Here is a 57,671-nt window from a genome sequence, read left to right as displayed (position 1 = left end):
CCGAATCAGAATGGTACTGATTGGTTCCGTTTTGGTCAAGCATTTCGGTACCGACCGGTGCCGTTCTGCTACGGTGGAGGTATGGCAACCCAGGCCAGGCAGCGTCTGCTCACCACCGCCGAGGATCTCTTCTACGCCGAGGGCGTCCGCGCCGTCGGCGTCGACCGCTTGCTCCAGGAATCCGGCGTCGGCCGCGCCTCCTTCTACCGCCACTTCGCCAGCAAGGACGACCTGGTCGTCGCCGTGCTGGAAGACCGCGACCGCCGCTGGCTGGACTGGCTGCGCGAGTCCGTCGAAGCACGGGCCGCCACACCGGGAGAAGCCCCGCTCGCCGTCTTCGACGCCCTCGCGGAACGGTTCGCCCGCAAAGACTTCCGCGGCTGCGCGTTCATCAACACGATGATCGAGGTGGCCGACCGCGACTCCGCCGCGCACCGGGTGGCGGATCGGCACAAGCGGCGGGTCATCGAGTATCTCGGCGAATTGCTCACGGCGGCGGGGCGGTCCGATGCCGACGAACTGGCATCGGAGTTCGCGCTACTGGTGGACGGCGCGATCGTCACCGCCGTCCGCGAAGGCACGCCCGACGCGGCGGAACGCGCGCGCGCAATCGCACGGCGTCTTTTGAACTGAGTAACGCGCACCAGCCACCGAATCCCGGCTGGATCTACCTCGCAGAGGTTTCATACGCCTCGCAGGCCCTGTATCCGCTGCGAAGCGTGCAAAAGCTCTGCAAGGGGTAGACGCGCCAGCGACCGGCCGAGCTCCTTCAGGAGGAACCCGGCCGGTGAAAGCCCGCTCGATCAGCCGACCTGTGCCCCGTGCAGATTCCGCGCCGTGGGCGAGGTGTCCACCTTCGCCGGATCCGGATACGTACCGAAAAGCCGATCCGCGGTTCCCGAACTGGTCACGGTGAACCAGAAGTGCTCGTTCTTGTAGTGGTGATGCCGGTGATTCTTCCAAACCGCCCGGTACACGGCCCTTTTCGGCTTGTAGTCGGTATGGATCAGGTAGTGCGTCCACTCGTAGCCCAAGCCGAGCACCGTGACGGTGAGCAGGAACGTCAAACCGAGGCCGAGTCGCGGGAACGCCAGGGCAGTGATCGCGAGCAGCGCGATGATGACCACCACCAGCGAACGGGTCGGGATGAAGATCAGCGGGATGTTGCGCGGATCCACATGGTGCTGACGGTGTTTGCGAGCCAGCTCGCTGTCCAGGGAGATCGGGCCGAGGCGCTTGGGCCGCCAGTGCAGCACCATGACGTGCACGACCCACTCGAACGCGGGGAACGCCGCCAGCATCGCCAGCGGCAGCACGGCGTCACCGATCTGCCAGTCGCCCACCAGGATTCGCGCGATAAGCGCTACGGCCAGCGCGGTGCCGATCATCCACGGCGAGGGATGGCGAACGAATTCGCGGAAGGCGCCGCCGAGCGTCAGGCCCCGGCGCAGTTGGGTTTTGGACATCGTTGTCACCTCGGGTGTTGCGTGATCAGTGCCCGCCGAGGGCCTCGATCAGGGCGGTGGTCGCCGGTTCGAGCAGGGCCCGAGCCTTGTCGGCGGCCTTCTTCGGCCGTCCCGCCACGATGGCGGCGGCCAGTTCGCGGTAGCCATCGGCATTGCCCACCTCGGCGGACATGACAGGGGCCAGCGCCGCGAGGGCGGGTTCGTAGGCGGCGCGCAGCATGTTGAACATCAGGCGGAACACGATCGAGTCGGCCGCGTCGACCACGTGATCCCAGAACTCCAGCGCGTGCCGTTGCAGCGCGATCGGATCGGTTTCGGCGGTCAGCGCCGACACGCTGCGCTCGAGATCGGCGCGCACCTGGTCGCGGTCGGCGGCGCCGTCCGTCGCAGCCTTGGACGAACCTGTCGCACCCAGCCGCGCGGCCGCCAGCTCGGCGACCTTCGGCCCGTTGTGCATGCGGACCTCGAGGATGCTGCGCGCGACGGCGGGTTCGAGCATGCCCTCCCTGACCAGCAATCGGGGCAGCACCTCCAGGCCGGCCCCGCGCCGATAGTCGAGCACCGTGGTGGCGTCGCCCTGCCGCACCGCGACCAGTCCCGCCGCGGCCAGGCGTTGCAGCGCCTCGCGCACCGCGGGTCGCGAGACGCCGAGCGCCTCGGCCAGCTGACGTTCGCTCGGCAGCGTCGAGCCGGGAGCGAGTTCACCGCTGAGCACGTCAGCGGCGATCTGCTCGAACACGTCCGCCGACACCGACCTTTTGACCACGGGTTGCAACGCCATGCGTCTACTGTGCGCCTTGCTGGTCAGCTGGTCAAGTGGTCAGACCAATTCGAGCCGCAAAACTTCTCGGCGAGTGCCTGACCGCGACTGCGGCGTACCCGTGGCAGACTGGAAATCCGGGAGGGAGAAACCATGGCAGAACAGCGAAGGCGGGCTTACGCACTACTGATCCGGGCAGGGAGAGTGCTACTGCTGCATCGGGTTTCGAACACCGCCGAGCCCGACATCTGGGAGATCCCCGGCGGCGCCGTCGCCCCGGACGAGACGTCGGCGCAGACCGTCCGCCGCGAGGTCTCCGTGGAAACCGGTCTCGACGTCCTCGTCGCCGACGAGCTGACCCACTTCGTCGACGACGACGTCCACACCATCACGTTCGGGTGCTTCGAGAACGAGATCCGGCCCGAGCTCGAACTCCAGAGGCGCGGTGATTTCGAATGGATGACCTACGCCGAAGCCACCCGCGTCCCGTTACCGTGGTACGTCCGCGAAACCCTTGTGCACGCCGACGCACTCGGCCTGCTCACCTGAGTTCGCCACAGGCGCACCACACGCCCTGACACAGGCGGCGAATCGTGTCAGCCTCGCAGACCCGTCACACGCCTCGCGGACCTTGCGGGGCCTGCGAAGCGGGAAAACAGTTCTGGAGGACTAGCTCGGGTCGGACCCGCGAATGGCGGCGAGCCAGGTGGCGGTGGCGGCGGCCACGCAGAGCGCGCCGGTGAAGGTGAGCAGGGCGCCGCCGTCGATGTAGATCCACAGGAGCGCTGCGAAGGGCGCGGCCACAGCGGACTGAACGTCGAACAGCAGGCGGCGGGTCGGCCGGGTGGCGGTCGCGGCGAGCAGCGATGCGTCGGGATCGGGCCGGGTCGGATTGTCGACGAGACGGCCGGGCGGTTCGGTGTCGCGCGCGCCGCCCGAGGGGTACAGGCGCAGGTCCCCCGTGTGGATGACGCGCCCGCTCCTGGCCTCGGTCTCGGTCATGGTCAGCAGCGCGGGATCGAAATAGACAGGCAGCCATCGCCGCGAATCGCCGGGCCCGGTCACCTCCAACCAGGACCTGCTCACCAACCGGTGCTGTTGCCGAATCCGAGCGACCCGCGCCGCCCCCGCATCCGGTAACCCGTTCGGAAGCCTGCCGAACGCCGTGGCCAGGCGAATCCCGGTGTAGCCGAGGATCGCCAGCGCCACCGTCGCCAGCGCCGCCGACTGATCGACGCTGGCGAACGGCGCCCACGCGGCACAGACCGCGAGGGCGCCGAGCGTGACGCCGATCGGGTAGGCCAGCGGGTGGCCTCCGAAACTCACTTCAGGAAGCCGACTTTGGTGAAGTCGGGCGTCGCGAGGCCGAACGCGCCGTAGTTGGCGAGGTTGTCGCGCGCCGCGTAGGTGCCCGAAGCCTGGTTCAGCGGAACCGAATAGCCCTCGGCGAAGATCATCTGATCGCACTGGTTGGCCAGTTCGATCGCCTTGTCGGGATCCAGCTCCGCGATGGTCTTGTCGATCATGGCGTTCAGCTCGGGCGACCCGATGCGGGCCTTGTTGCCCATCAAGTTGTTCGGGTCGTAGTAGTAGATCTGCTGCAGTGCGCCGAGCGGTAGCGCGCTACCGCCCCAGCTGAACTGGGCGATGTCGAAGTTCCCCGGATCGATCACGTCCTTGAACAGGCCGGTGCCCGGCACGGTCTGGATGGTCAGCTTCGCGCCGACGGCGGCCAAATTCTGCTGCACGATCTGCGCGGTCTGCACCCAGGCGTCCTGCTGGTACATCACATCGCGGATCTCCAGCCTGCGGCCGTTCTTCTCGCGCACATCGCCGTTGAGCTTCCAGCCGAGCTCATCCAGCATCCTGGCCGCCTCGGCCGGGTCGTAGGCGATCGGCGCCGCGTTGTCCTGGTAGCCCTTCTGGCCCGCCATGAAGATGTGGTTGTTCAGCGGCTTGGGGTCGTCCACCACGCCGTGCTGCGACGCGGTCACGATGCCCTGCCGGTCGATGGCCTTGGAGATGGCGATCCGCAGCTGCGGGTCTTCCAGCAGCGAGCCGGGCGCGCCGTTGAAGGTCAGGTGCGACCAGCTCGGCTCCGGCGTGCGCCGGATGACCACGTTCGCCGCGTTGCGAGCGGCCGTCACGTTCTCGATGCCCGACATGTAGGCGATGTCGAGCTCGTTGTTCTGGATCGCGGGCAGCCAGGCGCTGTGGTCGAGCACGCTGAACGTGATGGTGTCCAGCTTCGGAGTGTCGCCCCACCACTTCGGGTTGCGGCTCAGGGTGATGCGCTGCTGCGCGCGGTCGATGTTGCTGATCACGAACGGGCCCGCGCTGAGCGTCAGACCATCCCGGTTGGCGGTGTTGAACGCTTCGGGAGACCCCGTGACCGACTTCGGGTAGAGCGGGCCGAACTGGCCGCGCCATTCGCCGTACGGCTGGGCGAAGGTGACGATCGCCTGCCGGTCGTCGACACCGCGCTCGACCTTCTCCACCCGGTCGAAGCCGCTGAGCGCGGCGATCAGGTACGCGTCGTCCTTACCGCTGAGCGCGTTGGCCTGGGAGCGCAGGTCCTCCCAGGTGATCGGGCTGCCGTCGGACCACACCGCTTTCGGGTTGATCGTGTAGGTGACCTGCTGCGGACTGGTGTTGGTGAGCTGCACGTCGGTGAAGAAGTTGTGGTCCACCGAGAGCTCGCCCGCCGCGTTGCTGACGAACGGTGTCGGCATGGTCGGGCCCGCCACCAGTCCGCCGCTCTCGGTATTGCCGTCCACATGGAGCACGTTGAAGTTCTCCGGGAACGAGCTCAGCACCAGCCGAAGGTTCCCGCCGTCGCGCAGCTGGCTCGGGTCCACCGGATTGATGTCGTTGGTGCTGCCGATCGTGCTCGTACCCGGCGTGACGCTCCCGCTGTCGGAACAACCGGTCAGGATCAGGCCGAGTGCGGCGAGCGGCGCCGCCAATCGGATGGTCAAGGATCGTGTCCGCATAGAGCTGGTCCTTCCACATCTGTCGACGCCCGATCGGTGATACCGCGTCATGTCGACGCGGTATCACGTCACTTCACGAAGCCGACTTTAGTTGCGTCGAAGGAGGCCAGCCCGAACGCGCCGTAATTGGCCAGGTTCTCGCGCACCGCGACGGTGCCCGCCGACTGCACGATCGGCACCGAGTGGCCGATGTCGAAGATCATCTTGTCGGCCCGGTTGGCCAGCTCGATGGCCTTGTCCGGATCGAGCTCGGAGATCGTCTCCTCGATCAGCGCGTTCAGTTCGGGGCTGCCGACGCGGCCCTTGTTGCTCAGCCGGTTGTTCGGGTCGTAGGCGTAGATCTGCGGCAGCGCGCCGAGCGGGAGAATGCCGCCGGACCAGGTGAACTGGCAGATCTCGAAGTTGCCCGGATCGATCACGTCGGTGAAAAGGCCGTTGCCCGGGTAGGTTTGGATGATCATCTTCACGCCGATGGCGGCCAGGTTCTGCTGGGCGATCTGGGCCATCTGAACCCAGGTGTCCTGCTGGTACATCACATTGCGCAGTTCCAGCTTGCGGCCGTCCTTCTCGCGCACGTCGCCGTTGAGCTTCCAGCCCAGCTCGTCGAGCATCCGAGCGGCGCCGGCGGGGTCGTAGGCGATGGCGGCGGCGTTGTCCTGGTAGCCCTTCTGGCCGTTCAGGTAGACGTGGTTGTTCAGCGGCTTGGGGTTGTCGACGATGCCGTTCTGCGTCGCGGTGGCGATGCCCTGCCGGTCGATGGCCTTGGCGATCGCGACGCGCAGCCGCGCGTCCTCGAGCAGCGAGCCGGGCGCGCCGTTGAAGGTGAAGTGCGAGAAGCGCGGCGCGGCGGCGCGGCGCACCCGGATGCCCGGCGAGTTGGTCGCGGTCTTCACCTCGTCGATGCCGGATACGGACGCGTAGTCGAGCTCGTTGTTCTGCAGCGCGGAGATGCGCGCGGAGTAGTCGAGCACGCTGAAGGTGACGGTGTCGAGCTTCGGGGTGTCACCCCACCACTTCGGGTTGCGCTTCAGCACGATGCGCTGCTGAGCGCGGTCGATCGAGTCGATCAGGAACGGACCCGACGAGATCGGCAGACTGTTGCGCGCCCAGTTCTCGAAGGACTCGGGCGATTCGGTGGACGCCTTCGGGTAGAGCGGGTTGAACAGCCCCTGCCATTCGGCGTAGTGCTGGCCGAAGGTGACGATCGCCTGCCGGTCGTCGACGCCGCGCTCCACCTTCTCGACCCGGCTGTAGCCCTGGGTCGCGCGCACCTGGTACGCCGTGTTCCGGCCGCTCAGCGCGTTCACCTGGGAGCGCAGGTCCTCCCAGGTGATCGGGCTGCCGTCGGACCAGACGGCCTTCGGGTTGATGGTGTAGGTGATCTGCTGTGGTTCGGTGTTGGTCAGCTCGATACGGGTGAAGTAATTGGAATCGGTCGTGAGTTCACCAGCCGCGTCAGAACTCAAAGTGCCGGGCAGCATCCACTCGACGACGTCACCGACGTCGCCCGAGGCGTCCACGTGCGAGGAGTTGAAGGTCTCCGGGAAGCTGGTCAGCGCCAAACGCAGATTGCCGCCTTCGCGCAACTCGCTGGGGTCGCGGGGGTTGATGTCGTTGCTCGTGCCGATCGAACTGGAGCCGGACTGCACGGAGGCGTCCGCTCCGCAGCCCGCCAGCAGCAGTGCGACGGCCAGCGCGGGCGCGGCGATCCCGAGGCCGAGCCGACGACGAGAAGAGAGTGCTGCGGTCATTTCACGAATCCGATCTTGGTGTAGTCGTAGGACGCCAGGCCGGGCGAGCCGAAGTTGGCCACCTCGGCGCGGACGCCCCAGCTGCCGTCCGACTGGGTGAGCGGCAGCGAGTGCCCCTCCTCGAAAACTTTGCGGTCCACCTCGTTGGCCAGCTCGATGGCCTTCGCGGGATCGAGCTCGCGCAGGGTGCGCTCGATGAGCGCGTTCAGTTCCGGCGAGCCGATGCGCCCGAAGTTGCCCTGCAGGTCGTTCGGGTCGTAGTAGTAGATCTGCCGAATACTGCTGAGCGGGAACGCGTCACCCTGGAAAACGAACTGGGCGGCGTCGAAATCGCCCGGCTGGATGACGTCGGTGAAGTAGCCCGCGCCCGGTTTGGTGTCGATGACGAGCCCGACGCCGATGCGCGCCAGATTCTGCTGGATGATCTGCGCGATCTGCACCCACAGCGCGTCGTTGTACATCACGTCGCGGATGATCAGCTTGCGCCCGTCCTTCTCCCGGACGTCGCCGTTGAGCTTCCAGCCGAGCGCGTCGAGTTCGCGCGCCGCCGCTTCGGGATCGTAAGGCAGGCTGTTGTCCTGGTAGCCGTGCTGCCCTTGCAGATAGACGTGGTTGTTCAGCGGCTTGGGGCTCTCGACCAAGCCGTGCTGGGTTGCGGTGGCGATGCCCTGGCGATCGATCGCCTTCGAAATGGCCACGCGCACCGCGGGATCGGCGAGGATCGAGCCGGGGGCGCCGTTGAAGGTGATGTGTCGCCAGCGGTTGCCCGGCGCCCTGCGCACCTCGAGACCGCCGGTGCCACGCACGTTCTTCACGTCGTCGATCGAATTGAGCAGTACCGCGTCGATCTCGTTGTTCTGCAGGGCGGCGACCCAGGCGCTGCGATCCAGCACCGAGTAGGTGATGGTGTCCAGCTTGGGGCGCTCGCCCCACCAGTTCGGGTTGCGGCCCAACACGATTCGGCCCTGACCGCGGTCGGTGGACTGCACAAGGAACGGTCCCGCAGTCGGACCCATCGCGTCGGCCAGGCTGTGGTTGAACGCGTCGGGGTCCTGCGTCACCGATTTCGGGAACAGCGCGGCGTTGCCTGCGAACTGGCCGCGCCATTCGGCGTAGGGGTGGCTGAACGTGAGGACGGCCTGGCGGTCGTCGACGCCGCGCTCGACCTTGTCCACGAACTCGAAACCGTTGGTGATGGCGATCAGGAACCGCTTGTCCCTGCCGCTCAGCGCGTTCGCCTGGGAACGGAAATCCTCCCAGGTGATCGGGGTGCCGTCGGACCAGACGGCCTTCGGATTGATGGTGTAGGTGACCTGCTGCGGATCGGTGCCGGTCAGCGCGACATCGGCGAAATAGTCGTGGTTGATCGACAATTCGCCCGCGGCGTCGGTGTCGAACGCGCGCGGCATCATCGGGCGCTCGATGTCGGCGATCTCGCCTTCGTTCCCGTCGTTGGACAGGGTGTTCCAGTTCGCCGGGTACGAGGTGGTCGCCAACCGGAGATTGCCGCCTTCGCGGACCTCTTCGCGGGGTTTGGGATTGATTTCGCTTGTGGTGCCGAGCGCGTCGGACAGGCCGGCGGCCGAATCGTCGTCGGCTGTGCCGCACCCGGCGGCGATCAGCCCGACCGCCACCGCGCCCGCGACCCAGCGCATTCCCTTCGATCGGATCCGCATGCTGCCCTCCTGACTATCGGCTGACCACAGGCATGGGCACCGCGTCGATCAGCCTGCGGGTGTACTCGTGCGCGGGGTTGGCGAAAATCTGCTCGGCCGGACCGGATTCGACGATCTTGCCGCGGTACATCACCGCGATGTGGTGGGCCAGGTTGCGCACCACCGACAGATCGTGCGAGACGAACAGATACGACAGGCCGCGCTCGGTCTGCAGGTCGCGCAGCAGGTTCAGCACACCGGCCTGGATCGAGACGTCCAGCGAGGACACCGGCTCGTCGAGCACGAGCAGCTCGGGATCGAGCGCGAGGGCGCGCGCGATGCTGATGCGTTGTTTCTGCCCGCCGGAGAAATCGGCGGGATAGCGGTCTGCGTGTTCGGGACGCAAGCCGACCTGCTCGAGCAGTTCCGGCACCCGGCGGGCGATCTCGGCGCGCGAGCGGCCGTCGATGCGCAGCGGTTGGGCCAGCGCGTCGAAGATCGGCAGGCGCGGGTCGAGCGACGCGGTCGGATCCTGGAAGACGATCTGCATCGTGCGCCGGATCTCGCGCCGCTCGGCCTTGGTCAGGGTGGACACGTCGCGGCCCATGATCTCGATGGTGCCCGACTGCGGCTGCACCAGGTCGAGAATCTGGGTGAGCGTGGTGGACTTTCCCGATCCCGACTCGCCGACCAGCGCCAGCGTTCGTCCCGCTGGCACCTCGAAGCTGATGCCGTCGACGGCGCGCACCTCGCCCTTGCGGCGCTGGAACACCACGCCCGAGGTGATCGGGAAGGTCTTGACCAGGTCGGTGACCCGGAGCACCACGCCCTTGCCGGTCTCGGGCTCGGCTGCGGGCTCCTCGATCTCGGAGCGGTACGCCTCGAACAGCCCGTCCGTGCCGACCTCCTCGGTGCGGATGCAGGCGGCGGCGTGGCCGGTGCCGGTCGGCTCCAGCGGCGGCTCGGCGGCGCGGCACTGCTCGATCGAGATCGGGCAGCGCGGCGCGAACGAGCAGCCTGGCGGCAGCGCGTGCATGGCGGGCGGCGCGCCGACGATCGGGATGAGCGGCCTGCGCGCTGGCCCGTCCATGCGCGGGATCGAGCCGAGCAGCCCGACCGTGTACGGCATCCGCGGCGCGTTGAAAAGTTCGCTCGCCGTGGCGGTTTCGACGATGCGACCCGCGTACATCACCGCGACCCGGTCGGCCAGCGTCGCGGCGATGCCCATGTCGTGGGTGATCATGATGACGCCCGCGCCGGTGATGTCACGCGCCTTGCGCAGCAGATTCAGGATCTGCTTCTGCACGGTGACGTCCAGCGCGGTGGTCGGCTCGTCGCAGATGATCAGCGCCGGATCGTTGGCGATGGCCATCGCGATCACCACGCGCTGGCGCATACCGCCGGAGAACTCGTGCGGGAAGGCCTTGGCGCGCGTCCTCGCGTCATCGATGCCGACCAGTTCCAGCAGCTCGACCGCCTTCTCGGCGGCTTCCTTCCTGCTGTGGGCGCCGTGCGCGAGCAGCGCCTCGGCGATCTGATCGCCGACCCGGTACACCGGAGTGAGCGCGGAGAGCGGGTCCTGGAAGACCATGCTGATCGAGCTGCCGCGCAACCGCGACATCTCCCGATCGGCCAGCCCCAGCAGTTCGCGCCCGCGCAGCCGGATGGACCCGTTGACCCGCGCCTGCTCGGGGAGCAGACCCATCACCGCCAGCGACGACACCGACTTGCCCGAACCCGATTCGCCGACGATGGCGAGCACCTCGCCGTCTGCGACGCTGTAGTTCACCCCGCGCACGGCGTCGATGCGGCCCTCCTCGCTGGGGAAGGAGACTCGCAGATCGGAGACCTCCAAGAGGGGGGCGGTGGAATTGGCGGTCATGCCTCAGCCTTCTTTGCCTTCTTGCGCGACCGAGCCCGCTTGGCGCTCGGGTCGAACGCGTCGCGCAAACCGTCACCGACCAGGTTCGCGCACAGCACGGTGACGATCAGCAGGCCACCGGAGAACAGGAACAGCCACGGATAGGTCAGCGCGGACTTGGTTCCCGCCGCGATCAGTGAGCCGAGCGAGACGTCCGGCGGCTGCACGCCGAAACCGAGGAAGCTCAGTCCCGTTTCGGCCATGATCGCCGCGCCGACGGTGAGCGTGGTGTCGATGATCAGGATCGACGCGATGTTGGGCACGATGTGGCTGACGATGACGGTGTGCGTCGGCGCGCCCATGTACCGTGCGGCCCTGACGAATTCGCGATCACGCAGGCTCAGCGTCAGACCGCGCACGATGCGCGCGCTGATCATCCAGCCGAACACCGCGAGCAGCACGATGAGCAGCGCGATCGAACCACTGCCCTTCGTGCGCGGCGCGAACAGCGCGATGACGATGAAGCTCGGCACCACGAGCAGCAGGTCGACGAACCACATGATGGCCCGGTCGGTCCAGCCGCCGAGCAGACCGGCGAGCGCGCCCGTCGTCGCCGCGATGGTGGTCGAGATCAGCGCCACGCACAGGCCGATGACCAGCGATTTCTGCAATCCGCGCAGGGTCTGCGCGAGCACGTCCTGACCGATCTGGGTGGTGCCGAAGGGATGTTCGGCGCTGGGCGGTTTCAGCAGCGCGGTGTAGTCCATCTCCTGGTAGTCCCATGGCAGCAACGGCGGCAGCGCGAAACTCGCGACGAACAGCAGCACCAGCACCACGGCGCCGGCGACCGCCGGCTTGTTGCGCAGGAAACGCCGCAGCACCAGCTTGCGCCGCCCGGCCGCGGCGACCTCTGGCGCGCCTTGGACGATGATCTCGGCTTCGGTCATGCTGCTGCCCCCCTGCCGGGATTCGCCGGGCGAAGTCGATCAGTGGTCATCCCACACGCACCCTGGGATCGAGAATCGCGTAGACGATGTCGGAGAGCAGGCCGGACACCAGCACGACCAGACCGGCGAACGCGGTCACCGTCACCACCACGTACAGGTCCTGGGCGTTGATCGAATCGACCAGCCACTCGCCGACGCCGTGCCAGCCGAAGATCTTCTCGGTGAAGGTCGCGCCGGTGATCAGGCCGCCGAGGCTGTAGGCGAACAGCGTGGCCATCGGGATCAGCGCGGTGCGCAGTCCGTGCTTGTAGAGCGCCTTGTTCCTGGTCAGGCCCTTGGCGCGGGCGGTGCGTATGAAATCGCTCTGCAGCACGTCGAGCATCGCGTTGCGCTGGTAGCGGCTGTAGCCCGCCATGCCGCCGAGCGCCAGCGCCGCGGTGGGCAGCACCAGATGCTGGAGCCGGTCGACCAGCTGCGGCCAGAAGCCCTCGATCGAGCTCGCCGACGTCTCGCCGGTGTAGAGGAATATCTGCGAGCCGGTCGCCGAATTGATCTCCAGCGCCCCGTATTTCAGCAGCGTGGCCAGGAGGAATATCGGGGTACTGAGAATCAACAGCGAGACGACGGTCGTGAAGTAATCACTGAATTTGTATTGCCGAATCGCGCCCGCCGCGCCGATCAGCACACCGAGCACCGTGCCGACGATCGAACCGACGATCAACAGCCGCAGGCTCACCGCGACCCGGCGCGGCAATTCCTCGCTCACCGGTTGGCCCGCGAGCGTCGTGCCGAAATCCCCGCTGGGGATACCCTTCAGCCAGGTGATATAGCGCTGCGGAATCGGATCGTCGAGATGCAATTCCTCGGCCTTGGCATCGATCACCGCCTGTGGCGGGCGGGGGTTGCGCTGTTCGAGACTGTCCAGCGGCCGAAATGTCAGCGACGCGAGGCTGAACGTCAGGAACGAAGCCAGCAGCAACAGCACGACATAATTGAGCGCGCGTCGTAGCAGGAAGCCGGTCATCAGTCCTCTGGTTCTCCGGCCGGCCGGGCCGGCGTTCGAGTGTTAGCCCCTGATCATAAGGACGACGCCGCGAACGCGCGTGCCACACTTCCGCCCGGGCATGTCCGGCGAACCCGCACCGACCGCCACCGCCCCGAGCGGGTTTTCCGGCAGGATGGAAGAGGTGACACGCCTGCACCTGCCCAAACCGAAGATGGTGGCCACCGATGTGGACGGCACCCTGATCGATCACGATGAACGAGTGACCGTCCGCACCAAGGCCGCGGTCGCCGCGCTGATCGCCGACGGGGTGCCGTTCGTGCTGGCCACCGGCAGGCCGCCACGCTGGATCGAACCGGTGGTCGACGGTCTTGGCTTCGCGCCGCTGTGCGTCTGCGGCAACGGGGCGGTGATCTACGATGCCGCCGCGGACAAGGTACTCGCGAGCCGGACTCTGGACGTGGACACGCTGAGCTGGATCGCCGATCTGGCCGAGCGCGCGCTGCCCGGCTGCGGTCTCGCCGCCGAACGCGTCGGCGCCAGCGCGCACGACGCGGCGACGCCGCAGTTCGTCAGCTCACCCGAGTACGAGCACGCCTGGCTCAACCCGGACGACACGGCCGTCGCACGGCACGAGGTGATCGACGCGCCCGCGATCAAGATGCTCATCCGGCTGCGCGGTGTGCTCAGTGGCGACATGCGCGCGGTGCTCGCGCCGCTCATCGGCGATCGCGCCGACATCACCTACTCCACCGACCACGGGCTGATCGAGGTGTCGGCGCCGGGCGTGACCAAGGCGTCCGGTCTGGCCACCGTCGCGCAGCGGCTCGGGGTGCAGCACTCGGCGATCATCGCCTTCGGCGACATGCCCAACGACGTCCCGATGCTCGAGATGGCCGGGCACGGCGTGGCCATGGCCAACGCGCACCCGGAGGCGTTGGCCGCGGCCGACGAGGTGACCGCGACCAACGCCGAGAACGGTGTCGCTCAGGTGCTCGAACGCTGGTGGGACTGAACGACTTTCAGCCGACCGGCGCGGGATCCTGCGCGACGTCGTCCTCCGGTGCCCCCTCCGGAGCCACCGGCTCGGTTGGCACGGCAGGGGCTGCCGCCGGTACGGGAGCCGGAGCGGGCGGAACCGGCGCGGCGACCTGGTTGCCCTGGTTACGGCGCATCTCCTGCTGGTAGGTCTCGTTGTAGGTCTTCCAGACCGTCGTGACGATCCCGGTGAGCTGGTTGAGGATCAGCGAGCCGTACTGGAAATCCGACCTGAGGCCGTCCGGCACCGGGTAGGCATCGGTGAGCGGCAGGCCGAGAATGCCCGCGTCGGCGCCGAGCTGGAGGAAGCGCTGCAGGATCGCGCCCATCACCTCGATGACACGGCCGTCGGGCGCGGTGTAGACGTACCCGTTGGTGAACTTCGCGTACTGCTGGCCCTGCGCGGCGGGCATCGGCTCGGACATCGCCTGACCCAGCGGGCCGTCCGGACCGCCCTTGGCCGAATAGTGCTTGGCGATGATGTTCTCGTCCACCAAGCTCATCAGCCGCGCCGTCAGCGCGGCCAGCGTCGCCAGATCGGACTCGGTGCGCTCCGGCAGGTGCGGGCGTCGCGGATTCTGCTGCGGCGCCGAGCCGCCCGCCGCGCCCGCGGCGATGTCGCGAATTCGGTCCATCAGCGCGTAGGCGGCGTCGCCTGGGCAGGCGGTGTTGCCGACGTCGCGGTGCGCGAACACGATCGGCAGGTCAACGGCCTCGCCCTCGGCATACGGGGTGTATTCGGTGCCCTCGGAGTACATCGTGGTGTGGCCCTTGGGGTCCAGGCCCGCGACCCTGGTCCGCCAGCCGATGAACTTGCCTACGGCGTTCACCGCCTGCTCCGATGGCGCCTCGGACTCGTGATTGCCCATGAGGGCCACGCCGGCGGTGTTCTCGTTGAACCCGCCCGCGTGCGCGCCCTGCACCGGGCGGTCCAGCCCGCCGTAGCGCCCCTCGAAGATTTGGCCGTACTTGTCGACCAGGGCGTTGTACCCGATGTCGCACCAGCCGAGGGTTTGGGCGTGGTAGGTGTAGATCGCGCGGACGATGCCCGCCGATTCGGCCTTGCTGTAGTCGTTGCGGCCCGCGGTGTGGTGCACGGTGACGCCGCCGAGGCCGTCGTCGTAGGTAGGTTCGTCGCAGCGAATGGATTCGTCCGCGCCCCACTGCGACCGGGTGATCACGTTCGGTCCGCCGCCGGGCAGCGCGCCCGCGACATCGGTGAGCGCGCCGTCGCTCGCGCCGCGGCCGGGATCGATCAGTACGGCGGTGAGCGACGGCGGCGTGAATTGTGCCGGATCGCCACTGTGCGGCGCGGCGGCGGGCACGGGTTGCAGCGACCCGGCCCCCGGCGCGGTACTGGAAGTTTGCGGAGCCGTAGCAGTTGATTTGCGGGTGACCAGAATCTGCACCGAATTGGTGTTCCCGACGTAGATCGGCTCGGTGCCCGCGGTGCCCTCGGCCGGTGCGCGGTCGTCGCGCCGGGTGTCGATCGGTTCGGACTCGTACCAAGGGCCCCACGTGCCGTCGGGTTGACGGGCGCGCACCATCGCGCGCGCGTCCGCGAGATCCCGCGCGGTGAGGGCGACGACGCTGAACGGCGTCTCCCGCGACAGCTCTTTGACCTGCGCGCCGACCTGGTCGAGAACCTCGGACGGTAGCGCGCCGGGGGCCAGTGCGGGCGTGTCGGGAGTGATTCCCTCCGGCAGGGCCGCCGGGTCGGAGATGAAGCGAGCCGCAGGCTTGGGCACCGGACTCGGCGTAGCGGGGGCGGGTATGGGCTGGCCCGGAATGGGCTTGGGGACGGTTTGTACTGGCAGAGACTGCGCGGGGGCAGGGGCGGCGGGTTGTCCCGGGAGCGATTGGCCGGGGATGGACCGGACGGATGCCCCTGGCGCCGCGGGGATGGTGGTGGTCGGCGCCGTGAAGCCGGGCGCGGCCTGGCCGGGGGCGAGCCGGGGAAGCGGAATCTCCTTCGGCAGCTGTACGCCCGGCGGCAGTGGCAGGCCATCCGGTATCGGGATGGAGGACGGGATCGGCAGCGTCCGTAGGTCCGATAGTCGCAGGTCGGGGAGGTCGAGGCCGGTCAGTTCCCGCAGCGGGAGGGTGATATCCGGCACCTGCGTGAGCATCACTTCGGCCAGGCGCGCAGGCACCGCGGCCAGCTCGGACTCGTTGGCCGGGCGGTAGTCGGTCGAATCGCTCTGCGTGAGTGTCGCGAGCGGAGCCGCCACCGCAAGCGTGGTCACCATCGGGAGCACGTAAGAACGTTTCGGTTTGCGGTACGGCACGAGCATCTCCAATCAGGTCGAACTGGTGATCAGGTGCGGAAATCAGGGTTGCTTCCTGATGCGTCAACGATCACACTAGTTCACATCTGTCACATGTCTAAACCTTTTGTTGAGGATTAGGATCATGTGATTGCCCGAATGTAGCTCTCGGAATGCGGCCGGCCAGAACGACATGCCGACAGGTATCCAACCGATCCGGTCCCGAAACCGTGGGAGATACGAATGCGACGCAGTCAGCAGCGCCGTCCGAGTCGGCGCCGTGTCGAAAAAGCACAGCACAGAAGGCATTTCAGGGGGCGGAACAGAATTCGACACGCCCCGATTCCGGTCCGGTCGGTGCTCGTCGCCGGATGCGCCGCCGTCCTCGGCGGCGCGGCCGCCGCGCTCTGGAGCTGGCCGGGTGAGGCGCCCGTCCGGCCGCTCGCGGCGGGCCACGGCCGGGGGATGAGCCAGGTCGGCGCCTTCGACAGCGCCGAGCAGGGCTGGCCCGCCGAACGCATACTCGAGCACTACTACCCCGGCGCGACGCTCGGGACTATCCCGCCGACCAACCTGGCCGTCCGGCTCATGGAACAGGACGGATCGACGCTCGACGCTTACGCGCAGGCCGGATTCCGGGTGGCGGGCCGGGAAGTGGCGCCGGGCCACGTCGCCCACCTCACGCCGCTGCCGAACGGCGGGGCGAACGTCGTCGTCACCGTCGGGTGCGACGGCGAAGTCCTCTGGCAGACAGCCACTTCCGATCCGTGGATTTATCCTCTCGACCCCAAGCCGAACAGGCCCGCGGCCGAACATCTCACCCTGTGCGGTGGAAACGCCTACCGAGGCTCGCTCGGCCTCGCCACCGAGAACGGGGAGTCGCGCACGATCAACCGCGTCGACGTGGAGGACTACCTGCTCGGCGTCGTCCCGGCCGAAGTCCAGGCGAACTGGGTCGAGAAGGGCGCGTCCGAGGCGCTGCGCGCGCAGGCGATCGCGGCCAGGTCCTATGCGCTCGGCGAGCACAGGTATCCGTACGCGCAGACCTGCGACACCACCGACTGCCAGGTGTATCCCGGTACGGAGAAAGAAGATTCGCGCACCGCCGCGGTCATCGCGTCCACCGCGGGCACCGTGCTGCTGCGTGACGGCCACATTCTGCGCTCGGAGTACTCCGCCGCGCCGGACGGCGGCGAACCCGCCGACATCTACGCCTTCGAGGTCGGCCCGACCCCCGCCGAACTCGCGGTGGGTCGCCCGCCGACGGACCCGCGGCCGGATCCACGCACCCGTGCCGCGACGACACCGTCGCCGATCGATCTCGAATACGAGCGCCTCGGCGGCGAGGCGAGCTCGCTGGGCGCGCCGCTCGGACCCGAGATGCTGCTGCCGCAGCGGGCGGGCACCTACCGGTTGTTCAGCAACGGCGTCATCATCGCGACACCGACACTCGGCGCGCAGGTGGTGGACTTCACGACGCTGTTGCAGCTCGTGCCCGAGCAGGTCATCGACGGGGATGCGCCGATGGGTTCCGCGCCGAAGCCCGGTGGGGCAGCAGCGCCGAACGCCGCGTCTCCGCCGATGTCGGGGGCTGCGGTGCCCTCGGGGCCTGGCGCCGGCCCTTCGGCGGCTGCGAACGTGCCGTCCGGTGGGCAGGCGGCTGGTGGACAGGCCGGCCCTGGTGCTCAGGCGGTGCCTGGCGGACAGGCCGGGCCGGGTGCTCAGGCGGTACGCGGCGGACAGGCCCTGCCTGGTCGACCGGGGGTACCCGGTGGTCAGGCGCTAGCCGGTGGTCAGGCGGTGCCCGGCGGTCAATCGTTGCCTGGTGGTGAGGCGGTGCCAGGTGGTCATGCGCTCGCCGGTGGTCAAGCGGTGCCAGGTGGACAGGCCGTGCCTGGTGTTCACGCGCTAGCCGGTGGTCAGGCGGTGCCCGGCGGTCAAGTGGTGCCCGGCGGTCAATCGTTGCCTGGTGGTGAGGCGGTGCCAGGTGGTCATGCGCTCGCCGGTGGTCAAGCGGTGCCAGGTGGACAGGCCGTGCCTGGTGGTCACGCGCTAGCCGGTGGACAGGCGGTGCCCGGTGGGCAGGCGGTGCCGGATGGTCAGGTGGCCCCTGGTGGGCCGGCGATGTCTGGTGGGCAGGCGGTGCCCGGCGGTCAAGCGGTGCCAGGTGGACAGGCCGTGCCTGGTGGGCAGGCGCTGTCCGGTGGGCAGGCGGTGCCCGGCCCGGAGGCTTCGGTGGGTGAAACCGCGCGGCCCGGTGCCGCGACGGCAGGGGGCACCGCAGCGGGAAGCGGTGGCATGGCTGCGCAGCCGGGCGTTCCGAATGGGCAGGCGCCGAAAGCGGAGCTCGCCATACCGTCGCTCGAGGAGGTATTCGGGCACCGCTGAGCGGTGGAGCGCCGCAAAGGTTTCCGGGGCGAAGAGGTAACGGATGCGGCGTTATCCCGGCGTCGGGCGCTTGCGCGTTGTCGGCGGGGCCGTGTGTCTTGTGGCCGGTTCGCGCCGGGTCGGCCGACCGCGGCCCAGTGCCCGCGCACTCGGGCGTGCCGGGTGCAGCATGATCACCGGCAGCGATCGATCGTCGGATGTTATCGCCGGTAAGCTATTGCACCGCAAGGATTTTCGATGGCGAAGAGTTGCCGTGTTGCGGCGTTCTCCGGGGCGTCGCGCCCTTGCGCGGTGTCGGCGGGCCATGTCCCTTGTGGCCGGTTCGCGCCGGGTCGGCCGACCGCGGCCCAGCGCCCGCGCGCTCGGGCGTGTGCCAGTTACGGCACGATCGCCGGCAGTGATCGGTCGTCGGATGTTGTCACCGAGATGTGTCCGCGCTGCAAGGGTTTCCGGTTGGTCTGCGCTGTCAGTCCAGTTTGGTGTCGCCCAGTGCTTCGGCCAGTCGGCGCAGCAAGGCGGTCAGTTCTTCGCGGTCCTGAGCGTCGAGGGCCTCGAGCAGGCGTTGTTCGTTGGCGATGTGCAGCGGCAGCAGTTCGTCGACGAGTTCTCTGCCCTCGGTGGTGAGGCGGACGCGGATCGAGCGCCGGTCTTCGGGGCAGGGCACTCGTTCGACCAGGCCTTTGGCCGCCAATCGGTCGATGCGGTTGGTGATGGCGCCTGAGGTGACCATCGCGGCCCGGTTCAGTGCGCCCGCGGTGAGTCCTTGCTCGCCGCCGGAGCGGCGCAAGGTCGCGAGCACGTCGAACTCCCAGAACTCCAGTCCGTGTCCGGCGAAGAAGCGCTTGAGGTCCTGCTCGAGTACTCGGGACAAGCGGGTGATCCGGCCGATGATGTGCATCGGCGAGACATCCACGTCCGGACGTTCGCGGCCCCAGTGCTCGGTGATCAGGTCGACGGCGTCGCCCATGGCGGTCTCCTCTCTGTTCTAAGAATCTCAATGTTCATCTACTTGACGATGAGACACCGACCGGAGTAGATATTTCAACGTTGAGATTATCAATGAGGAGCGACCGACATGTCCATCACCACCGCGGCACGGAACCCCTACGCGGGCACCCTCGCGCTCACCGCCCTCACGCCGATCGTCTGGGGGTCCACCTACGCCGTCACCACCGAGTTCCTGCCGCCGGACCGGCCGCTGTTCACCGCGCTGATGCGCGCGCTGCCCGCCGGGCTCGTGCTGCTCGCGCTCACCCGCGCGCTGCCGAAAGGTCTGTGGATCGGCCGCGCCGCGGCGCTCGGTGTGCTCAACATCGGCGCGTTCTTCCCGCTGCTGTTCCTCGCCGCCTACCGGCTGCCCGGCGGCGTCGCGGGCGTGCTCGGCGCGGTCGCGCCGATGTTCGCGCTGCTCTTCGCCGCCGGAGTACTGAACGAAAGGCCAACCGGCCGTAAGGTTCTCGCCGGAGTGATCGGCGTGTTCGGCGTCTCACTGGTGGTACTGCGCGCTACCGCTCAGCTCGACACCGTCGGAGTGTTCGCCGGTCTGGCAGGCGCGGGATCGATGGCGCTCGGCACAGTGCTGACCAAGAAGTGGGGACGGCCAGACGGCGTCGGCCCGCTGGCCATGACGGGCTGGCAGCTCACCGCGGGCGGCCTGTTCATCCTCCCGCTCGCCGCGCTGATCGAGGGCGCACCGCCCGCGCTGGACGCCGAGGCCCTCGGCGGTTACCTCTACCTCGGCGTGATCGGCACCGCACTGGCCTACTGGCTGTGGTTCCGCGGCATCGCGAAGGTGCCCGCGACTTCGGTGGCGTTCCTCGGACTGCTGAGCCCCGTCTCGGCGGCGGTCATCGGCTGGGTCGCATTGGCACAGGCGCTGACTCCGTTGCAGGTGCTCGGCATGGCGATCGCGCTCGGCGGCACGTTGCTGGGGCAGACCACCGTGCGGGCGAAGGTCGGCGGCGTCGAGAAAGTCGATAAGGCCGAGCGGGGCGACGAGGCGGTGATGGTCGGCGGCGTTGAGCGGGCTGGCGAAGTCGAGCAGGCCGGGACAGCGCCAGTGGGCATCCACGCCGTGATGGTCGCCGAGGTGGAGAAGGCCGGCACGGCCGAGAAGGTCGGCGCGATCTGAGGGGCGGCGCGTCGGCCGAAGTCGGGCGGGTTGGTGCGGTCGAGATGGCCGGTCGGGTCGGACGGGTTGATGCGGTCGAGATGACCGGCCTGGGTCGCGTCGGCTGGCGAAGTCGAGAAGACCGACGCAGCCCCACGGGGCAACCGCGCCGTGGTGGTCGTCGAGTTGGAGAGGGTTGACCCAGCCTCTGGAGGCAGCGAGGCCGCGGCAGGCTGGGCCGAGGAAGATCCGGCGCGGCCTGAGGGGCGGCGTGACCGCCGTGGCCGGTCGGGTCGAGCGGGCTGACGGAGTCGAGGAGGCCGGTGCAGCCCCAGGGGTAACCACGCTGTGGTGGTCGCCGAGGTGGAGAAGGTCGGCGCAGCCTGAGGGAGCAGCGAGGCGGCAGCAGTCGGTTGGGCCGAAGAAGGTCGGCGCAGCCTGAGGGCGGCGTCTTCGCCAGCCCGCTCGGCCCGGCGGCCTCTCAACCGCGCCAACCCGCTGGACCCGACCGGCCACGGCGGTCTCGAGGAGGCCGCCGCAGCCCCAGGGGCAACCACGCCGTGGCGGTCGCCGAGGTGGAGAAGGTCGGTGGGACCGAGAAAGCCGGCGCGGCTCGAGGGGCTGCGTGGCTGCCGTGGTCGGTCGGGCCGAGCGGGTTGGCGAAGTCGGGGAGGCTGCCGCGGTCGGTGGGGCGCCGAGCTCGAAATCGGGGGGTGCCCATGGACGCGGCGCGCATGCTGGTGGAGAAGGGAGCGAAGGACCAGCGCAAAGCGGGTTGACCTTGACGTAGCGTCAACTTGCAGACTGGTTTCACCGACGAGAAAAGGAAGGAGCGCCCGGTCGTGACCGCGGGCACCCGGACCGGCGAATGGTCCATCCAGGATCTGGCGAAGGCGGCCGGTACCACCAGCCGCACGCTGCGCCACTATGGGCAGCTCGGGCTGTTGCCGCCCAGCCGGATCGGCGCCAACGGGTACCGCTACTACGACCAGGACTCCCTCGTGCGGCTGCAACGCATCCTGCTGCTGCGAGAACTCGGCCTCGGCCTCCCGGTCATCGCCGAAGTGCTCGCGGGCGAGCAGGACACCGCCGCCGCGCTGCGTACGCACCTGGAACTGCTTCGGCAGGAACAGGATCGGATCCGACGCCAGATCGAATCGGTGCACACCACGCTGCAGAAGACGGAAAGAGGTGAACAACTCGTGGCAGCAGAGGTTTTCGACGGGTTCGACCACACGCAATACAAGGACGAGGTCATCGAACGCTGGGGCAAGGAAGCCTACGAGAGCAGTGACCGCTGGTGGAGTTCGCTCAGCGATCAGCAGAAGAAGGACTTCCAGCAGACCCAGCTCGACATCGCCGCCGACTACGGCCGCGCGCACGCCGCCGGGCTTCCGGCGGACAGCGAAGAGGTCGCGGCCATCACCGCCCGGCACCACGCCTGGGTCGGCGAAGGCTGGGGCGGCAAGCCGGTGACGGCCGACGCCTTCATCGGACTCGGCGAGATGTACGTCGCCGACTCGCGCTTCGCCGCCAACTACGACGTGCACGGCTCGGGGACCGCCGCGTTCGTGCGCGACGCGATGAAGGCTTACGCGGAGGCCAACCTGCGGTAGGCGTCCCTTCGCTCCCGCCGGGCAGGAGTTCTGTCCGACGGCGTCCACCGACCAGGTGTAATGCCAGCGCCCGCACGCGGATTCGCGTGCGGGCGCTTTCGCGTGCATGATGATGGGTTCGCTCGAAGCGGGAGGGGTGACGGGTGCACCCGGACCGGGCGCCGCGCTGACCGATCGCCGCGCGCGGGGCAATCCGTGCGCATACTTTGTGTGTTCGACCGATCGACTCGGAGGGACGTAAACGCATGCTCTACAGCCAGGAGAGTTCGGGTACTCGGCAGGCCGAGCCCGGGACGCTCGCGACCACGGTCGCGCTGTTCGCGGCCATCGGCGCGGCGGCGAACCTGGTCGGGCTGCTCATACTCGCCTTCGGCTTCTTCGGCGATCCGGGACACTACGACAACTCGCTCGCCGTCTCGACCGCGCTCGGCACCCTGCTGCTGGTGTTCGCGCTCGCCTACGGCTCGGTCCTGACTCTCCGCGGCGACGAGGACGGGCGTTTCACGGTGCTCGTCGCCGCAGGAGTGTGGACGGCCGTCGGCATCGCCGGACTGCTTGCCGCGCTGTTCGGCTACGAGTCCGAGTACGGCATTCACTGGGCCGAGCAAGGCGGTGTGGGGGTGGACATCGCCACGTCGACCGCGGGCTTGGCCGGCACCGTGACGGCGATGGTGCACGGCGAGTGGTTGCCGAATCTCACGGGACTGGCCCTGCCCGTGCTCATTTCGGTCCTCGCCGCCTTTTCGGCCCGTCGCTCCCGCTGAGTGATTTCTAGGAAGCCGCCGATACCGACTCGCGGTCACGCCATCGGCGACAACGGCTAGATGCCCCCGCGGTCGGACGAATTGCGGTCGAGCATCCCAACATCGGCGCGGTAGAGTTCTCGGCTGAGAGGGCGCCGCGAGCCTTCGGGGGAGGGGGATCCAGATGAATTATCCGTACGGCCCGGCGGGGTACGGCTTTCCGCCGCCCGCGCCCAGTGGCGGCACCGCGATCACGGCCGCAGTGCTGTCGACGCTCGTCGGCCTGCTCGGCTCGGTCGGCGTGGTGATCGGACTGGTCGAGGCGCTCGATCCGGACAACGAAGTGGAACCCGTCGCGTTCGTCGGCATCGGCGTCGGCGCGCTGATCGCGATGCTCTGGCTGCTCGGCGCGCTGTTGCTGTTCATGCGGCAAACGGCGGGACGCGTCATCATCATCGGGATGTCCTCGATCGCGCTGCTCGGCGCGCTCGTGCTGGTCGCCATCGGCGGCGTCGCGGGCGGTCTGCCACTCATCCTGTCCGGCACCATCTTCGGTCTCACGATCGCCAGCCCAACGGGCCGCTGGATCGCCGCCCGCCGCCAACCCGCCTACCCACCGGCATATCCGCCGGCCCCGCCCTACGGCCACCCCCCGTACCCGTACTACTGAGCCCGAACCGAATTCGATCGCCGAGCGATTCCGTCGGAGGGGCGCGGTAGGTTCCGGCCGTATCGGGAGGAGGAGCTGTGAGCGATTCCAACGATCCATCAGCAGCGCCCAGCGGTGCGACGGCGATCGCGGCGGCCGTGCTCACGCTCGTCGCGACCGCGCTGATGCTCGGCTACTACGCGATCCCGATGTCCTTGGCGAGCGTAGATCCCGAGCCTGATCCCGATATCAGTGCCACTCTCTTCCGCGTGGTCGCGCTCGTGGTCGCGGTGATCACCGCGCTCTACGGGCTCGGCGCGATCCTGCTGCTGTGCCGCAAAGAGGCAGGCCAGGTCATCGTGAACGTCATCTCTGTGTCGCTGTCGATCATCGTGATGTTCGGCGTGCTCACGGGTTCACGGCTAGCGATCCTCGGCTTCTTCCTGCACGTATCGGTCTGCTTCCTCGCCTCGGTCGATTCCACCAGCCGCTGGCTCACCATCCCGCGCCCTCCATACGCCACCTGACAATTCACATCGCTGGGCGTGCGTGCGGGACTTTCCGCCATGATCGAGCAGGCCACGAACCGCGCTGCGCGGTCGAGCCGACCGGAGGCCGGATGGTCGGCGAGTGCGTCGGCTTCGGCAAGAACTTCGATATCGACACCAGTCATGGGAGTTCGCTGCGCGACGATTCGCCGCGAAGGCGGCGAACGAGCGGTACAACCGATCGTCTGCGGAGTAGCGGCGATTACTTCTGAAGTGCCTGCATCAGTTGGGTTTCGGTGATCGGGGGGACAGGGAGGGGGTGGGCGGCGGGGGCGCGGAGGCCGTCGAGGGTGAGGGCGAGGTTGCGGCGCCAGGCGTCGGGGGCGATGTGGGCGGTGGCTTCCAGGACGCGGGTGTGCGACCAGGTGATGAAGGCGATGTCCTCGAGCACCCAGTCTGTGCGAAGGACGCCTGCTTGCTGTGCGCGCGTGATGATTTCGCGCATCACCCCGTGGCCGTACTCCTGGGCGCGTGCGACGGCGGGGCTGGGGGCGGCGCGCAGCGCGAGGTCGCTGAGCAGCCGGTCGGAAGCTTGGAGTTCGCAGACCTTTTCGACCAGGTATGCGAAGGAATCCCACGGGTCGTCGATCTCGCGCGCTTGTTCTGCGATGCGACTTCCCGCTTCCAGCCGGTCTTCGACGGCGGCGGCGATGAGGTCGTCGCGGGTGGGGAAGCGGTTGTAGAGGGTTCCGATGGCGACGCCTGCCCGTGCGGCGACCTCCTTGAGCGGGGCGTCGAGCCCGCGCTCGGTGAACACTTGCCGCGCCGCCGTCACCAGCGCGTCCCGGTTACGGCGGGCATCGCTGCGTAACGGCTTGTCGTCGGGCACGGGGCCGATCCTACAAATCTCCGCTCGGGAATATCTTGAGCATAGGTTCAAGTTAGCGTGGATGCCGGTTCAACTCGAGCAGGTACTCAAGTTAGCTAGGACGTATGAAATGACCAGAACCATCGCGATATTCGGCTACGGACCCGGCCTCGGCGTGGGCACCGCGCGGCGCTTCGGCAAGGAGGGTTTCCGGGTAGCGATCGTCGGCCGTGACGCGGAACGCGCGAACCGCAACGCCGACCGGCTCATCGCGGAAGGCATCGAGGCGGCCGCCTTCGCCGCCGACGTCACCGACGCCGGGCAACTCCAGAAAGCGATCGACGACGTCACCGCGACGATCGGCCCGATCGATGTCGCGATGCACGGCGCGGCGGCCGACCCCTCCGCCCGCACCCCGTCCACCCTCGAAGTGGACGTGGCCGCCCTGGCCGTGCCGATCGCGCTGAAGCTGCACTCACCGATCCAGCTGACCCGCGCGCTGCTGCCCGCGATGCTCGAGCGCGGCGAAGGCACGCTGCTGTTCTCCTCGGGGTCCTCGGAGCGCTACCTGCTGCCCTACCTGGCCAACTTCGGCGTCGCACTCGCCGCGCAGCGTGCCTATATCCGCCAGCTGCACGCCGAGCTCCGCGGCACCGGCGTCTACGTCGGCCTGCTCAACATCGGCGCGCTGATCGGCGACAGTAACGCCGAACGCCTGCTCGCGGAAAACCCCGAACTCGCGCCCCCCGGCATCGAAATCCCCCGCATAACCAACGCTGAACTGGGCGAACACTACTGGCGCATGTACACCCAACGCGCCCACGACGAACTCGACGTCGGCTTTCCGTCCTGACTTCGCACACCTTCCGTACCCCTCGCAGTGGTCACAACCTCTGCGAGGGGTACCGGCCGTCTGCGAAGAAGACCGCTCACGCGGCCTGCATCGCGGGCCGGTCGAGCGGCAGGTCGGCGGTGTCGTCAGGAAGAACCCCGCGGTGGGCACCAGGCTGGCTGTCGCTGGGCCAATGGCGAGTCGCTCCGGTCGGTCGATCGTTGATGCTGCGATGGACCAACGCGGCGCAACTGGACGGATGTTCAGTTCGGCTGCTCATGTAATACCGCCTTCATGGCCGCGACGTAGCCGTTTCGGCGAACAACGCGGGAAATTCCGGTTGCCACGGTCCCCGGCCGCCTTCCCCCCGGGCCGCGCGCGGACTTCCGATACTCTGGGCTCCCGTGACCGTCGCATCGTCCCCCGGTAACTCCGCCACCCCCTCCGCACAGTTCGATCTGATCGTCGTCGGCTCCGGCTTCTTCGGGCTGACCATTGCCGAACGCGCCGCCAATGTCCTGGGCAAACGTGTACTGGTGCTAGACCGCCGCTATCACATCGGCGGCAATGCCTACTCGGAGCCGGAATCGGAAACCGGGATCGAGATCCACAAGTACGGTGCGCACCTGTTCCACACCTCGAACAAGAAGGTCTGGGACTATGTCACGCAGTTCACCGAGTTCACCGGCTACCAGCACCGCGTGTTCGCGATGCACAAGGGGCAGGCCTACCAGTTCCCGATGGGCCTCGGCCTGATCTCGCAGTTCTTCGGCCGCTACTTCACCCCCGACGAGGCGCGCGCGCTGATCGCCGAGCAGGCCGCCGAGGTGGAGACCAAGGACGCGCAGAACCTCGAGGAGAAGGCCATCTCGCTGATCGGCCGCCCGCTCTACGAGGCGTTCGTCCGCGACTACACCGCCAAGCAGTGGCAGACCGATCCCAAGGAACTGCCCGCGGGCAACATCACCCGCCTCCCGGTGCGCTACAACTTCGACAACCGCTACTTCAACGACACCTTCGAGGGCCTGCCCGCCCAGGGGTACACGAAGTGGCTGGAGAACATGGCCGCCTCCGAGCTCATCGAGGTCCGGCTGGACACCGACTGGTTCGAGGTGCGCGACGAGGTGCGCGCCCAGAGCCCCGACGCCCCCGTGGTCTACACCGGTCCGCTGGATCGCTACTTCGACTACAGCGAGGGCGAACTCGGCTGGCGCACCATCGACTTCGAGACCGAAGTGCTCGAAACCGGCGACTTCCAGGGCACCTCGGTGATGAACTACAACGACGCGGACGTGCCGTACACCCGCATCATCGAGCCGCGCCACTTCCACCCCGAGCGCGAGTACCCCACCGACAAGACGGTGATCATGCGCGAGTACTCCCGCTTCGCGCAGACCGGCGACGAGCCGTACTACCCGATCAACACCCCTGAGGACCGCGCCAAGCTGCTCGCCTACCGCGAGCGCGCCAAGCAGGAAACCGCCTCGGCGAAGGTGCTTTTCGGTGGCCGCCTCGGGACCTACCAGTACCTGGACATGCACATGGCCATCGGTTCCGCGCTGAGCATGTTCGACAATGTGCTCCGACCGCATCTGGAGTCGGGCGCGCCTCTAGTGGATCAGGAGGCGTAGTCGCGAATGACCTCTTCACCGATGCTGGAAGACATGACGACCGAGACCCGCGCGAAATCGCTGCTACAGCGCATCATCCTGCCCCGGCCGGGTGAGCCACTCGACGTGCGCACCCTCTACCTGGAGGAATCGGCGACCAACGCCAAGCGCGCGCACGCGGCCACCCGCACCTCGCTGTCCATCGGCGCGGAGTCGGAGGTCTCGTTCTGCACCTACTTCAACGCGCTGCCCGCCAGCTACTGGCGCCGCTGGAGCGTGCTGACCTCGGTGGTGCTGCGGCTGGAGCTGGCCGGGCACGGCCGGGTGGACATGTACCGGTCCAAGGCCGACGGCTCCCGAATCCACGTGCAGGGCAAGGAGTTCGCCGTCGCGTCGGGCGCCGACTCGACGACGGTCGAGTTCGAGACCGACCTCGCGCCGTTCGAAGACGGCGGCTGGATCTGGTTCGACATCACCACCGACACGGCCGTCACGCTGCTCTCCGGCGGCTGGTATGCCCCGGTCGACGCGCCGGGCGACGGCAGCATCGCGGTCGGCATGCCCACCTTCAACCGGCCCACCGACGCGGTCAAGACGCTCGGCGCCCTCGGGTCCGACCCGCTGGTGCTGGAGAAGATCAAGGCCGTCATCATCCCGGACCAGGGCACCAAGAAGGTCGTCGACGAGCCCGGTTTCGCCGAGGCCGCCGCGGTGCTCGGCGACCGCCTCGCCATTCACGACCAGCCCAACCTCGGCGGCTCCGGCGGCTACAGCCGGGTCATGTACGAGGCGCTGAAGACCACCGACGCCCAGTACATCGTCTACATGGACGACGACATCGAGATCGAGCCCGACTCGATCCTGCGCGCGCTGGCCTTCTCCCGGTTCAGCAAGTCGCCGGTACTGGTCGGCGGACAGATGCTCAACCTCCAGGAGCGTTCGCACCTGCACGTCATGGGCGAGGTGGTCGACCGGAGCATCTTCATGTGGACGGCGGCCCCCAACGTCGAATACGACCACGATTTCTCCAAGTACCCGCTGCGCGACCGCGACAACTCCAAGCTGCTGCACCGGCGCATCGACGTCGACTTCAACGGCTGGTGGACCTGCGTGATCCCGCGCCAGGTCGCCGAGGAGATCGGTCAGCCGCTGCCGCTGTTCCTGAAGTGGGACGACGCCGAATACGGCCTGCGCGCCCGCGCGGCCGGCTACCCCACCGTCACCCTGCCGGGCGCGGCGGTCTGGCACATGGCGTGGAGCGACAAGGACGACGCCATCGACTGGCAGGCGTACTTCCACCTGCGCAACCGCCTGGTGGTCGCCTCGCTGCACATGCCGGGCGACGGGCGCGGCATGATCGTCAACACCGTCAAGGCCACGCTCAAGCACCTGCTCTGCCTGGAGTACTCGACCGTGGCGATCCAGAACCTCGCCATCCGCGACTTCCTCGCGGGCCCGGAGCGGCTGTTCCAGCTGCTGCCGAGCGCGCTCGGCGCGGTGCACGCGCTGCGCAAGCAGTACCCCGACGCGGTGATCCTGCCCTCCTCCACCGACCTGCCGCTGGCCAGCCACATCGGCGTCGGCGCGGTGGGCGAGCCGCCGAACCCGATCGCGAAGGTGGTCCGGCTGGCCAAGGGCCTGGTGCACAGCCTGCGGCCCGCGCACACCGAACACCACGAGACCCCGCAGCTGAACGTGCCGACGCTGGACGCGCGCTGGTTCCTGCTCTCGCAGGTCGACGGCGTCACCGTCACCACGGCCGACGGCCGCGGCGTCGTCTACCGCAAGCGCGACCCGCGCCAGGCCCTGGCTCTTTTCAAGGAGGCCATGCGGCTGCGCAAGGAACTCGCGGCCCGCTTCCCCGAGATGCAGCAGCGCTACCGCGCCGCGCACCCGCGGCTCACCAGCACCGCGGCTTGGGAGAACGCCTTCGGCATCGACCAGAACGGAACCAAATAGTGAGTGCGGTCAACCCGAGCCTCCAGGATTCGGCCACCCGGCCACCGGAGGTCGCGATCATCAACGCCGTGCAGGCGAGCATCGGCGCCAATCCGACGGTCGTCTCGGCCGCGCGCGGCATGTCGCACTTCGGCGAGCACGCGCTCGGCTGGGTCGGCATCGCGGCGGCCGGATGGTTGCTCGACAAGCCGCGGCGGCGGCAGTGGGCCGGGGTCGCGGTGGGCGCGGTCGGCGCCCACGCGGCCTCCATCGTGATCAAGCGCGTGGTCAGGCGCCCGCGGCCCAACGATCCGTCGGTGCAGGTCAACGTGGGGACGCCGAGCAAGCTGAGCTTCCCCTCCTCGCACGCCACCTCCACCACGGCGGCTGCGGTGTTGCTCGGCAGACTCACCGGGCTACCCTTGCCTGCGGTGCTCGTACCACCGATGTTGCTCTCCCGAGTCGTACTCGGGGTGCACTATCCCTCCGACGTGCTCGCCGGATCCGCGCTCGGTGCCGCGTCCGCCGCTGCCTTGCTAGCCGCCGAAAAGAGACTTGATAGTGACCGCACACGAAAAGGCCTTGGTTGACATGAGTGAAGAGCCGACCGGCGCCGATCTGGCCGAGGCCGTTGTCAAGGGTCCGCCGAAGACGTTGGCGGGTGGTCTGATCAAGGCTGTCCGGCCGCGTCAGTGGGTCAAGAACGTCCTCGTGCTCGCCGCCCCGCTCGCCGCGGGCTCGGTGACCGAGATCGACGTTCTCGCCCACGTCGGTGTCGCCTTCGTGGTGTTCTGCATGGCGGCCTCCGGCATCTACCTGGTCAACGACGCGCTGGACGTCGAGGCCGACCGGGCCCACCCGACCAAGCGGTTCCGCCCCATCGCGGCGGGCATCGTCCCGGTGAACCTGGCCTACGGCCTGTCCGCCGTGCTGCTGATCGGCTCGATCGTCGGCTCGTTCCTGGCGGCCTGGCAGCTGGCGGTGGTGATGGCGGTCTACATCGTCATCCAGCTGGCCTACTGCTTCGGACTCAAGCACCAAGCGGTGCTCGACATCTGCATCGTGTCCAGCGGTTTCCTGCTGCGCGCCGTCGCGGGTGGCGCGGCCGCGGACATCCCGCTCTCACAGTGGTTCCTGCTGATCATGGCGTTCGGCTCGCTGTTCATGGCGGCGGGCAAGCGCTACGCCGAACTCCAGATCGCGCTCGGCACCGGCGCCAAGATCCGCAAGTCGCTCGAGTACTACACGCCCACCTACCTGCGCTTCATCTGGACGCTCGCGGCCACCGCCGTGGTGGTGTTCTACGGGCTGTGGGCCTTCGAGCAGGACCGCGCCAACGACACCACCTGGTTCGCTGTCTCGATGATCCCGTTTACCATCGCAATCCTGCGTTACGCGGTCGACGTCGACGGTGGCGAGGCCGGAGAACCCGAAGAGATCGCGCTGGGGGATCGCGTCCTCCAGTTCCTCGCAATCGCCTGGATCGGAGCGGTAGGTGTCGCTGTCTATCTCACCTGACGAGATGTTGGTAGAGGGAGCGGAGCGAACTGGAGACGAGGCGGAACGCACTGCGAACGCGCAGGCGCGGTCCGCCTCGTCTTTCCAGCGCCTATCCCGAGCCACGTTCGTCGGTGGGATCGCGCTCACCGCGGCGCTTTTCGCGGTCGGCGGCTGGCAACGTCGCTGGATCGCCGACGACGGCCTGATCGTGCTGCGCACCGTGCGCAACCTGCTCGCGGGTTACGGCCCGGTGTTCAACATGGACGAGCGGGTCGAGACCAACACCAGCACGGCGTGGACCTACATCGTCTGGTTCTTCAGCTGGCTGACCCAGGCGCGCTTGGAGTACGTGGTGCTCGGCATCGCGCTGACGCTCTCGGTGGCCGCGATGGTGTTCGCCATGCTCGGCACGGCCCGGCTGTGGGGCGGCACGAAGTCGGCGCTGCTGCTGCCCGCGGGCGCGCTGGTCTACATCGCGGTGCCGCCCGCCCGTGACTACGCCACCTCCGGCCTGGAGAGCAGCCTGGTCATCTGCTGGCTCGGCGCGCTGTGGTGGCTGATGCTGCGCTGGACGCAGGCCGAGCGGGTGCGCCTGGCCGGGTTGCTCGGCCTGGTGTTCTTCGCCGGACTCGCCCCGCTGATCCGGCCGGAGATGACGCTGGTCGGCGCGCTGGCGCTGTTGATGATCTTCTTCGCGCCGCTGCCGCAGACCCGGTTCCGCCCGATCGTGCTGCGCGCGGGCATCGTCGCCGCGGCGGGCCTGGTGCCGCTCGGCTACCAGATCTGGCGGATGGGCTACTACGGCCTGCCCTACCCGAACACCGCTGTCGCGAAGGACGCGGGCGGGGCCAAGTGGAGCCAGGGCTTCACCTACCTGTGGGATCTGGTCGGCCCGTACTTCCTGTGGATTCCGCTGCTCGTGCTGCTGATCGTCGGCGTCGTCGCGACGCGCGCGACGAAGGCACCCGCGGCGAGCGACAAGTCCGCCGCGGCGCAGGGACGGCTGCGCCGGTTCAGCGCGTGGCTGCGCTCGCCCGCCGCCGTGGTCACCCTGGTGCTGGTCAGCGGGTTCCTGCTCACCGTCTACGCGCTGCGGGTCGGCGGCGACTTCATGCACGGGCGCATGCTGCTTCCGCAGTTGTTCCTGCTCCTGCTTCCGGTCGCGGTGATTCCGCTTCGGCTCCCCGAAAGGGGACTGCGCGCGGCGAACTGGTCGTTCGCGGTGATCCTGATCGCCTGGCTCGGCACGCTCGGCTGGGCGCTGTTCGCCTCGGGCACCACGGCCATCAAGACCGGCACCAAGATCAGCTCGTCCGGCATCGTCGACGAGCGCGTCTACTACGTGCTCAACACCGGCCACGACCACCCGATCCGCGCCTCGGACTATCTCGACTATCCGCGAATCCGGGCCATGGTGAACAACATCCAGGAGACGCCGAACGGCGGCCTGCTGCTGAACTCGCCGTCCTTCATGTTCTGGTACATCGCGCCGCCGCCGCAGCCGATCCCCGATGGCGGAGCCGGGCACACGGTGTACTTCCTGAATCTCGGCATGACCAGCATGAACGTCCCGCTCGACGTGCGCGTCATCGACCAGATGGGCCTGGCCTATCCGCTGGCCGCGCACACCGAGCGCCTGGTCGACGGCCGCATCGGCCACGACAAGAGCCTGTACCCGGACTGGGTCGTCGTTGATTCGGGCATGGTCGACCGGAAGCCGTGGATGCCCTGGTACCTGGACGAGAAGTGGGTCCTCCAGGCCCGCACGGCCATGTCGTGCCCGGACACCCAGGCGCTGCTGGTCTCCTCGCGCGATCCTTTGACCTTCGAGCGCTTCCGGCACAACTTGCGCAACGCGCTGTCGTTCGCCAAGTACCGGATCGATCGGGTGCCGAAGTACGAGATCGAGCGCTGCGGGCTGGTCGACCCCGTCCCGCCGCCGCCGAACTGACGGGTCACACCACCCCCGAGGTCACACTGTGCCCACGGATCACCGTGGGCCCAGTGGTTTCTGATCAACTTCTCCTCGAGTGGTGTGCACCGCTTTATCTCTTTTTGATAACGCCCTTGCATCGATGGCGGGTTAGGCTCATCCGGTACGCCCGCCGGGGTGTCCACTCGTCGTGGACGGAGACCGGCGGTCTCCGTCGAGTCGCGGCCCTCTCCGGTCGCATATACAGGGAAAGGCCGAAAACGAATATGCGAGGCGTGATCGGGCGCAACGCGCGGGCTGGTCGCCTGCGTGCTCGAAGAGCCGGTGGATGGCTCAAGAAGTCGGTGTTGGTCTCGATGGCAGTCGTGCTACCGCTCGGGGCGTCGGTGGCAGGTGGGGGCGCGACCGCATCCGCTGCGTTCAACCCGGAGGGCTTCGACTTCTGGGTCGACTCCAGCATGGGACCCATCAAGTCGCGCATCTTCCGCGCGGCCGACGGCAACACCAACCGCGTGGTGTACGCGCTGGACGGCATGCGCGCCCGCGGTGACCTGAGCGGCTGGGAGATCGACACCGAGGTCGCCCGCGAGCTCAGCAAGTGGAACATCAACGTGGTCATGCCGGTCGGCGGCCCGTCGAGCTTCTACGCGGACTGGAACGCGCCGAGCACCTTCCTCGGCATTCCGACCGGCTCGGGCCCCTCCGGTTCGTCCTCGGGCTCCTCGATGACCGGTTCGTCCGGCTGGAACGAGACCGTCGGCAAGGTCAGCACCTACAAGTGGGAGACCTTCCTGACCGAGAACCTGCGCTGGGCGCTGCGCGACCGGCTCGGTTTCAGCCCGAACCGCAACGGCGTGTTCGGTCTGTCGATGGGCGGCAGCGCCGCACTGACGCTGTCGGCCTACCACCCGGATCAGTTCAGCTTCGCCGGTTCCTACTCCGGCTACCTGAACATCTCCGCGCCTGGCATGCGCGAGGCGCTCCGCGTGGCGATGCTGAGCGCCGGTGGCTACAACATCGACGCGATGGCGCCGCCGTGGGGTCCGCAGTGGCTGCGGATGGACCCGTTCGTGTTCGCGCCGCAGCTCAAGGCCAACAACACCCGCCTGTGGATCGCCGCGGGCAGCGCCCTTCCCGCCGCGGGGGATGTGAACACGCCGCTGGACGTCGTCCAAGGCGTGCCGCTGGAAGCGCTGGCGCTGGTCAACACCAGGGCTTTCCAGGTGCGGATGATGACGCTCGGCGCCAACAACGTCACCTACAGCTTCCCACCCGTCGGCATTCACAACTGGCGGAACTGGGAGTCCGAGGTCTACCGGATGATTCCGGACCTCTCGGCCAACATCGGCTGATTCGACGTTCGATCCGAAGCCGCCCGGCGCCACCAGCGCCGGGCGGCTTTTTCGTGCGCCGAGCGGGTCGCCGGTAAGCGGGCTCGACAACGAATCAGTAGCGGGAGAATAACGAATCCTTGTGGCTTGAATCACTTTCCAGCAACATAGAAGCATTCGTTCCCGATTGATACACAGAAAGCATGCACAGAGGTCGAAACGTCCGTTTTCAGTGCGGACGGGTGATCTTGGTGTCCGATGAGGGGGCTGGTTGAGTTGCTTGCCGTTTGCCCTCTTCCGGTCGTCGAGGGAAAGGTCTGGTCGAATGCGTAATGTCCGCTGGAAGCGCTCCCACGGGGCGTCATCCGGATCGTGGGCGCGGAAGTGGGCGCTGGGAGTCGCGGTCGCCATGTTGGCGCCACTCGGGGTGTCCGTAGCGGGCACTGGAGCGACGGCCTCGGCGGCCTTCGATCCTGCGGCCTTCGACTTCTGGGTCGATTCGGGCATGGGCCCGATCAAGTCGCGCGTCGTGCGCGCGGCGGACGGCAACACCAACCGCGTGGTCTACGTCCTCGACGGCATGCGGGCTCCCGAGACCCTCAACGGCTGGGAGATCGAGACCGGCATCCCCGCCCTGCTGGCCAGTTGGAACATCAACGTCGTGATGCCGGTCGGCGGCATGTCCAGCTTCTACGCGGACTGGAACGCCCCGAGCGAGTTCCTCGGCATTCCCGCGGGTTCCGGCTCCAGCTCCGGCTCCGGCGCGATGAACACGCTCGCGGGCGGTCCCGGTAAGAGCTACCGGTACCAGTGGGAGACCTTCCTGACCCAGAACCTGCGCTCGGCGCTGCGCGACCGGCTCGGTTTCAACCCGAACCGCAACGGCGTGTTCGGTCTGTCGATGGGCGGCAGCGCCGCGCTGACCTTGGCGGCCTACCACCCGGATCAGTTCAGCTTCGCCGGTTCCTACTCCGGCTACCTGAACAACTCCGCCCCCGGCATGCGCGAGGCGATCCGCGTTGCGATGATCGACGCGGGCGGCTACAACGTGGACTCGATGGCGCCGCCGTGGGGTCCGCAGTGGCTGCGGATGGACCCGTTCGTCTTCGCGCCCAACTTGATTCGCAACGGCACCCGCCTGTGGATCGCCGCGGCCAGCGGCCTGCCATCGGCCACCGATTCGCCGAGCTTCAACACACTCAACGGCATGGGGCTCGAGGCGCTCGCCCTGGTCAACACCAGGGCCTTCCAGGCCCGCATGGCGACGCTGGGCGGCGGCAACGCCGTCTACTCCTTCCCGGCGTACGGCATTCACGCCTGGAACAACTGGGCTGAAGAGGCGAACCGCATGCTTCCCGACCTGTCCGCGAACATCGGCTGAGGTCACCCCCGAGGACCGCTCGGAGCCCACGGCTCCGGGCGGTCCTTTTGTTTTCCGGCGTTGGCTGAACGGTCGCTGGCGGACGAACACCAATCGGCCCCCGCATCGGCAGGCGTCCCCGCGCGGACAGAACGGGCTGACGTCCGGTTTTGATCACGATCCGATATCGGAGCGCGTTTCCGCGTCCTCCCGCTTCGAATACCCGCATATAGAAGAGCAATACCGCCGGAACCCGCGCTCCTCCGGTTACCGGCGCCGAGTGTCGATCCTCGTGCACGACGATTGCGGTCAACGGTGACCGCGCGGGCGAAAGGGCTGGTCGATGCGAGTTGCAGGCATGAACGGTGCGGTTGCCGGGGGACGTTCCCCGCGGCGTTGGTTACGGCGTTCGGTCGCCGGTCTGGCACTCGCGCTCGCGGTGCCTTTCGGCGCGGCCACCGCGGGGATGAGCGCCCCGGCGGCGGCGAGTTTCGATCCGGCCGGCTTCGATTTCTGGGTCGATTCCAGCATGGGCCCGATCAAGAACCGGATTTTCCGCGCCGCCGACGGCAACACCCAGCGCGTCGTCTACGCGCTGGACGGATTGCGCGCACGCAACGACCTGAGCGGCTGGGAGATCGACACCGACATCTCCCGCGTCCTCACGCAGTGGAACATCAACGTGGTGATGCCGGTCGGCGGCCAATCCAGCTTCTATTCGGACTGGATCGCGCCGAGCAACACCAACGGTCAGACGGTCGTCTACGCCTGGGAAACGTTCCTCACCGAGAATCTGCGCTGGGCGCTGCGTGACCGGCTCGGTTTCAATCCGACCGGCAACGGCGTCTTCGGTCTGTCCATGGGCGGCAGCGCGGCGCTCGCGTTGGCCGCTTATCACCCCGACCAATTCCGTTACGCGGGTTCGTATTCCGGATATTTGAACATTTCGGCGCCCGGCATGCGCGAGGCATTGCGGCTGGCGCTGCTCGACGCGGGCGGTTTCAACATCGACGCCATGTGGGGTCCGCCGTGGGATCCGCGCTGGCTGCGCCACGACCCGTTCATGTTCGCGCAACTCTTGCGGCAGAACGGAACTCGGCTCTGGATTTCGGCAGGAAGCGGCATGAGCGGTCCGCGCGACGTGATCAATACTCCGATCGACCTGTATCACCTCAACAACGCCAGGGCGCTGGAGACGCTCGCGCTGGCCAACACTCGCGCTTTCCAGAGCAAGATGGACAGCCTCGGCGGCGCGAACGTGGTCTACAACTACCCGGAGATCGGCGTGCACAGCTGGCCTTACTGGCAGGACCAAGCGCTCGCGATGTTGCCCGATATGAGCGCCCATATTGGATGACGTAACAACCGCGCCTCGCGGATGGGCCGGATCGAGGTCCGGATTCGCCGGGCTCGCGACATCCCTCCTCGACGGAGGATATGGATCACTTCTGGATTGCGTAACAAAATCGACAGTCGGGGACGACATCACTGCTGGAACGCGGTAGGGTCACCGCACGATCACAGATTGTGCGCGGGCGGATTTCGGCCACCCGGCCGACCGCAGCCTTGCTAAGGATTCGGACGTCGAATATCCTCCTGCGAGCGCAAGTGTGACCAGATCGTTGTAGCGCCGTCGCTCGATGCCGGAATGTCGGGAACCGGCATGGATGTGACGCGCGTCTCGTTGGCAGCACGGGTGTCGCCCCGCCGGCTCGGCATGGCGGCACCGCAACAGCAGAAAGTGAGCAGCATTCATGCGTTTCGGCAGGGCCGCCGCGCCGAAGAGTGTCAAGTCGGGTCGGCAGGGCGCACCTCGTGGTTGGCGTAATCGAATTCTGGGTGTCGGTGCGGCCGCGTTGGCGCTTCCGATCGCCGCAGGACTGGCTTCCCCGACCGTCGCCACCGCGGCTCCCGTGCACGCGCCGGTGCTGCGCGCGCCCGCGGGTGGCTACGAGGAGTTGATGGTCCCGTCGCAGATGGGCCCGATCAAGGTCCAGGTGCAGTGGGCATCGCGCGGCGGCAACGCGGCGCTGTACATGCTCGACGGCCTGCGCGCTCGTGACGACCGCAACGCGTGGTCGTTCGAGACGAACGCGATGGACCAGTTCAAGAACGACAACATCACCCTGGTGATGCCGGTCGGCGGTCAGTCGAGCTTTTACACCGACTGGTACGCGCCCAGCAACACCAACGGTCAGAAGACCACCTACAAGTGGGAAAGCTTCCTGACCAACGAGCTGCCGAACTTCCTCGCGGGCTACGGCGTCTCCAAGAACAACAACGCGGTCATCGGCCTGTCAATGGGCGGTAGCGCCGCGCTGGCCCTGGCCGCCTACCACCGCGACCAGTTCAAGTTCGCCGGCTCCTACTCCGGCTACCTGAACATCTCGGCGCCCGGTATGCGCGAGGCGATCCGCATCGCGATGCTGGACGCGGGTCGCTACAACGTCGACTCGATGGCCGCGCCGTGGAGCCCGCAGTGGCTGCGGATGGACCCGTTCGTGTTCGCGCCGCAGCTGAAGGGCCTGCCGATGTACATCTCGGCGGCGTCGGGTCTGCCGGGTCAGTTCGACCGGCCGAACTCGCCGGTCGGCCTGTTCAACACCGGTAACGCGATGGCGCTCGAGGCCCTGTCGCTGGTCAACACCCGCGCGTTCCAGGTTCGCCTGGGCTCGCTCGGTATCCCGGCCTTCTTCGACTTCCCGGCCGCGGGCACCCACTCCTGGAAGTACTGGGAGGGCCAGCTGTGGAACTCCCGCAAGGGCATCCTGGACGCCACCGGCGCCTGGTGATCTCCGCGCGCTGAACATCGGCGCGTACTGAAGAACGACACGGCGCCGCCGCTTCCTCGTCGAAGCGGCGGCGCCGTCGTTTTTCGCCGGGCCGACGACACGCCGTGCGGTCACCGGAAAATCAGACACCCGGGTTTGCGGTGGGCGCGTCTACCTGGAACCGGAGGTGCGCGGGGGTACAAAGCTCTGGTGGCTGAAGTTGCGTGTGGTAAACGGGGAAAGGCACGTCGCCGCGGCGGACACACGACGCGCGGCCGGTTCGCACTGCTCGCCACCGCCTTGGCGCTACCCCTGGCCGCCGGAATCACCCCGCTGAACTCGCCTGTTGCGGCTCAGCCGACGACCGTTGCCGTCCCGGCCTCGGTGCAGAACGTCGTCTGGCTCGGTGACCGCCGGGTGTCGCTGTGGGTTAACTCACCGTCCATGGGTGCGCCGGTGCAGGTGCAACTGCTGCTGGCAAGGGACTGGAACGCCCGGCCGGACGCCAGGTTCCCGCTGCTGTTCATGCTCGACGGCCTGCGCGCCACCGAGGACGAGAGCGGCTGGACCAAGGATGCGGGCGCGGTCGACTTCTACGCCGACAAGAACGTCACGGTGGTGCTGCCGATCGGCGGCCAGTCCAGCTTCTACTCCGATTGGCTGCAGCCGGACAACGGCAGGAACTACAAGTGGGAGACGTTCCTGACCAAGGAGCTGCCGCCGCTGCTGGAGAGCCAGTGGCGAGCCACGGATGTGCGTGGCATGGAGGGTCTTTCGATGGGCGGGACGGCGGCGATGTTCCTCGCCGGGCGCAATCCGGGTTTCAGCAAATACGCCGCCTCGTATTCGGGCTTCCTCACCACGACCACCCTCGGCATGCCCCAGGCCATCGAGTACGCCATGCGCGACGCGGGCGGGTTCGATTCTGCCGCGATGTGGGGTCCGCCGACCAGTCAGGAATGGGAGAACCACGACCCGTACGCGCTGGCCGACCGGTTGAAGGGCGTCAGCCTCTACGTCTCCAGCGGCAGCGGCACGACCGGGCCGTTCGACCAGGCCGCGGGCATTCCAGGCATCAGTACCAACTACGCGGGCATGGGCCTGGAGATTCTGTCCCGGCTCACCTCGGAGAACTTCGTCACCAAGCTGACCGAGCTGTCCATTCCGGTGCAGGTCAACTACCGCCCCTCCGGCACCCACTCGTGGCCGTACTGGGATTTCGAGATGCGCCAGTCGTGGACGCAGGCGGCGTCCGCGCTCGGTGTGGAGGTCGGCAAGCCCGCGTGCGCGCCCGCGGAGTCGATCGGCGCGGCGGTGGCCGTCAACGGCTGGCTCGGCGAGTGCCTCACCGGGGAGTACCAGGTGGCGGGCGGCGTCGCGCAGGATTTCCGCGGCGGTCGCGTGTTCTTCTCGCCGGAGACCGGGGCGCACGGGGTGGCGGGCATGATCGCCGGCGGTTACCAGGCCGCGCACGGACCCGCGGGTCCGCTCGGCCTGCCGACCGGCGGGGAGCGCGCGCTGCCCGACGGGCGCGGACGGTTCCAGCCGTTCCAGCACGGCTCGCTGTATTGGACGCCACAGACCGGCGCCCAAGTGGTGCGCGGCGCGATCCTCGACGAATGGGGCAGGCAGGGCTTCGAGCGCGGGCCCGCGGGCTACCCGACCGCGCCCGAGGTCAAGACGCCGAACAAAGATGGCGCGGTGCAGGCCTTCGAGGGCGGCCCGATCTACTACAGCGCCAAGACCGGCGTGCACCGGGTGCAGGGCCTGATCCTCGGGAAGTACGCCGAGCTGGGTTACGAGAACAGCTGGCTGGGTTTCCCTGCGGACGAGGAACTTCCGCTGAAGGACTTCGGTCGCTACAGCCGATTCGAGGGCGGCAACGTCTACTGGAGTCCGCTCTCCGGCGCCTGGGCGGTGCGCAACGGACCCATGCTCGATGCCTGGCAGAGCGTCGGCTTCGAGAACGGCAAACTCGGCTATCCGATCAGCGACGAGTTCGCGATCCCCGGCGGCGTGCGACAGAACTTCCAAGCCGGGTTCATCACAGTGCGCGATGGCAAATCGGAGGTTCACGGTCTTTGATTCCGACCGGTCTGTCGGCTGACTGACGGCGCTCGGTTCGTCGTTGCCATTACCCTGGGGGCGACCGATCCCCCTTGCCGACAGATCGAGGACATAAATTCATGCATCGGACCCGTGGAAAGGTACTGGGCGTCGCCGTGGCGATCGCCGCGACCGGCCTGCTCGCCGCTTGCGGTGACAACGACTCGACCGCGACGAGCACGCCGACGCTGGCGCCGACCACGACGGCGACGTCGCGGCCCGCCGCCGCGCCGACCAGTCCCGCCGAAACCGGCCACGAGGGCCACGAGAGCACCCCGGCCCCCGCCCCCGAGCAGGCCCCGCCCGCCGAGACCGCAGCGCCCGAGCGCCCGCAGCCGGTGCCGACCAACCAGGTGCCGCCCGCCGACACCTCCAACCTCACCGAGAAGGACCGCAAGTTCCTCGACGCGCTGAAGGCGCAGGGCGTGAACCCCTCCAGCCCGGACATCGCGCTGAGCATCGGCAGCTACGTCTGCCAGGGCGTCGCCGCGGGCGCTTCCGAGGCCGATCTGACCACGTTCGTCAACGCCATGGCCGGTTCCGATCCGTCCTTCGACCCGGCCAAGATGCCGGTGGAGCAGGCCGGGCAGATCTACATCCAGACGGCCAAGCAGAACTACTGCCAGTGAGTGCTCGTCGCGGTTCGAGACCCCGCCGGATAGGGCCGGCGGGGTGCCTGGTGTTTCTCGCGGTCATCGCGTTGATCGTCGTCGTGGTGATCCTGCTGTGGTTCCTGCTGGCCGGACGGCTGCGGGTGCCGAAACCGGGCCCCGAGCCGACGCCGCCGCCTACCTCGCAACCTGCTACGTGTCCGGACGTGCAGATGATCTCGGTCCCTGGCACGTGGGAGTCGAACAGCACGGACGACCCGCACAACCCGGCGGCCAATCCGCTGTCGCTGATGCTCAACATCTCCGGGCCGGTGCGGCAGCAGTTCCCCGCCGAGCGGGTCGACGTCTACACCGTCCCGTACGTGGCGCAGTTCTCGAACCCGGTCGCCATCCCGCCGGACGGCCAGCAGTCCTATAACAACAGCCGTTCCGAGGGCACCCAGCGGATGGTCGAGATGATGACCGAGCGAGCGCGTGAATGCCCGTTGACCACCTATGTGATCGCCGGTTTCTCGCAGGGAGCCGTGATCGCGGGCGACATCGCCGCGCAGATCGGGGCCGGCAAGGGTCCGGTTCCGGCCGACCGGGTGCTCGGCGTGACGCTGATCGCCGACGGCCGTCGCGCCGGCGGGCCCGAAACGGGCGGTGCCATCCCGATCGGCACGCCGCCGCCCGGCGTCGGCGCGGAGGTCGCGCTGGCGGGCCTGAAGGTGCCCGGCATCACGATGACCGGTCCGCGGGACGGATTCGGCGCGCTCGCCGACCGCACCTACACCATCTGCGCTCCGGGCGATCTGATCTGCGATTCGCCACAGCAGGCGCTGAATCCGGTGAACTGGATTCCGAGCGTGGTCACGCTGGTGCGCGCCGCCGGAAACCCGGTGCACGCTCTCTACAATGGTTTCGTGGTGGACGGAAACGGCACCACGGCCACGCAGTGGACGGCGAACTGGGCCGGCGGTCTGATCGAGGGAGCCCCTCGGCCGCCGCATTCGTGAGATGGCACAAACCACGCCGATGGAGGCGTGTGTTCGGCCATCCGGTGCTGCCGCAAACGCACGGGAGTTCGTCGGCACGTTGTAAAGTGCGCTGATGATCGCGACTACCCCCGAGTATCGGGGGCTGGCTTCGCGCCGCATTTCCTTACAGCCAGGAGCATGAGTTCATGACACAAGCCGCCGCCACGGCCGGTGAGCTGACCGCATTGGGCACCCCGTTGCGTCCTTTTCGCTTCGCGGCTGCGGGCGAGGGGAACAAGCAAGAGGGCGGAGCCCGCAAGTTCGTGCAGACGGCGCAGCAGGCCGAGGAGTACGGCTACGACACCTTCGTCGTGCCGGATCACCTCGGTGACCAGATCGGTCCGATCGCCGCGCTCGGCGCACTGACGCAGGCCACCGAGAAGATCCGCCTCGGAACCTCGGTGCTGGCCAATGGTTTCCGGCACCCCGTGGTGCTCGCCAAGGATCTTGCCACCATCGACGTGCTGTCGAAGGGCCGCCTCGAGGTCGGCCTCGGCGCGGGCTGGAAGCAGGACGAGTACCAGGCCGCGGGCTTGGTCTACGACTCGCCCGGCGTGCGTCTGGCCAAGCTGGACGAGGCGCTGACCATTCTGGACGTGCTGCTGCGCGGTCAGGAATGCACCTTCGAGGGCAAGTACTACCAGGTCGACGGCATCAAGGGCACGCCGCGGCCGCGGCAGGGCCCGCGCCCGCCGATCTGCACCGGCGGCGGCGGACCGAAGATGCTGCGCCTGGCCGCAAAGCACGCCGACATCATCTCCGTCGTTCCGGTCACCACCAAGAACGGCAAGGGTCTGCTCTCCGGCATCACCATGGAGAAGACCATCGAGAAGGTCAACCTGATCAGGGAGGCCGCGGGCGAGCGGTTCGATCAGATCGAACTGAACTGGGCCATCACCGCGATCGTCATCACCGACGATCGGGAGAAGACCGCCGAAATGGCGCTCACGGCCATCGACCGCGGTCTGCACCCCGACCTGGAGGTGGACACCAAGCTCTCGGTCGAGGACATCCTGAATTCGCCCTACGTGGCGATCGGAACGTTCGAGGAGATCGCCGAACAGATCCGTCGTGTGCGACAACTCACTTCTATGTCGTACGTCGGGGTTTTCCCCACCCAGATGGACGCGTTCGCACCGGTTATCCCCCTGCTGCGGGATGAGTGACCGGGTCTTCTCTGTAACATCACTCTGGTTCGAAAACATTTAGCCGATAGCGGTCACCGCGCAGACCGCGTGAAAATCTGCAGGTTCGGCTCTAGGAACAAGAGCACCCGCGGGCGAAAGCGAGTCGGGGCCTCACAGATAGGTGACGGGCGGTGGAGCCGCCGTCTTGCTGCGTGTGCCTCGGAGGAGAAGAAGGAATGGACGAGACTTTCGACGACTACCTGGACGAAACCGGGAACATCCGTATTCCCGAGGATCACACCCTGGTTGACCACGTCGAGAAGCACACCCGCAACGACGCGAACACTCTCGCGTACCGCTACATCGACTACTCGCGGGAACGCGATGGTGAGGTACACGAGCTGACGTGGCAGCAATTCGGAGTCCGGCTGCGCGCGGTGGCCGCCCGACTGCAGCAGGTGACCAAGCCGGGCGACCGGGTCGCGATCCTGGCTCCGCAGGGCCTCGACTACGTGGTCTCCTTCTTCGCCGCCATCTACGCGGGCACCATCTCGGTGCCGCTGTTCGACCCGGACGAGCCCGGCCACACCGACCGCCTGCACGCGGTGCTCGGCGACTGTGAGCCCTCCGCCATCCTGACCGCGAGCTCCTCCGCGGCCGGGGTGCGCCAGTTCTTCCGCGCGCTACCCGCCGCGCAGCGCCCGCGCATCATCGCCGTCGACGCGATCCCCGACAGTGTCGGGGAGACCTGGGTGCGCCCGGACATCAAGATCGACGACATCGCCTACCTGCAGTACACCTCGGGCTCGACCCGGGTACCGGCGGGCGTTGAGATCACCCACCGCGCCGTCGGCACCAATCTGCTGCAGATGGTCCACTCCATCAATCTGGACTGGAACTCGCGCGGCGTCACCTGGCTGCCGCTGTTCCACGACATGGGCCTGCTGACGGTGATCCTGCCCGCGGTGGGCGGCAAGTACATCACCATCATGTCGCCGAGCGCGTTCGTGCGCCGCCCGTACCGCTGGATCAAGGAGCTGGCCGCGGTCTCCGACGGCGCGGGAACCTTCGCCGCCGCACCGAACTTCGCGTTCGAGCACGCCGCGGCGCGCGGTCTGCCGAAGCCGGGCGAATCGCTGGATCTGTCGAACGTCATCGGTCTGATCAACGGCAGCGAGCCGGTCACCACCTCCTCGATGCGGAAGTTCAACGAGGCGTTCGCGCCCTACGGTCTGCCCAAGACCGCCATCAAGCCGTGCTACGGCATGGCCGAGGCGACCCTGTTCGTCTCGGCGACCAAGGCCGAGGACGAGGCCAAGGTCGTCTACGTGGACCGCAAGGAGCTCAACGCGGGCCGGATGGTGAAGGTCGAGCAGGACTCCGAGAACGCCATCGCGCAGGTGTCCTGCGGTTACGTGGCGAAGTCGCAGTGGGCCGTGATCGTCGACCCGGAGACCGTCGAGAGCGACGGCGGCGGTCACGAGCTGCCCGATGGCCGGGTCGGCGAGATCTGGCTGCACGGCAACAACATGGGCATCGGCTACTGGGGCCGACCGGAGGAAACCGCGAAGACCTTCCAGAACAAGATCACCGAGCCGCTCGTCGCCGGCAGCCACACCGAGGGCGTCGAGTCCGACGCACACTGGATGCGCACCGGCGACTACGGCGTCTACTTCGAGGGCGAGCTCTACATCACCGGCCGCGTGAAGGACCTGGTGATCGTCGACGGCCGCAACCACTACCCGCAGGACCTCGAGTACTCGGCGCAGGAAGCGAGCAAGGCGCTGCGCCCCGGCTTCGTCGCCGCGTTCTCGGTGCCCGCCAACCAGCTGCCCGCCGAGGTCTTCGAGCAGGGCAGCCACTCGGGCCTGAAGTCCTTCGACGCCGACGACGCCTCCGAGCAGCTCGTCATCGTCGGCGAGCGTGGCCCCGGCGCGGGCAAGGCCGATCCGCTGCCGATCGCCGACGCGGTGCGCGCGGCCGTCTCGCAGCGCCACGGAGTCACCGTGCGCGACGTGCTGCTGGTGCCCGCGGGCTCGATCCCGCGCACCTCCAGCGGCAAGATCGCCCGGCGCGCCTGCAAGACTGCTTATCTGGAGGGAACCTTGCGGGGCGGTTACACCCAGCAGGCTTTCCCCGATGCACCGGAAGAGTAATTGCCCAGGGTGAGTTAGGGGCCGATCATCGACGCTCGGCGCGGATCTCATCCACGCCGAGCGTCAATTCACGGCGCGCCCGGTTACGCAGACAGGTAGCTTGAGGAATTGATGGCTGACAACGAGGGCACGCCCACCCAGACGACCGAAACCGCGCCCGCCGCCACGGAAGGCACGGCCGCGCCCGCCACTGCCGACATGTCGGTGACCGAACTGCGAGAGTGGTTGCGCCGCTGGGTCGCCGACGCGACCGGCCAGCCGATCGAGCAGATCACGGTGGACCGGCCGATGGAGGAATTCGGGCTCGCCTCGCGCGACGCACTCGCCCTCGGCGGCGACATCGAGGAACTCACGGGTGTGGTGCTGAACGCGACCGTCGTCTACAAGCACCCGACCATCGCGTCGTTGGCCGAAGTCATCGTGCACGGTGAGCCCGAGGCGCCCGAGGAGTCGGCGGACGACGCTTTCTACACCGCCGGTTACACCCCGGGCGAGGCGCACGACATCGCGATCGTCGGCCTTTCCACCCGGCTGCCCGGCGCGGGCGACACCCCGGAGTCGACCTGGGAGTTCCTGATCAACCGCGGCGACGCGATCCGGGAGCTGCCGGAAGGCCGCTGGTCGGAGTTCACCGCCGACCCGAACATCGCGAAGATCGTCGCGGAAAGCAACACTCGTGGCGGCTACCTGGACCAGGACGTGGTCAAGGGCTTCGACGCGGAGTTCTTCGCGATGTCCCCGATCGAGGTCGAGCGGGTCGACCCCCAGCAGCGCCTGATGATGGAGCTCACCTGGGAGGCGTTGGAGCACGCCAGGATTCCCGCCAGTGAACTCAAGGGCGAGTCGGTCGGCATCTTCATCGGCTCGTCCACTCAGGACTTCCAGCTGATCGCCGCCCTCGGCCTCGGCGACCGCGACCCGAGCCTGCCCATCTCGGCGGAGGCCTACGCGCTGCTGGGCGCATCGACGGGCATCATCGCCAACCGCGTCTCCTACTTCTTCGACTTCCGCGGTCCCTCGGTCACCGTCGACACGGCATGCTCGTCCACGCTGGTCGCCCTGCATCAAGCCGTACGCGCGCTGCGTGACGGTGACGCCGACCTCGCGCTGGCCGGTGGCGTGAACATGATCCTGGCCCCGGTGGCCACGCTCGGCTTCGAGAAGAACGGCGCGGTCGCCAAGAACGGCCGGATCAAGGCGTTCTCCGCCGACGCCGACGGCATGGTCCGCTCCGAGGGCGCCGGTCTTGTCGTGCTCAAGCGCCTGGCCGACGCCGAACGCGACGGCGACAAGATCTACGCGGTCGTCAAGGGTTCCGCGATCAACAACGACGGCCGCTCCAACGGCCTGTTCGCGCCGAACCCGGACGCCCAGGCCGACGTGCTGCGCGCCGCCTACCGCGACGCGGGCATCAAGCCCTCCACCGTGGACTACATCGAGGCGCACGGCACGGGCACCCCGATCGGCGACCCGATCGAGGCCGATGCGCTCGGCCGGGTGGTCGGTCGTGGACGAGATGCCGACAAGCCCGCGCTGCTCGGCTCGGCCAAGACGAACTTCGGTCACCTGGAGTCCGGAGCGGGCGTGCCTGCTCTCGCCAAGGTGGTGATGGCGTTCCAGCACAACGTCATTCCCCCCAACATCAACTTCGCGGGACCGAGCCCGTACATCCCGTTCGAGCAGGCGCGCCTGAAGGTTGTCGACGAGCCGACCGAATTCCCGCGCTACAGCGGCGTGGCCACCGTCGGCATCTCCGGCTTCGGCTTCGGCGGTGCCAACGCCCACATCGTGCTTCAGGAGTATGCGGCGTCCGCTGCCGCGCCCGCTGAGGGCGCGCCTGTCGAGGTTTCCGCTGAGCCGAACCTGGATGACGAGAACGTCGACGTGATCGCCGAGGCGACCGAGGTGGTCGCCGAGGCCGAAGCGGAAGTCGTCGAGGCTGCGGCCCCCGAGGCGAAAACCGCCGAGGCGCCCGCCGAATGGTCGGCCGACCGCGAAGAGCCGCTGCCGGTGATCCTCGCGGTGTCCGGCTACCTGCCCTCCCGCCGTAAGCGCGCCGCCGCCGTGCTGGCCGACTGGCTGGAATCCGATGCCGGTCGCGACGTCCCGCTCGCCGACGTGGCCCGTTCGCTGGCCAAGCGCAGCCACTGGCGTTCGCGTGGCGTCGTGATCGCCAAGACGCACGAAGAGGCCGTCGCCGGTCTGCGCGCCATCGCCGCGGGCAAGCCGGGCACGGGCGTGTTCACCGCCGACGCGCCCGCCGCGCAGGGCCCGGTCTGGGTGCTCGCCGGTTTCGGCGCGCAGCACCGCAAGATGGGCAAGCAGCTCTACCTGGAGAACGCGATCTTCCGCGCCGCCGTCGACCAGGTCGACGAGTTGGTGCAGGACGAGGCCGGTTACTCGATTCGCGAGATGATCCTGGACGACGCCCAGGACTACAGCGTCGGCACCTCGCAGGTCGGCATCTTCACCATTCAGATCGGTCTGGCCGCGCTGCTGCGCGCGCACGGCGCCGAGCCCACCGCCGTCGTCGGCCACTCCATGGGTGAGGTCGCGGGCGCGTACATCGCGGGCGGCCTCGCGCTCGAGGACGCGGTGCGGGTGATCTGCGCCCGTTCCCGCCTGATGGGCGAGGGCGAGGCGATGATCACCGACGCCGACGTGCGCAACATGGCGCTGGTCGAGCTGAGCGCCGCGGACGTCGAGGCCATGCTGCCGGAGTACCCGGACGTCGAGGTCGCGGTGTACGCCGCGCCGACCAACACGGTGATCGGCGGTCCGACCGAACAGGTGCAGGCGATCGTCGCCAAGGTCGAGGGCGCGGGCAAGTTCGCCCGGGTGCTCCAGACCCGCGGCGCCGGCCACACCTCGCAGATGGATCCGCTGCTCGGCGAGCTGGCCGCGGAGCTGGCGGGCATCGAGCCGACCCGCATGAAGGCGGGCCTGTACTCGACGGTGAACAAGGAGCAGTTCTACCGGCCCGGTCACGACCCGATCCACGACGAGGACTACTGGGTCAAGAACATGCGCCACAGCGTGTACTTCACCAACGCGGTGAAGCTCGCGGTGGACTCCGGGCACACCACCTTCCTGGAACTCGCGCCGAATTCCGTTGCGCTGATGCAGGTTCTGGGCACCACGTTCGCGGCCGGGCTGCACGACGCGCAGCTCATCCCGACGCTCAAGCGCAAGGAAGACGAGTCGGCGGGCGTGATCTCCGCGCTGGCCCAGCTCTACGTGCACGGCCACGCCGTCGACCTGTCCTCGCTGCTGCCCGCGGGCGAGTACGCCGATGTGCCGCGAACCGTGTTCGTGCGCAAGCAGTTCTGGCCGGAGAGCCGGATGTCCAGTGGAAGCGGCAACACCAGGATCCCCGGCGCGCACGTCGCGCTGCCGGACGGCCGCCACGTCTGGGAGGTCCAGGCGGGCGTCGTCACCGACATGGCCGCACTGGTGAATTCGGCTGCGGCGCAGGTGTTGAGCGATGTCGCGGTGGGCGCTTCGATCACCCACGGCGCGCCGCCCGCCGCCGGAACGCTGACCACCACGCTGACCCCGCACCTCGGCGGCGCGTCGGCGCAGGTGCACGCCAAGGAGGGCAACGCCTTCCGCTTGCTTTTCGAGGCCGTGGTGACCTCCGGCGCCCCGCTGCCGGAAACCGCTGTGGCGCAACCGGTCACCGAGACCGCGGTCGCGGCCGTCGCGGAACCCGAGGTCGTCGAGACCTTCGGCGACCGGTGGGATCCCAACGGCAGCCAGACCATCGAGGAGCGGCTCGCGATCATCGTCGCGGAGTCCATGGGCTACGCCGTCGAGGACCTGCCGATGGAGATCCCGCTCATGGAGCTGGGTCTCGACTCGCTGATGGCGATGCGCATCAAGAACCGCGTCGAGTTCGAATTCGACATCCCGCAGCTGCAGATCCAGGCCGTGCGCGACGCCAACCTCAACGAGGTCGGCAAGGTGCTGCGCTACGCCATCGAGCACCGCGAAGAGGTGCAGGCGATCGCGGACAAGCAGGCCGCGGGTGAAGAGATCACCGTCGACAGCGATGCTCTCGCGGCGGCGCGTTCGGCGCTGGAGTCGGGCGACGACCCGGCCGTGGCGGTGCAGGCCGCGGGCGCGCCGGTGCCAGGGCTGGATGTCCAGAACACCACGGTCGAGGCCGAGGCGGAGAAGATCGTCGCCGAAGCCGCTGCGCAGCAGGCCACTCCGGCCGTCGCGGCACAGCAGAAGACCCCTGCCGTCGCGCCCGCCGAGGCGGCCTCGATGTTCGGCGGTCAGGAGCAGAGCTCCGCAACCGAGGACGATGTGCCGCCGCGCGACGCCGCCGAGCGGTTGACCTTCGCCAGCTGGGCGGTCGTCACCGGCAAGTCGGCGGGCGGCATCTTCAACACCCTGCCGATCCTGGAGGAGGAGATCGCCGAGAAGCTGGCGGCTCGCCTCACCGAGCGGGTCGGCGCCGAGATCACCGTCGACGACGTGCTCGACTGCGAGACGATCGAACAGCTGGCCGACGTGGTGCGCCAGCTCCAGGACAGCGGCGCCGACGTGGACGGTTTCGTCCGGCCGCTGCGCGCCCGCGCCGAAGGTTCGAACGCGGTGCCGGTCTTCGTGTTCCACCCCGCCGGTGGCAACACCCTGGTGTACGAGCCGCTGCTCAAGCGGCTGCCCGCCGATACTCCGATGTACGGCTTCGAGCGAGTCGACGGCTCGATCGAGGAGCGTGCCCGCCAGTACCTGCCCGAGCTGCGCAAGTTGCAGGGCGACGGACCGTACGTGCTGTACGGCTGGTCGCTCGGCGCGGTCCTGGCACTGCAGGTCGCGCAGCTGCTTCGGGCCGAGGGCGCGGACGTTCGGCTGGTCGGCCTGATCGACCTGGCGATCCCCGTCGAGAACGAGGACAACAGCCCCGCCGAGCGCGTGCGCCGGATCGAACGTTTCCAGGTCTTCGCCAGGAAGACCTACAACGTCCCTGGCGAGCTGGATCGCGAGCAGATCGAAGAGCTGGCCGCCGCCAGTGACGAAGAGCAGTACAAGATGATCACCGACCTCATCAAGATGAGCGGTGCGAAGATTCCGGGCGGCGTGCTCGAGCATCAGCGCACCTCGTGGATCGAACAGCGGGCGCTGCAGCAGACCCAGCCGAGTCGCTACGACGGCGACGTCGTGCTCTACCTGGCGGACCGCTACCACGACGGCGCGATCGAGCTGGAGCCCCGCTACGGGGACCGGCGCCCGAACGGCGGCTGGGACGAATACATCGAGAACCTCGAGATCGTGCACATCCCCGGTGATCACTTGCAGATCGTCGACGAGCCGCGGATCGGCCGGATCGGTGCCGACCTGACCGCGAAGCTCGGGGAAATCGAGGCGAAAGGCGCACAGTGAGCACTACTGCCGAAAAACTCGCCGACCTGCGTAAACGTCTAGAACTGGCGCAGGAACCGGCGGGGGAAGCGGGAGTCGCGAAGCGGGCGAAGAAGGGCATTCCCAGCGCCCGCGACCGGATCAACATGCTGATCGATCCGGGAACGTTCGTGGAGATCGGCGCGCTGGTGCGCAAGCCGGGCGATCCCACCGCGCTGTACGGCGACGGCGTCGTCACCGGACACGGCCTGGTGGAAGGTAGACCCGTGGCGGTGTTCTCCCACGACCAGACCGTGTACGGCGGATCGGTCGGCGAGATGTTCGGCCGCAAGGTCGCCTACATCCTGGAGTACGCCGCCAAGGTCGGCTGCCCGGTCGTCGGCATCAACGACTCCGGCGGCGCGCGCGTGCAGGAGGCCGTCACCTCGCTGGCCTGGTACGCGGAACTCGGCAGACGCCAGGAGCCGCTGTCGGGCCTGGTGCCGCAGGTTTCGATGATTCTCGGCAAGTGCGCGGGCGGTGCGGTGTACGCCCCGATCAACACCGACGTGGTGGTGGCGACCGAAGAGGCGTACATGTTCGTCACCGGGCCGAAGGTGATCCGCGAGGTCACCGGCGAGGACGTGAGCCTCGAGGAACTGGGCGGCGCGCAGAGCCAGGCCGAGTACGGCAACATCCATCACGTCGCCAAGGACGAGGCGGCCGCGTTCCAGTGGGTGCGCGAGTACCTCGGCTTCCTGCCGACCAGCTGCCAGGAGCTAGCCCCGATCGTGAATCCCGGCCTGGAGCCGGAGATCACCGACACGGACCGCGAACTGGATTCGCTCGTGCCCGACTCGGACAACGCGGGCTACGACATGCACGAGATCCTGCTGCGCATCTTCGACGACGGCGATTTCCACGAGGTCGGCGCGAGCGCGGGGCGCAACATCATCACCGGCTTCGCCCGCGTGGACGGCCGCAGCGTCGGCGTCGTCGCCAATCAGCCGATGGTGTACGCCGGTGCGCTGGACGCCCGCGCCTCGGACAAGGCGGCGCACTTCGTCCGGCTCTGCGACGCCTTCGAGATCCCGCTGGTCTTCGTGGTCGACACGCCCGGTTTCCTGCCCGGCGTCGAGCAGGAGAAGATCGGCGTGATCAAACGCGGCGGGCGCTTCCTGTTCTCCTTCGTGGAGGCTACCGTGCCGAAGGTGACCGTCGTGATCCGCAAGTCCTACGGCGGCGGCTACGCGGTGATGGGCTCCAAGCAGCTCGGCGCCGACGTGAACCTGGCCTGGCCGACGGCCCGCATCGCGGTGATGGGCGCTGAGAGCGCGGTGAGCCTGATCGGCGCCAAGCAGATCGAGGCCGCGCCGGAGGACCAGCGCGCCGCGATGCGCCAGCAGATGATCGACTTCTACAACGCGACCGTGGCGACGCCGTGGGTGGCCGCCGAGCGCGGGTACATCGACGCCGTCATCGAGCCGTCCAGCACCCGCCTCGAGCTACGCAGGGCGCTGCATCTGCTGCGGGACAAGCAGCTCGCGCGCAACCCGCGCAAGCACCACTTGCTGCCGCTGTAGCTCCTCGCGAACCGGAATCGGGCCGTACTCCCTTGGGAGACGGCCCGATTCGCGTTTCCTCCGGTTGTCAGCCGATGGTCGCGGAAGTGATGACGACCGCGTCGAGCGGCACGTCCTGGTGCATGCCCGCCGAGCCGGTGGCGACGCCCGCGATCTTGTCGACCACGTCGGTGCCGTCGACGACCGCGCCGAACACGGTGTAGCCCCAGCCGGACGGGGTGGGGGCCGAGTGGTTCAGGAAGTCGTTGTCGGCGACGTTGATGAAGAACTGCGCGGTGGCCGAGTGCGGGTCGTTGGTGCGGGCCATCGCGACCGTGTACTTGTTGTTCTTCAGGCCGTTGTTCGCCTCGTTCTTGATCGGGGCGTTGGTGCCCTTCTGGCGCATGTCGGGCTCGAAACCGCCGCCCTGGATCATGAAGCCCGGGATCACGCGGTGGAAAATCGTGCCGTTGTAGTGGCCCGCGTTCACGTAATCCACGAAGTTCTGCACCGTCGAGGGCGCCTTCTCCGCGTCCAGTTCCAGGACGATAGCTCCGAAATTCGTCTCGAGATTCACCTTGGTCATACCCATACCTTTCCATTCGCCGGGGAATGGGTCACCAAGTCGGGTCCACTTTCGGGGGGAAAAGGACCCTCGGCCGAAAATTCGAGTAACTCGTCGCGCGCTTCCCGAGCCCGGCTTCGTCCGGTTACCCGCTAGCATTGCCAACCGTGCCCGACGTCGCTACCGCTGTCTTGACGAAGCCTCCCGCCGCGCCCGAAGTCCGACCGAAGGACTTCCGGACGGCGCGAACAATCGCGCTGGTGGCCGGAGTGCTCGGTGCGCTGCTGGCACTGGCCACGCCGTTCCTGCCCGTCGAGCAGACCACCGCGGTGCTGAAATGGCCGCAGGGCGGCACGCTCGGCAACGTGCAGGCGCCGCTGATGTCGCAGGTGCCGACCGACCTGCGGGCGAGCATCCCGTGTTCGACGGTGGCCGCGCTGCCCGAGCAGGGCGGCATGCTGCTGGCGACCGCGCCGCCGCAGGGCGACCGCGCGGCGCTCGAGGCGATGTTCGTCCGGGTCTCCGATACGTCAGTCGACGTGGTGAACCGCAACGCGGTGGTGGCCTCGGCCGAGCGCGCACGGATGGGCGAGTGCTCCTCGATCGCCATCACGTCGGACCACAACCGCACCTTCGCCGCGTTCCAGGGCATGATGCTGACGGTCGACCGACCCGTTCAGGGCGGCGCGCCCGGACAGGCCGAGACCGTGCAGGTGCCCGCCGAGGGCACGATGGCCGGTGACTTCCGGCCGCAGGTGGTCGGCGTGTTCTCCGATCTGAAGGGCGCGGTGCCCGCAGGCCTGTCCTTCGACATGACCGTCGACACCCGGTTCAGCTCCAGTCCGACGCTCGTCAAGCTGATCGCGATGATCGCCGCGGTGCTGTGCACGCTCGTCGCCCTCGTCGCGCTGGCCCGGCTCGACAGCAGCGACGGCCGCGGCCACCGCCGCTTCCTGCCCGCCCACTGGCTGAAGCCGACCTGGGCCGACGGCGCCGTGATCGGCACGCTGCTGCTGTGGCACTTCGTCGGGGCCAACACCTCCGACGACGGCTACATCCTCAGCATGGTCCGGGTCGCCCCGGACGCGGGCTACATGGCCAACTACTTCCGCTGGTACGGCGTCCCCGAGGCGCCGTTCGGCTGGTACTACTACGTGATCCAGGTGTTCGCGGAGATCTCCACGGCCAGCCCGTGGGTGCGCCTGCCCGCGCTGTGCTGCGCCATCCTCTGCTGGATGGTGATCAGCCGCGAGGTGGTGCCCCGCCTCGGGCGCGGTGTGCGCACCAGCAAGGTGGCGCTGTGGACCGGCGGCCTGGTGTTCCTCGCCTTCTGGTTGCCGTTCGACAACGGCCTGCGCTCGGAGCCGATCGTCGCCCTCGGCGCCCTGCTGACCTGGGTTTCGATCGAGCGCGCCATCGCGACCGGCCGTCTGCTTCCCGCCGGGATGGCGGTGCTGATCGCCGCCTTCACGCTGGCGGCGGCGCCGACCGGTCTGATGTGTATCGCCGCGCTGCTCGCCGGTATCCGGCCGCTGGTGCGGATCGTGGTGCGCCGTCACCGTGAACATGGGGCGCTGCCGTTGCTCGCGCCGATCGCGGCGGCGGGCTTGCTGGTACTGACGGTGGTCTACAGCGATCAGACGTTCGCGGGCATCCAGGAAGCGAACCGGGTGCGTCAGGCCACCGGCCCGAACCTGGCCTGGTACGAGGACTACCTGCGCTACTACTACCTGTTCGTGGAGACCGTCGACGGCTCGCTCTCGCGCCGCTTCGCCTTCCTCGTCATGCTGCTGTGTCTGTTCACCACCATGCTGGTGCTGCTGCGGCGCAGGCGGGTGCCCGGCATCGCGAGCGGCCCGACGTGGCGGTTGATGGGTATCGTCCTCGGCACGATCTTCTTCATGATGTTCAACCCGACGAAGTGGACCCACCACTTCGGCGCGTACGCCGGCATCGCCGGTTCGCTGGCCGCGGTCACCGCGGTCGCGGTCTCGGCAAGCGCCTTGCGGGCCCGCAAGAACCGGGCCATTTTCCTCGCGGGTCTGCTGTTCGTGCTGGCGATCGCGTTCTCCGGCATCAACGGCTACTGGTACGTCTCCAGCTTCGGCGTGCCGTGGTTCGACAAGCAGATCTCGCTGCACGGTTACTCGTCGAACACGCTGATGCTCGTCCTGTTCGGGCTCGCGCTCGCGCTGGTCGCCTGGTTCGCGTTGCGCGAGGACTACACCAAGCCGCAGCCGTCGGCGAAGACCGTGCGCGGCAGGCGAATTCGTAAGTTCGCCGCGATCCCGCTGACCGTCGTCGCCGCGCTGATGGTGTTGCTGGAGGTGGCGTCGCTGGCCAAGGGCGCGTACTCGCAGTACCCGGCGTACTCGCTGGCCCGCTCCAACTTCGACGCGCTCGGCGGCAACATGTGCGGCCTGGCCAATGACGTGCTGGTGGAGACCGACCCGAACGAGGGACGGCTGACGCCGATCATCGATCCGGCCAACCCGCCCGCCAACGACGATCCGCTCGGCGGCGGCAAACCGGTCGGCTTCGACCCCAACGGCGTGCCGGACGACCTGTCCGCCGACACCGTCGAGGTGAAGCCGGGCACCGGCAACACCTCCACCCAGTCGGTCGGCGCGGCCTTCGCCGAGGGCGAGAGCGCGGGCACCGGCGGCGGTCAGGGCGCGCGCGGCGTGAACGGCAGCACCGTCGCGCTGCCGTTCGGCCTCGACCCGTCGAAGACCCCGATCATGGGCAGCTACCAGGAAGGCATGCAGCAGCCCGCCGCGCTGACCTCGAGCTGGTACGTCCTGCCCGCGCGTTCGGCCGACCGGCCGCTGGTGGTGATCTCGGCCGCCGGACGCATCATGTCCTTCGACGACACCGGCACGATGAAGTACGGCCAGTCGCTGACCGTCGACTACGGCCGCCGCCTGCCCGACGGCACCGTGGAGAAGCTCGGCACCTACCTGCCGCGCGATATCGGCCCGTTCCCGTCCTGGCGCAACCTGCGGGTGCCGCTCGACGAGATCGCGCCGGAGGCCGACACCGTGCGCATCGTCGCCGAGGACCGGATTCTGATCGGTGACCAGTGGCTGGCGTTCACCCCGCCGCGGATGCCGAAGCTCGAGTCGCTCAACGACTTCCTCGGTTCCCAGCAGCCGATCCTGCTGGACTGGGCGGTCGGACTGCAGTTCCCGTGCCAGCGGCCGTTCTATCACGAGAACGGCGTGGCCGAGGTGCCGAAGTACCGCATCCTGCCGGACCGTCCGCTGGCCATCAGCTCCACGAATACCTGGCAGGCCGAGGAATTCGGCGGCCCACTCGGTTTCGCGCAGATGCTGGCCAAGTCGACGACCATGCCGACCTACCTGAAGGACGACTGGGCGCGCGACTGGGGTTCGCTCGAGCGCTACGACCAGTACGACCCGAACGCGAAGCCCGCCCGCCTCGAGACGGGCACCGCGAACCGTTCCGGTCTGTGGTCGCCGGGAGACATGCGGGTGTTCTGACCGGGGACATCCCAAACCGCGCAGGGCCGGTTGCGTCGGCATTCATCAACCGATGCGAGCGGCCCTGTCCTCTTTTGGCTGCCTGGCGACCAGGAATCCGCCTACGACATGCACGAGCAGGCCGGTAGGCTCACGGCATGACGAGCGGCGCGCCCAGCGACTGGTATCGCTGGATCCCGGAGCAAATCACCGCGCGGGACTACGAACAGCTGCCCGAAGACTTCTGCCGGACGATCGAGGTCATCGACGGTCACATCGTGAAGTGCGAGAGTCCATCGCGATTGCACAATCGGGTGGCACGGCGTATAGCGGCGCGAATGGAAGCCGCGCGCAAACCGGAGCCACGCCTGATGGTCGAGACAGACGTGGATGTCCGCCTCAGCGATGTCCCACTCAGCCTGCGTCGACCCGATGTCGTGGTGTACCGCTGCCTGGACGACGACTCGAAGCTCTACGCCGATGACACGGTGCTCGTCGTCGAAATCGTTTCTCCCGACAGTTCCCACCACACCGATACGGTGGAGAAGAAGGCCGCGTACGCGGTGGCAGGCATCCCCGTGTACCTCATCGTATTTCTCACCGAGGCCGGCGACGGTATCGACCAGATCGAAGAGTATCGGCTATCCGAGGGCCGATATCACCTCGTGTGCCTGCACACTCGTCGACTGACACTGGATGTACCGGTACCGCTGGACATCGCCTTCGGCGACATGACCACTGCCTGACGAGGCCTCCGAAACTCATAGGTGTTCCGACCGATCACGAAAACTAGGCAGGGCCGTGCCGTCGGTGAAGAATCACCGGCGCACGGCCCTGTGCGTTTCCGGGGGACGTAGTAGGAGCGGTTCGGACAGTGTCGTAGGCACGGCTTTTCGGCTTTCGCCGGGTAGCCGCAGGTGGGCTTTAAGGGTTCGGCTCAGACCTCGAGCAAGCGGCGGCCGAGCTCGCGGCGCAGGACCTCCTGGGAAGGGAGGCGGCCGAGCACCCGCAGCACCGCAGGGCGTAATTCGCGCTTTTCCTCGTCGGTGAGCAGATCGACGAGATCGCGGAGATCCATGTCATCGAAGGCTGCTGTCATGCTCACAAGATTACGGTCCGAACGCGCCCGCGTCTCGTAATCGAATCATCGGTTACGGAGGTGTCACCTCATCGAAACCGACAGTGCGTCAGCGGGTTTCACAGGCAGGCCGAGACGCGGGGTCGCGGCGGGACGGCGGTTCGAAACCGACCGTCCAGCCTCCCCTGCGGTATGCGACCCGCGACCCGTTCGGTGTCCGGCTCGCCGTCGTCCCGGCGGATTCGCGGCCGGGTCAGCGCACCCGGATCGGGTCGTCCTGCGCGAGCCCGCTGCGCGTCACCTGGGTGACGCCGATCCGCGCGGGGACGGCGTCGGGTGCGTAGGGCGTGAACTGTTCCAGCGAACCCCAATCCCGGGCCCAGTCGTGGTCGAGATAGCTGGGCACCGTCTCGGCCTTCGTCAGCAGTCCGGTCCAGCCGAGCGGGCCGCCGCCGATGTCGTCCTGCCACGCGTTGGAGGCGTCCGAGCCGACACGGTCGGGCAGGATGCGCCACTTCGGCGTCTCCGCGACGCCGTCGTGGTGGTCGAACGGCCGCTGGCACGGGAAAGCCAGCCCGACGTGCCAGTCCAGCAGCACCGGATCAGTCTGTCCGACAACCGCATTCAGGGTCGCCAGCCGGGGCAGGCGGGGCGGGGTCACGGCCAGCCACTGTTTGGCGGTGATGTCGTTGTCGACCGCCACCAGGCGCACGGCGTTCGCCTCGGCGGGCAGCTGAT

Annotated in this window: 43 protein-coding genes (1 of these 43 only partly in view); 28 read left to right on the top strand and 15 right to left on the bottom strand. The window is 68.0% G+C overall.

Features of this window, described 5'->3' with window-relative positions; translation table 11 throughout:
• Positions 1–81 precede the first annotated feature (81 nt).
• A complete protein-coding gene (locus tag NX1_RS14070; RefSeq protein WP_068058418.1) occupies positions 82–633 on the top strand; it encodes a TetR/AcrR family transcriptional regulator in 552 nt (183 codons plus the stop codon).
• A 170-nt stretch (positions 634–803) separates the two neighbouring features.
• On the opposite strand, the gene NX1_RS14065 is transcribed toward NX1_RS14070, so the two are convergent.
• Together NX1_RS14065 and NX1_RS14060 are read right to left on the bottom strand one after the other, a co-directional pair.
• Positions 804–1,466 carry a sterol desaturase family protein gene (locus NX1_RS14065; protein ID WP_068058517.1) on the bottom strand — a complete coding sequence of 221 codons (663 nt, stop codon included), beginning with the start codon at positions 1,464–1,466 and terminating at the stop codon, positions 804–806.
• A gap of 25 nt (positions 1,467–1,491) precedes the next feature.
• A complete protein-coding gene (locus tag NX1_RS14060; protein ID WP_068058415.1) occupies positions 1,492–2,247 on the bottom strand; it encodes a FadR/GntR family transcriptional regulator in 756 nt (251 codons plus the stop codon).
• A gap of 132 nt (positions 2,248–2,379) precedes the next feature.
• On the opposite strand from NX1_RS14060, the gene NX1_RS14055 reads away from it, so the two are divergent.
• Positions 2,380–2,775 (top strand): NUDIX domain-containing protein, encoded by a 396-nt coding sequence (locus NX1_RS14055; RefSeq protein WP_084501417.1) that lies wholly within the window; start codon positions 2,380–2,382, stop codon positions 2,773–2,775.
• A 120-nt stretch (positions 2,776–2,895) separates the two neighbouring features.
• On the opposite strand, the gene NX1_RS14050 is transcribed toward NX1_RS14055, so the two are convergent.
• The 7 genes from NX1_RS14050 to NX1_RS14020 all read right to left on the bottom strand — a co-directional run bounded on the left by NX1_RS14050 (position 2,896) and on the right by NX1_RS14020 (position 12,457).
• A complete protein-coding gene (locus NX1_RS14050; RefSeq protein ID WP_084501416.1) occupies positions 2,896–3,552 on the bottom strand; it encodes a hypothetical protein in 657 nt (218 codons plus the stop codon).
• Positions 3,549–5,219, bottom strand: a complete 1,671-nt coding sequence (locus NX1_RS14045) for an ABC transporter family substrate-binding protein (RefSeq protein ID WP_068058412.1) — start codon at positions 5,217–5,219, stop codon at positions 3,549–3,551. Before NX1_RS14045 ends, NX1_RS14050 begins: the two co-directional genes overlap by 4 nt.
• Before the next feature lie 68 nt (positions 5,220–5,287).
• Positions 5,288–6,970: an ABC transporter family substrate-binding protein gene (locus NX1_RS14040; protein WP_068058411.1), complete on the bottom strand. Its 1,683-nt coding sequence runs from the start codon at positions 6,968–6,970 to the stop codon at positions 5,288–5,290.
• Positions 6,967–8,646 carry an ABC transporter family substrate-binding protein gene (locus tag NX1_RS14035; protein ID WP_068058410.1) on the bottom strand — a complete coding sequence of 560 codons (1,680 nt, stop codon included), beginning with the start codon at positions 8,644–8,646 and terminating at the stop codon, positions 6,967–6,969. Before NX1_RS14035 ends, NX1_RS14040 begins: the two co-directional genes overlap by 4 nt.
• Positions 8,647–8,659: 13 nt before the next feature.
• On the bottom strand, positions 8,660–10,507 hold the full coding sequence (locus tag NX1_RS14030; RefSeq protein WP_068058408.1) for an ABC transporter ATP-binding protein: 1,848 nt from the start codon (positions 10,505–10,507) through the stop codon (positions 8,660–8,662).
• Complete coding sequence (locus NX1_RS14025; protein WP_068058406.1) at positions 10,504–11,433, bottom strand: ABC transporter permease; 930 nt, start codon at positions 11,431–11,433, stop codon at positions 10,504–10,506. The genes NX1_RS14030 and NX1_RS14025 overlap by 4 nt, the downstream gene beginning before the upstream one ends.
• Before the next feature lie 46 nt (positions 11,434–11,479).
• The gene (locus NX1_RS14020) at positions 11,480–12,457 is read right to left on the bottom strand and encodes an ABC transporter permease (RefSeq protein WP_068058404.1); all 978 of its coding nucleotides are present in this window, start codon (positions 12,455–12,457) and stop codon (positions 11,480–11,482) included.
• Positions 12,458–12,611: 154 nt separating this feature from the next.
• On the opposite strand from NX1_RS14020, the gene NX1_RS14015 reads away from it, so the two are divergent.
• On the top strand, positions 12,612–13,451 hold the full coding sequence (locus tag NX1_RS14015; protein WP_068058403.1) for a Cof-type HAD-IIB family hydrolase: 840 nt from the start codon (positions 12,612–12,614) through the stop codon (positions 13,449–13,451).
• A 7-nt stretch (positions 13,452–13,458) separates the two neighbouring features.
• On the opposite strand, the gene NX1_RS14010 is transcribed toward NX1_RS14015, so the two are convergent.
• Complete coding sequence (locus NX1_RS14010) at positions 13,459–15,723, bottom strand: N-acetylmuramoyl-L-alanine amidase (protein ID WP_245668496.1); 2,265 nt, start codon at positions 15,721–15,723, stop codon at positions 13,459–13,461.
• Positions 15,724–16,098: 375 nt separating this feature from the next.
• On the opposite strand from NX1_RS14010, the gene NX1_RS37965 reads away from it, so the two are divergent.
• Complete coding sequence (locus NX1_RS37965) at positions 16,099–18,129, top strand: SpoIID/LytB domain-containing protein (RefSeq protein WP_245668495.1); 2,031 nt, start codon at positions 16,099–16,101, stop codon at positions 18,127–18,129.
• A gap of 466 nt (positions 18,130–18,595) precedes the next feature.
• On the opposite strand, the gene NX1_RS14000 is transcribed toward NX1_RS37965, so the two are convergent.
• Entirely contained in the window at positions 18,596–19,096 is a 501-nt protein-coding gene (locus NX1_RS14000) for a MarR family winged helix-turn-helix transcriptional regulator (protein ID WP_068058400.1), read from the bottom strand.
• Between the two features lie 108 nt (positions 19,097–19,204).
• Here NX1_RS14000 and NX1_RS13995 point away from each other — a divergent pair, with 108 nt between their 5' ends.
• The 5 genes from NX1_RS13995 to NX1_RS13975 all read left to right on the top strand — a co-directional run bounded on the left by NX1_RS13995 (position 19,205) and on the right by NX1_RS13975 (position 23,774).
• Positions 19,205–20,260, top strand: a complete 1,056-nt coding sequence (locus NX1_RS13995) for an EamA family transporter (protein WP_084501414.1) — start codon at positions 19,205–19,207, stop codon at positions 20,258–20,260.
• A gap of 821 nt (positions 20,261–21,081) precedes the next feature.
• Positions 21,082–21,855, top strand: coding sequence for a MerR family transcriptional regulator (locus NX1_RS13990; RefSeq protein ID WP_068058513.1), 774 nt, complete (start codon positions 21,082–21,084; stop codon positions 21,853–21,855).
• A 245-nt stretch (positions 21,856–22,100) separates the two neighbouring features.
• The gene (locus NX1_RS13985; protein WP_068058397.1) at positions 22,101–22,619 is read left to right on the top strand and encodes a hypothetical protein; all 519 of its coding nucleotides are present in this window, start codon (positions 22,101–22,103) and stop codon (positions 22,617–22,619) included.
• Between the two features lie 163 nt (positions 22,620–22,782).
• Positions 22,783–23,268, top strand: coding sequence for a hypothetical protein (locus NX1_RS13980; protein ID WP_068058396.1), 486 nt, complete (start codon positions 22,783–22,785; stop codon positions 23,266–23,268).
• 77 nt (positions 23,269–23,345) lie between these two features.
• The gene (locus NX1_RS13975) at positions 23,346–23,774 is read left to right on the top strand and encodes a hypothetical protein (protein ID WP_068058395.1); all 429 of its coding nucleotides are present in this window, start codon (positions 23,346–23,348) and stop codon (positions 23,772–23,774) included.
• Positions 23,775–23,997: 223 nt separating this feature from the next.
• Here NX1_RS13975 and NX1_RS13970 read toward each other — a convergent pair whose 3' ends face one another.
• Complete coding sequence (locus NX1_RS13970) at positions 23,998–24,624, bottom strand: TetR/AcrR family transcriptional regulator (protein WP_084501413.1); 627 nt, start codon at positions 24,622–24,624, stop codon at positions 23,998–24,000.
• A gap of 109 nt (positions 24,625–24,733) precedes the next feature.
• On the opposite strand from NX1_RS13970, the gene NX1_RS13965 reads away from it, so the two are divergent.
• From NX1_RS13965 to NX1_RS13885, 17 genes are all read left to right on the top strand, one after another.
• Positions 24,734–25,456 (top strand): SDR family NAD(P)-dependent oxidoreductase, encoded by a 723-nt coding sequence (locus NX1_RS13965; protein ID WP_068058394.1) that lies wholly within the window; start codon positions 24,734–24,736, stop codon positions 25,454–25,456.
• A 383-nt stretch (positions 25,457–25,839) separates the two neighbouring features.
• Positions 25,840–27,066, top strand: coding sequence for a UDP-galactopyranose mutase (gene glf / locus NX1_RS13960; protein WP_068058391.1), 1,227 nt, complete (start codon positions 25,840–25,842; stop codon positions 27,064–27,066).
• Between the two features lie 6 nt (positions 27,067–27,072).
• Complete coding sequence (locus NX1_RS13955; protein ID WP_068058389.1) at positions 27,073–29,004, top strand: glycosyltransferase; 1,932 nt, start codon at positions 27,073–27,075, stop codon at positions 29,002–29,004.
• A complete protein-coding gene (locus NX1_RS13950; protein ID WP_068058388.1) occupies positions 29,004–29,573 on the top strand; it encodes a phosphatase PAP2 family protein in 570 nt (189 codons plus the stop codon). The genes NX1_RS13955 and NX1_RS13950 overlap by 1 nt, the downstream gene beginning before the upstream one ends.
• 1 nt (position 29,574) lies before the next feature.
• Positions 29,575–30,501: a decaprenyl-phosphate phosphoribosyltransferase gene (locus NX1_RS13945; RefSeq protein ID WP_068058387.1), complete on the top strand. Its 927-nt coding sequence runs from the start codon at positions 29,575–29,577 to the stop codon at positions 30,499–30,501.
• A gap of 4 nt (positions 30,502–30,505) precedes the next feature.
• Entirely contained in the window at positions 30,506–32,434 is a 1,929-nt protein-coding gene (locus NX1_RS13940; protein WP_245668494.1) for an arabinofuranosyltransferase AftB family protein, read from the top strand.
• Between the two features lie 248 nt (positions 32,435–32,682).
• The gene (locus tag NX1_RS13935; protein ID WP_084501410.1) at positions 32,683–33,768 is read left to right on the top strand and encodes an alpha/beta hydrolase; all 1,086 of its coding nucleotides are present in this window, start codon (positions 32,683–32,685) and stop codon (positions 33,766–33,768) included.
• A 304-nt stretch (positions 33,769–34,072) separates the two neighbouring features.
• Positions 34,073–35,128 carry an alpha/beta hydrolase gene (locus NX1_RS13930; protein ID WP_084501409.1) on the top strand — a complete coding sequence of 352 codons (1,056 nt, stop codon included), beginning with the start codon at positions 34,073–34,075 and terminating at the stop codon, positions 35,126–35,128.
• 337 nt (positions 35,129–35,465) lie between these two features.
• A complete protein-coding gene (locus tag NX1_RS13925; protein WP_157119723.1) occupies positions 35,466–36,464 on the top strand; it encodes an alpha/beta hydrolase in 999 nt (332 codons plus the stop codon).
• A 397-nt stretch (positions 36,465–36,861) separates the two neighbouring features.
• Positions 36,862–37,899, top strand: a complete 1,038-nt coding sequence (locus tag NX1_RS13920; RefSeq protein ID WP_245668493.1) for an alpha/beta hydrolase — start codon at positions 36,862–36,864, stop codon at positions 37,897–37,899.
• 189 nt (positions 37,900–38,088) lie between these two features.
• Complete coding sequence (locus tag NX1_RS13915; protein WP_084501407.1) at positions 38,089–39,963, top strand: alpha/beta hydrolase-fold protein; 1,875 nt, start codon at positions 38,089–38,091, stop codon at positions 39,961–39,963.
• A 101-nt stretch (positions 39,964–40,064) separates the two neighbouring features.
• A complete protein-coding gene (locus tag NX1_RS13910; protein WP_068058384.1) occupies positions 40,065–40,613 on the top strand; it encodes a DUF732 domain-containing protein in 549 nt (182 codons plus the stop codon).
• On the top strand, positions 40,610–41,593 hold the full coding sequence (locus NX1_RS13905) for a cutinase family protein (protein ID WP_084501406.1): 984 nt from the start codon (positions 40,610–40,612) through the stop codon (positions 41,591–41,593). Before NX1_RS13910 ends, NX1_RS13905 begins: the two co-directional genes overlap by 4 nt.
• A 167-nt stretch (positions 41,594–41,760) precedes the next feature.
• Positions 41,761–42,780: an LLM class F420-dependent oxidoreductase gene (locus NX1_RS13900; protein ID WP_068058382.1), complete on the top strand. Its 1,020-nt coding sequence runs from the start codon at positions 41,761–41,763 to the stop codon at positions 42,778–42,780.
• Between the two features lie 197 nt (positions 42,781–42,977).
• Positions 42,978–44,897, top strand: coding sequence for a long-chain-fatty-acid--AMP ligase FadD32 (fadD32, locus tag NX1_RS13895; protein WP_068058380.1), 1,920 nt, complete (start codon positions 42,978–42,980; stop codon positions 44,895–44,897).
• A gap of 111 nt (positions 44,898–45,008) precedes the next feature.
• Positions 45,009–50,288 carry a polyketide synthase Pks13 gene (gene pks13, locus NX1_RS13890; RefSeq protein ID WP_084501405.1) on the top strand — a complete coding sequence of 1,760 codons (5,280 nt, stop codon included), beginning with the start codon at positions 45,009–45,011 and terminating at the stop codon, positions 50,286–50,288.
• On the top strand, positions 50,285–51,829 hold the full coding sequence (locus NX1_RS13885; RefSeq protein ID WP_068058378.1) for an acyl-CoA carboxylase subunit beta: 1,545 nt from the start codon (positions 50,285–50,287) through the stop codon (positions 51,827–51,829). Before pks13 ends, NX1_RS13885 begins: the two co-directional genes overlap by 4 nt.
• Positions 51,830–51,896: 67 nt before the next feature.
• Here the strand turns inward: NX1_RS13885 and NX1_RS13880 are convergent, their stop codons facing one another.
• Positions 51,897–52,394 carry a peptidylprolyl isomerase gene (locus NX1_RS13880; RefSeq protein WP_068058376.1) on the bottom strand — a complete coding sequence of 166 codons (498 nt, stop codon included), beginning with the start codon at positions 52,392–52,394 and terminating at the stop codon, positions 51,897–51,899.
• Positions 52,395–52,540: 146 nt separating this feature from the next.
• Between NX1_RS13880 and NX1_RS13875 the strand changes: the two genes are divergently transcribed.
• Together NX1_RS13875 and NX1_RS13870 are read left to right on the top strand one after the other, a co-directional pair.
• Positions 52,541–55,876: an arabinosyltransferase domain-containing protein gene (locus NX1_RS13875; protein ID WP_084501404.1), complete on the top strand. Its 3,336-nt coding sequence runs from the start codon at positions 52,541–52,543 to the stop codon at positions 55,874–55,876.
• A 137-nt stretch (positions 55,877–56,013) separates the two neighbouring features.
• Positions 56,014–56,601: a Uma2 family endonuclease gene (locus NX1_RS13870; protein WP_068058373.1), complete on the top strand. Its 588-nt coding sequence runs from the start codon at positions 56,014–56,016 to the stop codon at positions 56,599–56,601.
• A gap of 191 nt (positions 56,602–56,792) precedes the next feature.
• Here the strand turns inward: NX1_RS13870 and NX1_RS36925 are convergent, their stop codons facing one another.
• Positions 56,793–56,954 (bottom strand): hypothetical protein, encoded by a 162-nt coding sequence (locus NX1_RS36925; RefSeq protein ID WP_169812231.1) that lies wholly within the window; start codon positions 56,952–56,954, stop codon positions 56,793–56,795.
• A 232-nt stretch (positions 56,955–57,186) separates the two neighbouring features.
• Positions 57,187–57,671, bottom strand: partial view of an arabinosyltransferase domain-containing protein gene (locus NX1_RS13865; protein WP_068058371.1) — the final stretch only. It continues 2,770 nt past the right edge of the window; the window shows 485 of its 3,255 coding nt (coding positions 2,771–3,255); its start codon lies off the right edge, out of view; its stop codon occupies positions 57,187–57,189.

It is taken from the genome of Nocardia xishanensis NBRC 101358, assembly GCF_001613365.1.
GTDB classification, from domain to species: domain Bacteria; phylum Actinomycetota; class Actinomycetes; order Mycobacteriales; family Mycobacteriaceae; genus Nocardia; species Nocardia xishanensis.
This window is presented reverse-complemented; position numbering and strand designations above follow the sequence as displayed.

Coding starts and splice junctions, on each gene's coding strand:
- NX1_RS13965 (WP_068058394.1), top strand. CDS start 24,734: ATGACCAGAACCATCGCGATATTCGGCTACGGACCCGGCCTCGGCGTG.
- NX1_RS14010 (WP_245668496.1), bottom strand. CDS start 15,723: ATGGTGACCACGCTTGCGGTGGCGGCTCCGCTCGCGACACTCACGCAG.
- NX1_RS13880 (WP_068058376.1), bottom strand. CDS start 52,394: ATGACCAAGGTGAATCTCGAGACGAATTTCGGAGCTATCGTCCTGGAA.
- NX1_RS14030 (WP_068058408.1), bottom strand. CDS start 10,507: ATGACCGCCAATTCCACCGCCCCCCTCTTGGAGGTCTCCGATCTGCGA.
- NX1_RS14015 (WP_068058403.1), top strand. CDS start 12,612: ATGGAAGAGGTGACACGCCTGCACCTGCCCAAACCGAAGATGGTGGCC.
- NX1_RS14055 (WP_084501417.1), top strand. CDS start 2,380: ATGGCAGAACAGCGAAGGCGGGCTTACGCACTACTGATCCGGGCAGGG.
- NX1_RS13935 (WP_084501410.1), top strand. CDS start 32,683: ATGCGAGGCGTGATCGGGCGCAACGCGCGGGCTGGTCGCCTGCGTGCT.
- NX1_RS14045 (WP_068058412.1), bottom strand. CDS start 5,219: ATGCGGACACGATCCTTGACCATCCGATTGGCGGCGCCGCTCGCCGCA.
- NX1_RS13920 (WP_245668493.1), top strand. CDS start 36,862: ATGCGTTTCGGCAGGGCCGCCGCGCCGAAGAGTGTCAAGTCGGGTCGG.
- NX1_RS13995 (WP_084501414.1), top strand. CDS start 19,205: ATGTCCATCACCACCGCGGCACGGAACCCCTACGCGGGCACCCTCGCG.
- NX1_RS14035 (WP_068058410.1), bottom strand. CDS start 8,646: ATGCGGATCCGATCGAAGGGAATGCGCTGGGTCGCGGGCGCGGTGGCG.
- NX1_RS14025 (WP_068058406.1), bottom strand. CDS start 11,433: ATGACCGAAGCCGAGATCATCGTCCAAGGCGCGCCAGAGGTCGCCGCG.
- NX1_RS14070 (WP_068058418.1), top strand. CDS start 82: ATGGCAACCCAGGCCAGGCAGCGTCTGCTCACCACCGCCGAGGATCTC.
- NX1_RS13910 (WP_068058384.1), top strand. CDS start 40,065: ATGCATCGGACCCGTGGAAAGGTACTGGGCGTCGCCGTGGCGATCGCC.
- NX1_RS14020 (WP_068058404.1), bottom strand. CDS start 12,457: ATGACCGGCTTCCTGCTACGACGCGCGCTCAATTATGTCGTGCTGTTG.
- NX1_RS13980 (WP_068058396.1), top strand. CDS start 22,783: ATGAATTATCCGTACGGCCCGGCGGGGTACGGCTTTCCGCCGCCCGCG.
- fadD32 (WP_068058380.1), top strand. CDS start 42,978: ATGGACGAGACTTTCGACGACTACCTGGACGAAACCGGGAACATCCGT.
- NX1_RS36925 (WP_169812231.1), bottom strand. CDS start 56,954: ATGACAGCAGCCTTCGATGACATGGATCTCCGCGATCTCGTCGATCTG.
- NX1_RS13925 (WP_157119723.1), top strand. CDS start 35,466: ATGAACGGTGCGGTTGCCGGGGGACGTTCCCCGCGGCGTTGGTTACGG.
- NX1_RS13930 (WP_084501409.1), top strand. CDS start 34,073: ATGCGTAATGTCCGCTGGAAGCGCTCCCACGGGGCGTCATCCGGATCG.
- NX1_RS14000 (WP_068058400.1), bottom strand. CDS start 19,096: ATGGGCGACGCCGTCGACCTGATCACCGAGCACTGGGGCCGCGAACGT.
- NX1_RS14065 (WP_068058517.1), bottom strand. CDS start 1,466: ATGTCCAAAACCCAACTGCGCCGGGGCCTGACGCTCGGCGGCGCCTTC.
- NX1_RS13985 (WP_068058397.1), top strand. CDS start 22,101: ATGCTCTACAGCCAGGAGAGTTCGGGTACTCGGCAGGCCGAGCCCGGG.
- NX1_RS13945 (WP_068058387.1), top strand. CDS start 29,575: ATGAGTGAAGAGCCGACCGGCGCCGATCTGGCCGAGGCCGTTGTCAAG.
- NX1_RS13940 (WP_245668494.1), top strand. CDS start 30,506: ATGTTGGTAGAGGGAGCGGAGCGAACTGGAGACGAGGCGGAACGCACT.
- NX1_RS13870 (WP_068058373.1), top strand. CDS start 56,014: ATGACGAGCGGCGCGCCCAGCGACTGGTATCGCTGGATCCCGGAGCAA.
- NX1_RS14040 (WP_068058411.1), bottom strand. CDS start 6,970: ATGACCGCAGCACTCTCTTCTCGTCGTCGGCTCGGCCTCGGGATCGCC.
- NX1_RS13900 (WP_068058382.1), top strand. CDS start 41,761: ATGACACAAGCCGCCGCCACGGCCGGTGAGCTGACCGCATTGGGCACC.
- pks13 (WP_084501405.1), top strand. CDS start 45,009: ATGGCTGACAACGAGGGCACGCCCACCCAGACGACCGAAACCGCGCCC.
- NX1_RS14060 (WP_068058415.1), bottom strand. CDS start 2,247: ATGGCGTTGCAACCCGTGGTCAAAAGGTCGGTGTCGGCGGACGTGTTC.
- NX1_RS13955 (WP_068058389.1), top strand. CDS start 27,073: ATGACCTCTTCACCGATGCTGGAAGACATGACGACCGAGACCCGCGCG.